The organism is Saccharopolyspora antibiotica (assembly GCF_047200635.1).
Lineage (GTDB): Bacteria > Actinomycetota > Actinomycetes > Mycobacteriales > Pseudonocardiaceae > Saccharopolyspora_C.
Genome location: NZ_JBJZOI010000002.1, coordinates 1 through 56,221 on the forward strand (window position 1 = coordinate 1; position 56,221 = coordinate 56,221).

53 protein-coding genes and 1 pseudogene (1 of these 54 cut by a window edge) are annotated in these 56,221 nt (G+C 70.8%); 17 read left to right on the forward strand and 37 right to left on the reverse strand.

The genetic code is table 11. The features are described from left to right. Positions 1-121 precede the first annotated feature (121 nt). The 12 genes from ACL03H_RS00870 to ACL03H_RS00925 all read right to left on the reverse strand — a co-directional run bounded on the left by ACL03H_RS00870 (position 122) and on the right by ACL03H_RS00925 (position 14,603). Positions 122-1,336 carry a 3-deoxy-7-phosphoheptulonate synthase gene (locus tag ACL03H_RS00870; protein WP_412809073.1) on the reverse strand — a complete coding sequence of 405 codons (1,215 nt, stop codon included), beginning with the start codon at positions 1,334-1,336 and terminating at the stop codon, positions 122-124. Beyond that, positions 1,333-3,597: an anthranilate synthase component I gene (locus ACL03H_RS00875; RefSeq protein WP_412809074.1), complete on the reverse strand. Its 2,265-nt coding sequence runs from the start codon at positions 3,595-3,597 to the stop codon at positions 1,333-1,335. Before ACL03H_RS00875 ends, ACL03H_RS00870 begins: the two co-directional genes overlap by 4 nt. 54 nt (positions 3,598-3,651) lie before the next feature. Further along, complete coding sequence (ilvC, locus tag ACL03H_RS00880; RefSeq protein ID WP_412809075.1) at positions 3,652-4,686, reverse strand: ketol-acid reductoisomerase; 1,035 nt, start codon at positions 4,684-4,686, stop codon at positions 3,652-3,654. Beyond that, the gene (locus ACL03H_RS00885; protein ID WP_412809076.1) at positions 4,683-5,210 is read right to left on the reverse strand and encodes a gamma carbonic anhydrase family protein; all 528 of its coding nucleotides are present in this window, start codon (positions 5,208-5,210) and stop codon (positions 4,683-4,685) included. Before ACL03H_RS00885 ends, ilvC begins: the two co-directional genes overlap by 4 nt. Further along, on the reverse strand, positions 5,207-6,055 hold the full coding sequence (locus ACL03H_RS00890) for an acyl-CoA dehydrogenase family protein (protein ID WP_412809077.1): 849 nt from the start codon (positions 6,053-6,055) through the stop codon (positions 5,207-5,209). Before ACL03H_RS00890 ends, ACL03H_RS00885 begins: the two co-directional genes overlap by 4 nt. Continuing rightward, entirely contained in the window at positions 6,052-7,272 is a 1,221-nt protein-coding gene (locus ACL03H_RS00895; protein WP_412809078.1) for an acyl-CoA dehydrogenase family protein, read from the reverse strand. The genes ACL03H_RS00890 and ACL03H_RS00895 overlap by 4 nt, the downstream gene beginning before the upstream one ends. After that, positions 7,245-8,201 carry an enoyl-CoA hydratase/isomerase family protein gene (locus ACL03H_RS00900; RefSeq protein ID WP_412809079.1) on the reverse strand — a complete coding sequence of 319 codons (957 nt, stop codon included), beginning with the start codon at positions 8,199-8,201 and terminating at the stop codon, positions 7,245-7,247. Before ACL03H_RS00900 ends, ACL03H_RS00895 begins: the two co-directional genes overlap by 28 nt. Before the next feature lie 166 nt (positions 8,202-8,367). Continuing rightward, positions 8,368-10,749 (reverse strand): bifunctional salicylyl-CoA 5-hydroxylase/oxidoreductase, encoded by a 2,382-nt coding sequence (locus ACL03H_RS00905; RefSeq protein ID WP_412809080.1) that lies wholly within the window; start codon positions 10,747-10,749, stop codon positions 8,368-8,370. A gap of 10 nt (positions 10,750-10,759) precedes the next feature. Next, complete coding sequence (locus tag ACL03H_RS00910; RefSeq protein WP_412809081.1) at positions 10,760-12,379, reverse strand: AMP-binding protein; 1,620 nt, start codon at positions 12,377-12,379, stop codon at positions 10,760-10,762. A 41-nt stretch (positions 12,380-12,420) separates the two neighbouring features. After that, a complete protein-coding gene (locus tag ACL03H_RS00915) occupies positions 12,421-12,825 on the reverse strand; it encodes a RidA family protein (protein ID WP_412809339.1) in 405 nt (134 codons plus the stop codon). After that, positions 12,825-13,592 (reverse strand): SDR family NAD(P)-dependent oxidoreductase, encoded by a 768-nt coding sequence (locus ACL03H_RS00920; RefSeq protein WP_412809082.1) that lies wholly within the window; start codon positions 13,590-13,592, stop codon positions 12,825-12,827. The genes ACL03H_RS00915 and ACL03H_RS00920 overlap by 1 nt, the downstream gene beginning before the upstream one ends. 441 nt (positions 13,593-14,033) lie before the next feature. Then, complete coding sequence (locus ACL03H_RS00925) at positions 14,034-14,603, reverse strand: TetR/AcrR family transcriptional regulator (RefSeq protein WP_412809083.1); 570 nt, start codon at positions 14,601-14,603, stop codon at positions 14,034-14,036. A gap of 91 nt (positions 14,604-14,694) precedes the next feature. Between ACL03H_RS00925 and ACL03H_RS00930 the strand changes: the two genes are divergently transcribed. Continuing rightward, positions 14,695-15,660 carry a ketopantoate reductase family protein gene (locus tag ACL03H_RS00930; RefSeq protein WP_412809084.1) on the forward strand — a complete coding sequence of 322 codons (966 nt, stop codon included), beginning with the start codon at positions 14,695-14,697 and terminating at the stop codon, positions 15,658-15,660. Between the two features lie 147 nt (positions 15,661-15,807). Here ACL03H_RS00930 and ACL03H_RS00935 read toward each other — a convergent pair whose 3' ends face one another. From ACL03H_RS00935 to dapA, 12 genes and pseudogenes are all read right to left on the reverse strand, one after another. Beyond that, positions 15,808-17,220, reverse strand: a complete 1,413-nt coding sequence (locus ACL03H_RS00935) for an MFS transporter (protein WP_412809085.1) — start codon at positions 17,218-17,220, stop codon at positions 15,808-15,810. Positions 17,221-17,249: 29 nt separating this feature from the next. Beyond that, the gene (locus tag ACL03H_RS00940) at positions 17,250-18,665 is read right to left on the reverse strand and encodes an aldehyde dehydrogenase family protein (protein ID WP_412809086.1); all 1,416 of its coding nucleotides are present in this window, start codon (positions 18,663-18,665) and stop codon (positions 17,250-17,252) included. Beyond that, positions 18,662-19,798, reverse strand: a complete 1,137-nt coding sequence (locus ACL03H_RS00945) for a mandelate racemase/muconate lactonizing enzyme family protein (RefSeq protein WP_412809087.1) — start codon at positions 19,796-19,798, stop codon at positions 18,662-18,664. Before ACL03H_RS00945 ends, ACL03H_RS00940 begins: the two co-directional genes overlap by 4 nt. Further along, positions 19,795-20,667: an NAD(P)-dependent oxidoreductase gene (locus tag ACL03H_RS00950; RefSeq protein ID WP_412809088.1), complete on the reverse strand. Its 873-nt coding sequence runs from the start codon at positions 20,665-20,667 to the stop codon at positions 19,795-19,797. The genes ACL03H_RS00945 and ACL03H_RS00950 overlap by 4 nt, the downstream gene beginning before the upstream one ends. Further along, entirely contained in the window at positions 20,664-21,371 is a 708-nt protein-coding gene (locus ACL03H_RS00955; RefSeq protein WP_412809089.1) for a GntR family transcriptional regulator, read from the reverse strand. Before ACL03H_RS00955 ends, ACL03H_RS00950 begins: the two co-directional genes overlap by 4 nt. Positions 21,372-21,412: 41 nt before the next feature. Next, on the reverse strand, positions 21,413-22,411 hold the full coding sequence (locus ACL03H_RS00960) for an aldehyde dehydrogenase family protein (RefSeq protein WP_412809090.1): 999 nt from the start codon (positions 22,409-22,411) through the stop codon (positions 21,413-21,415). Next, positions 22,327-22,653, reverse strand: a pseudogene (locus ACL03H_RS00965) (aldehyde dehydrogenase family protein); the annotation flags it as partial. The gene ACL03H_RS00960 and the pseudogene ACL03H_RS00965, both read right to left, overlap by 85 nt. A gap of 51 nt (positions 22,654-22,704) precedes the next feature. Beyond that, positions 22,705-23,880 carry an acyl-CoA dehydrogenase family protein gene (locus tag ACL03H_RS00970; RefSeq protein ID WP_412809091.1) on the reverse strand — a complete coding sequence of 392 codons (1,176 nt, stop codon included), beginning with the start codon at positions 23,878-23,880 and terminating at the stop codon, positions 22,705-22,707. Between the two features lies 1 nt (position 23,881). Further along, a complete protein-coding gene (locus ACL03H_RS00975; protein ID WP_412809092.1) occupies positions 23,882-24,517 on the reverse strand; it encodes a flavin reductase family protein in 636 nt (211 codons plus the stop codon). Continuing rightward, positions 24,514-25,662 carry a CaiB/BaiF CoA transferase family protein gene (locus ACL03H_RS00980; protein ID WP_412809093.1) on the reverse strand — a complete coding sequence of 383 codons (1,149 nt, stop codon included), beginning with the start codon at positions 25,660-25,662 and terminating at the stop codon, positions 24,514-24,516. The genes ACL03H_RS00975 and ACL03H_RS00980 overlap by 4 nt, the downstream gene beginning before the upstream one ends. After that, positions 25,659-26,375 (reverse strand): RraA family protein, encoded by a 717-nt coding sequence (locus tag ACL03H_RS00985; RefSeq protein WP_412809094.1) that lies wholly within the window; start codon positions 26,373-26,375, stop codon positions 25,659-25,661. The genes ACL03H_RS00980 and ACL03H_RS00985 overlap by 4 nt, the downstream gene beginning before the upstream one ends. Further along, positions 26,372-27,280 carry a 4-hydroxy-tetrahydrodipicolinate synthase gene (dapA, locus tag ACL03H_RS00990; RefSeq protein WP_412809095.1) on the reverse strand — a complete coding sequence of 303 codons (909 nt, stop codon included), beginning with the start codon at positions 27,278-27,280 and terminating at the stop codon, positions 26,372-26,374. The genes ACL03H_RS00985 and dapA overlap by 4 nt, the downstream gene beginning before the upstream one ends. 87 nt (positions 27,281-27,367) lie before the next feature. On the opposite strand from dapA, the gene ACL03H_RS00995 reads away from it, so the two are divergent. Continuing rightward, a complete protein-coding gene (locus ACL03H_RS00995; RefSeq protein ID WP_412809096.1) occupies positions 27,368-28,294 on the forward strand; it encodes a LysR family transcriptional regulator in 927 nt (308 codons plus the stop codon). Here ACL03H_RS00995 and ACL03H_RS01000 read toward each other — a convergent pair. From ACL03H_RS01000 to ACL03H_RS01010, 3 genes are read right to left on the reverse strand one after another with little or no spacing between them, the layout of a single operon-like run. Continuing rightward, positions 28,260-29,594: an MFS transporter gene (locus tag ACL03H_RS01000; RefSeq protein ID WP_412809097.1), complete on the reverse strand. Its 1,335-nt coding sequence runs from the start codon at positions 29,592-29,594 to the stop codon at positions 28,260-28,262. The two genes, ACL03H_RS00995 and ACL03H_RS01000, sit on opposite strands and share 35 nt — an antisense overlap. Next, positions 29,587-30,480, reverse strand: coding sequence for an amidohydrolase family protein (locus ACL03H_RS01005; RefSeq protein ID WP_412809098.1), 894 nt, complete (start codon positions 30,478-30,480; stop codon positions 29,587-29,589). Before ACL03H_RS01005 ends, ACL03H_RS01000 begins: the two co-directional genes overlap by 8 nt. Continuing rightward, positions 30,473-30,733 (reverse strand): RidA family protein, encoded by a 261-nt coding sequence (locus ACL03H_RS01010; RefSeq protein ID WP_412809099.1) that lies wholly within the window; start codon positions 30,731-30,733, stop codon positions 30,473-30,475. The genes ACL03H_RS01005 and ACL03H_RS01010 overlap by 8 nt, the downstream gene beginning before the upstream one ends. 598 nt (positions 30,734-31,331) lie before the next feature. Here ACL03H_RS01010 and ACL03H_RS01015 point away from each other — a divergent pair. Then, positions 31,332-31,901 carry a DUF4232 domain-containing protein gene (locus ACL03H_RS01015; protein ID WP_412809100.1) on the forward strand — a complete coding sequence of 190 codons (570 nt, stop codon included), beginning with the start codon at positions 31,332-31,334 and terminating at the stop codon, positions 31,899-31,901. 397 nt (positions 31,902-32,298) lie between these two features. Here ACL03H_RS01015 and ACL03H_RS01020 read toward each other — a convergent pair whose 3' ends face one another. After that, the gene (locus ACL03H_RS01020; RefSeq protein ID WP_412809101.1) at positions 32,299-33,333 is read right to left on the reverse strand and encodes a LysR family transcriptional regulator; all 1,035 of its coding nucleotides are present in this window, start codon (positions 33,331-33,333) and stop codon (positions 32,299-32,301) included. Positions 33,334-33,633: 300 nt separating this feature from the next. On the opposite strand from ACL03H_RS01020, the gene ACL03H_RS01025 reads away from it, so the two are divergent. From ACL03H_RS01025 to ACL03H_RS01035, 3 genes are all read left to right on the forward strand, one after another. After that, on the forward strand, positions 33,634-34,401 hold the full coding sequence (locus tag ACL03H_RS01025; protein ID WP_412809102.1) for an SDR family oxidoreductase: 768 nt from the start codon (positions 33,634-33,636) through the stop codon (positions 34,399-34,401). A 75-nt stretch (positions 34,402-34,476) separates the two neighbouring features. Beyond that, a complete protein-coding gene (locus ACL03H_RS01030; protein WP_412809103.1) occupies positions 34,477-35,232 on the forward strand; it encodes an SDR family NAD(P)-dependent oxidoreductase in 756 nt (251 codons plus the stop codon). A 219-nt stretch (positions 35,233-35,451) separates the two neighbouring features. After that, positions 35,452-35,811 (forward strand): putative quinol monooxygenase, encoded by a 360-nt coding sequence (locus ACL03H_RS01035; protein ID WP_412809104.1) that lies wholly within the window; start codon positions 35,452-35,454, stop codon positions 35,809-35,811. 217 nt (positions 35,812-36,028) lie between these two features. On the opposite strand, the gene ACL03H_RS01040 is transcribed toward ACL03H_RS01035, so the two are convergent. Further along, positions 36,029-36,394: a hypothetical protein gene (locus ACL03H_RS01040; protein ID WP_412809105.1), complete on the reverse strand. Its 366-nt coding sequence runs from the start codon at positions 36,392-36,394 to the stop codon at positions 36,029-36,031. Between the two features lie 31 nt (positions 36,395-36,425). Continuing rightward, the gene (locus ACL03H_RS01045; protein WP_412809106.1) at positions 36,426-37,697 is read right to left on the reverse strand and encodes a hypothetical protein; all 1,272 of its coding nucleotides are present in this window, start codon (positions 37,695-37,697) and stop codon (positions 36,426-36,428) included. A 474-nt stretch (positions 37,698-38,171) separates the two neighbouring features. Between ACL03H_RS01045 and ACL03H_RS01050 the strand changes: the two genes are divergently transcribed. The 4 genes from ACL03H_RS01050 (at position 38,172) to ACL03H_RS01065 (ending at position 40,503) form a co-directional block, all read left to right on the forward strand. Beyond that, positions 38,172-38,741 (forward strand): thymidine kinase, encoded by a 570-nt coding sequence (locus tag ACL03H_RS01050; protein ID WP_412809107.1) that lies wholly within the window; start codon positions 38,172-38,174, stop codon positions 38,739-38,741. Positions 38,742-38,934: 193 nt separating this feature from the next. Continuing rightward, positions 38,935-39,948 carry a helix-turn-helix domain-containing protein gene (locus ACL03H_RS01055; protein ID WP_412809108.1) on the forward strand — a complete coding sequence of 338 codons (1,014 nt, stop codon included), beginning with the start codon at positions 38,935-38,937 and terminating at the stop codon, positions 39,946-39,948. After that, entirely contained in the window at positions 39,912-40,430 is a 519-nt protein-coding gene (locus tag ACL03H_RS01060; protein WP_412809109.1) for a transposase, read from the forward strand. Before ACL03H_RS01055 ends, ACL03H_RS01060 begins: the two co-directional genes overlap by 37 nt. Next, positions 40,366-40,503, forward strand: a complete 138-nt coding sequence (locus ACL03H_RS01065; protein ID WP_412809346.1) for a hypothetical protein — start codon at positions 40,366-40,368, stop codon at positions 40,501-40,503. The genes ACL03H_RS01060 and ACL03H_RS01065 overlap by 65 nt, the downstream gene beginning before the upstream one ends. 127 nt (positions 40,504-40,630) lie before the next feature. Here the strand turns inward: ACL03H_RS01065 and ACL03H_RS01070 are convergent, their stop codons facing one another. Next, positions 40,631-42,127, reverse strand: coding sequence for an FAD-binding oxidoreductase (locus ACL03H_RS01070; RefSeq protein WP_412809110.1), 1,497 nt, complete (start codon positions 42,125-42,127; stop codon positions 40,631-40,633). 457 nt (positions 42,128-42,584) lie between these two features. Between ACL03H_RS01070 and ACL03H_RS01075 the strand changes: the two genes are divergently transcribed. Then, complete coding sequence (locus tag ACL03H_RS01075) at positions 42,585-43,451, forward strand: CPBP family intramembrane glutamic endopeptidase (RefSeq protein ID WP_412809111.1); 867 nt, start codon at positions 42,585-42,587, stop codon at positions 43,449-43,451. Between the two features lie 526 nt (positions 43,452-43,977). Here the strand turns inward: ACL03H_RS01075 and ACL03H_RS01080 are convergent. Together ACL03H_RS01080 and ACL03H_RS01085 are read right to left on the reverse strand one after the other, a co-directional pair. Next, complete coding sequence (locus ACL03H_RS01080; RefSeq protein ID WP_412809112.1) at positions 43,978-44,598, reverse strand: TetR/AcrR family transcriptional regulator; 621 nt, start codon at positions 44,596-44,598, stop codon at positions 43,978-43,980. A gap of 410 nt (positions 44,599-45,008) precedes the next feature. Beyond that, complete coding sequence (locus tag ACL03H_RS01085) at positions 45,009-46,325, reverse strand: FAD-dependent monooxygenase (RefSeq protein WP_412809113.1); 1,317 nt, start codon at positions 46,323-46,325, stop codon at positions 45,009-45,011. A 523-nt stretch (positions 46,326-46,848) separates the two neighbouring features. On the opposite strand from ACL03H_RS01085, the gene ACL03H_RS01090 reads away from it, so the two are divergent. Next, entirely contained in the window at positions 46,849-48,354 is a 1,506-nt protein-coding gene (locus ACL03H_RS01090; protein ID WP_412809114.1) for a flavin-containing monooxygenase, read from the forward strand. A gap of 131 nt (positions 48,355-48,485) precedes the next feature. Here the strand turns inward: ACL03H_RS01090 and ACL03H_RS01095 are convergent, their stop codons facing one another. After that, entirely contained in the window at positions 48,486-48,902 is a 417-nt protein-coding gene (locus ACL03H_RS01095) for a nuclear transport factor 2 family protein (RefSeq protein ID WP_412809115.1), read from the reverse strand. Positions 48,903-49,092: 190 nt separating this feature from the next. On the opposite strand from ACL03H_RS01095, the gene ACL03H_RS01100 reads away from it, so the two are divergent. Continuing rightward, a complete protein-coding gene (locus tag ACL03H_RS01100; protein WP_412809116.1) occupies positions 49,093-49,431 on the forward strand; it encodes an ArsR/SmtB family transcription factor in 339 nt (112 codons plus the stop codon). A gap of 251 nt (positions 49,432-49,682) precedes the next feature. Here ACL03H_RS01100 and ACL03H_RS01105 read toward each other — a convergent pair whose 3' ends face one another. Both ACL03H_RS01105 and ACL03H_RS01110 read right to left on the reverse strand, forming a co-directional pair. Next, positions 49,683-50,225 carry a VOC family protein gene (locus ACL03H_RS01105; protein WP_412809117.1) on the reverse strand — a complete coding sequence of 181 codons (543 nt, stop codon included), beginning with the start codon at positions 50,223-50,225 and terminating at the stop codon, positions 49,683-49,685. Then, positions 50,215-51,234, reverse strand: a complete 1,020-nt coding sequence (locus ACL03H_RS01110; RefSeq protein WP_412809118.1) for a zinc-binding alcohol dehydrogenase family protein — start codon at positions 51,232-51,234, stop codon at positions 50,215-50,217. Before ACL03H_RS01110 ends, ACL03H_RS01105 begins: the two co-directional genes overlap by 11 nt. A 334-nt stretch (positions 51,235-51,568) precedes the next feature. On the opposite strand from ACL03H_RS01110, the gene ACL03H_RS01115 reads away from it, so the two are divergent. Further along, on the forward strand, positions 51,569-52,180 hold the full coding sequence (locus ACL03H_RS01115; RefSeq protein ID WP_412809340.1) for a TetR/AcrR family transcriptional regulator: 612 nt from the start codon (positions 51,569-51,571) through the stop codon (positions 52,178-52,180). Positions 52,181-52,735: 555 nt separating this feature from the next. On the opposite strand, the gene ACL03H_RS01120 is transcribed toward ACL03H_RS01115, so the two are convergent. Continuing rightward, complete coding sequence (locus ACL03H_RS01120; protein ID WP_412809119.1) at positions 52,736-53,320, reverse strand: TetR/AcrR family transcriptional regulator; 585 nt, start codon at positions 53,318-53,320, stop codon at positions 52,736-52,738. Between the two features lie 66 nt (positions 53,321-53,386). On the opposite strand from ACL03H_RS01120, the gene ACL03H_RS01125 reads away from it, so the two are divergent. The 3 genes from ACL03H_RS01125 to ACL03H_RS01135 all read left to right on the forward strand — a co-directional run. Further along, the gene (locus ACL03H_RS01125; protein ID WP_412809120.1) at positions 53,387-54,766 is read left to right on the forward strand and encodes an MFS transporter; all 1,380 of its coding nucleotides are present in this window, start codon (positions 53,387-53,389) and stop codon (positions 54,764-54,766) included. An 89-nt stretch (positions 54,767-54,855) separates the two neighbouring features. Next, on the forward strand, positions 54,856-55,245 hold the full coding sequence (locus tag ACL03H_RS01130) for a leucine zipper domain-containing protein (protein ID WP_412809341.1): 390 nt from the start codon (positions 54,856-54,858) through the stop codon (positions 55,243-55,245). Between the two features lie 313 nt (positions 55,246-55,558). Beyond that, positions 55,559-56,221, forward strand: partial view of an MFS transporter gene (locus ACL03H_RS01135; RefSeq protein ID WP_412809121.1) — the start only. The gene runs 723 nt beyond the window's last position; the window shows 663 of its 1,386 coding nt (coding positions 1-663); the start codon lies at positions 55,559-55,561; its stop codon lies off the right edge, out of view.

Genomic DNA, 56,221 nt, shown 5'->3' on the forward strand with positions numbered 1-56,221 from the left:
CCGGGTGAGGTGCGGCGGATCGGGGCGGCCGGACGCGATCGGTCGCGCCGACCGCCTCGCGGCGCCCCGCGGAGGCCGACCCGTTCCCGGATGCCGTCCGGCGTCAACGACAGCTCTCGCTTCAGGGCACCGGCCGCCCGCGGCGCCGGAGGCCCTGAGCGGCGCCGTGGATCAGGGTCAGGGCCTGGCCGGCGTCGAGGCGGGGATCGCACAGGGTGCGGTAGGTGCCCACCTCGGACGGGTCCTCGTCGACGCACTCCTGGACGTCGTCGGGCGTGCACTCCAGGTGCAGCCCACCGGGGTGCGCTCCGGCCGCGGTGAGCACGTCGAACCAGCCGTCGAGCTCGGCCAGCATGTCGGCGACCCGGCGCGTCTTGATCCCCGAGGGCAGCTGGATGGTGTTGCCGTGCATCGGGTCGCACATCCAGACCACCGGGTGCCCGGCGGCGGACACGGCCGCGACGATATCGGGCAGGACGCGGTGGACCGCGCCCGAACCGAGGCGGGTGATCAGGGTCAGCCGACCCGGCGTGCCGTGCGGGTTGAGCCGGTCGCAGAGCTCCACGACCTCCTCCGGCGTGACCGTCGGTCCGACCTTGACCCCCAACGGGTTCACCACGCCGCTCAGGAGCTCGACGTGGGCGCCCTCGACGTCGCGGGTCCGCTCGCCGATCCACGGGAAGTGCGTGCTGGACAGGTACCACTCCTCGCTCGCGGGATCGTTGCGGAGGGTCGCCCGGTCGTAGGGGAGGAGCAAGCACTCGCGGCTGACCCACACCGGCCTGGCCAGGTGCGTGGGCAGGGTGCGGAGCAGGTTGAGCGTGGTGGCCGAGCGGTAGTAGCCCTGCAGGAGCCGGGCCGCGTCGGGGCGCCGCGCCGAGGGCGTCGGTGCGGCGTCGTTGACCATGTGGCCGCGGAAGACCGGGAGCGCCCGTCCGTTCACGAGCTCGGTCGGCGCGCTGCGCGGTTTCGCGTACTGACCGGCGATGCGCCCGAGCGCGATGGCGGGCCGCCCGGATCTCTGCTCGACGCTGCGCGCGAGCCGGGCGATCAGCTCGCCCCGGCGCGTGATGTGCTCGGTGGTGACGTCCTCGAAGGACTCGGCGCAGTCCCCGGCCTGGACGACGAACACGTCGCCGTGCGCCGCGGCGGCGAGCAGCCGGCGCAGGCTCCAGATCTCGCCGGGCTGCACCAGAGCGGGTAGCCGTTGCAGCTCCGCGACGGCCCGTTCGAGCTCGGCGGGATCCCACGCGGGTTGCTGGTGCGCGACGCGGGGACGCCAGGAATCAGGTGTCCACGGGGTGCGCCGCGCGGTGGCGGTGCGGCTGTTGATCATGCTGGCCTGGCCTGTTCCGCCGCGATGCGCCGGTCGCCGCCCACCGAACCGGCGCCGCAGCTGTCGATGAGGTTCGCGATGACGCGGTGCCCCACGTCGCCGTCGAGCGACAGGAGCGACTCCGGGTGGAATTGGACGGCCGCGATCGGCAGGACGGGGTGCTCGACGGCCATGACGACGCCGTCGTCGGTGACGGCGGTGACCCGGAGAGGAGGCGGTACTTCCCGGGGTGTGACGTAGAGCGAGTGGTAGCGGCCGGCGGTGAACCGGTCGGGCAGTCCGCGCAGCAGCGCGCCGCCCCCATCGACCGCTCGGATCCGCGAAGCGCGGCCGTGGATCGGATCGGGGAGCACGCGGAGGCGCCCGCCGAAGTGCTCGACGATCCCTTGCATGCCCAGGCAGACGCCGAACACCCCGGCTCCCGCGGCGAGCGCGGCGTCGATCGTGTCGCTCATGCGGAAGGCCGCTGGGCGATCCGGCCCGGGGGAGAGCACCACGAGATCGGTTCCTTCGCCGAACCCGGTCAGCGACGACCACCTCCGGGTCACGACCTCGCAGCCGTTCTGCCGCAGGTAGCCCGCGAGCGTGTGGACGAACGAGTCCTCGTGGTCGACGAGCGTGACCCGCGGACCTCGTGCGGCGGCCAGGGCACCGCCGTTCGAGGTGCCGGGTGCTCCGGCGAGGACGGGCTGGACCGGCTCGCTCCGCAGCGCGCCCAGCACCGCGGAGGCCTTGAGCCGCGTCTCGGCCTCCTCCGCTTCGGGGTCGCTGCCGATGAGCAGCGTCGCCCCCGCGCGCACCTCGGTGGTCTCGTCCGTCAAGCGCGCCGTCCGGAGGGTCAGGGCCGTGTCCATCGCGCCGTCGACCGTGGCGTAACCGACCGCACCGCCGTACCAGCGTCGAGCCGAGGTCTCCCAGCGCTCGATGAACTCCGCGGCGGCGCGCTTCGGCGCACCGCTCACCGTGGCGGCCCACATGTGGCTGAGGAAGGCGTCCCAGGCGTCGTAGCCGTGTTCGAGCTGGCCCTGGACGTGGTCCACGGTGTGGATCAGCCGGGAGTAGAGCTCGATCTGGCGGCGGCCGACGATCCGCACCGAGCCCGGGACCGCGACGCGGCTCTTGTCGTTGCGGTCGACGTCGGTGCACATCGTCAGCTCGGCCGCCTCCTTCTCGGAGGCCAGCAGGGTGGCCACGTTCCGGGAGTCCTCGATCGCGGACGCGCCGCGCGCGATGGTGCCGGAGATGGGGCAGGTCTCCACGAGATCGTCCGTGACCCGGACGTACATCTCCGGTGAGGCGCCGACGAGCGACTCGCCGCGCCCCAGGTTGATGAGGAAGCCGTACGGGCTGGGGTTCGCGGCCGCGAGCCGCTCGAAGATCACGCTCGCCCGCTCGCCGTTCCGGTCGGCGGTCAGGGTCTGGCTCAGCACGGTCTCGAACGCATCGCCCGCGTGGAACTTCGACAGCGCCGCGCGCACCCCCGCCCGGTAGTGCCCGGGATCGGTCGGTGCGGGTGCGTCGGAGGCCCGGCGCGCACCGGTGAACTCGGCGGTCGCGACCGGCCCGGAGGTGCCGTCAGGGCTGGAGAAGGTGTAGTCGACCTGGACCGCCAGCTCGCGTTCGGGATCGGCCACGATCACCGTGGCCGGCAGGAACGCGACGAGGTCCCGGTATCCCGCCGGCCGGCGGTGCTGGCGGGGGATGGGGTCGAACCCGAGCATCAGGTCGTAGCCGAAGGCTCCGTACCAGCCCAGCACCGGCTCGTCGGGATGGGCGAGGGCACGGGTGAGCGTGCGCAGCACACCCACCGTCGACGGTTGCCGGGTGCGTTCCTCCTCGGTGAAACCGGTTTCGGCGCGCGCGACGGCGCCGTGCAGGCCCGAGCCGTCGGGCAGCCTCGTGAGCCTGCGAACCTGCGGGTCGGCCGCCAGCGCGGTGGCGGCCAGCTCCAGCAGCGGGCCCGCGCCCGGGTCGAGGGCGAGCACGCGGAACGCGCGGCCGCGGGCTTCGAACGCCAGGGCCACCCGGTCCGTGGCGCGGGTCCACGGGGCGTAGCGGCCGGGCTGGGTCACCGCTCCGTGGAACAGGGCGCCCGGCGCCGAGTCCAGCGCGGCCGCGACGCGGCTCAGGGACTTCGAAGCGGCGTCCGGCCCGGGAAGAGGGCGCGCGTGCCGTTCGACGTCGAGACCACCCGCGGTGCGGTAACGCGAGGCGCTTTCCGCGCCGTCCTCCAGCGCCCGGGCGATCCATGCGAAGTCCACCCGCATAATTCCTCCACGAATCAGAAGATGAGAGACCTGGTGTCGGGTGGCCGGTCAGGAAGTGGCCGGGTGGTCGGTCATCCGGCGGAGCGAGACCCCCACCGCCTCGATCGCGTGCGCCCTCGCGGTGGCTCGTGCCGCCCGGAAGCGCGGTCGGCCGTCCCGGTCCTCGGTGACCCACTCCGAAGCGAAGCCACCGGACCTGATCTCGTCGAGGACGGCTTCCATCGATGCCCGGACGTGCGCGTCGATCACTCGCGGGCCGCGGCTGTAGCCGCCGTACTCGGCGGTGTCGGAGATGTGGTCGGTCATGGCGGCCAGGCCGTGCCGTTGGATCAGGTCCACGGTCAGCTTGAGCTCGTGGAGGCATTCGAAGTAGGCCGACTCCGGCTGGTACCCGGCCGCGACCAGCACCTCGAACGCCGTCCTGATCAGCTCCGTGACCCCGCCGACCAGCACGGCCTGCTCCCCGAACAGGTCGGTCTCGGTCTCCTCGGCGAAGGTCGTCTCCAGCGCTCCGGCCCGGGTCGCTCCCAGCGCGTCCGCGTAGTCCAGGGCGAGCGCGGACGCCGCGCCGGTCGCGTCCTGCGCGACGGCGACCAGCGCCGGGCAGCCGCCGCCGCGCTCGAAGCTCGCCCGCACGTCCCGGCCGGGTGCCTTGGGGGCCACCATGACCACGTCCACGTCGTCCGGGGCGGTGATCAAGCCGTGGTGCACGGCGAAGCCGTGGGCGAAGACGAGGGCGTCGCCCGGGGCCAGGTTCGACTGCACCGACTCGGCGAACACCGCGGGCGCGAGCGTGTCCGGCACCAGCACGACGATCACGTCGGCCCAGCTGGCCGCCGATCCGGTGTCGGTCACCGCGAAGCCCTCCTCGCGGGCGGTGGCCAGTCGCGCCGAGTCCGGCCGGAGCCCGACCCGCACCTCGATCCCGGAGTCTCGGAGGTTGTGCGCGTGCGCGCGGCCCTGCGAGCCGTAGCCCAGCACCGCGACCCGGCGGCCGGGCAGCAGGGGAGTCCGCCGCTCGTCCGCGTAGTGCACGGTCGCGCCGGGCCGCGCCGCTGATGTCTCGCTCGTCGGCTGCGTCATCGCGCGACCGCCTTCCGGTAGTTCGCGGCCAACGTCGTGTAGACGACGTGCGGTCGGGCGAACCCGTCCCGCTCGTCGTCGGTCAGCTCCCGACGCACCCGCGCGGGCGAGCCCGCCGCGAGGGTGCCCGGCGCGATGTCCGAGCCGGGCAGCACCACCGAACCGGCCGCGACGAGCGAGCCGGCGCCGATGCGCGCGCCGTCGAGCACCACCGAACCGCTGCCCACGATCGCGCCGTCCTCGATGGTGCAACCGTGCAGCACCGCCCCGTGGCCCACGGTGACGCCGTCGCCGATGAGCACCGGGGTCCCCGGGTAGTCGGGCGGATCGGCGTGGACGACGACGCCGTCCTGCAGGTTGGAGCGAGCGCCGACCGCGATGTCGTTCTGGTCGGCGCGCAGCACCGCGTGGAACCAGACGGAGGATTGCGCTCCCAGCGTCACGCGACCGACCAGCACGGCGCCGTCGGCGACGAACGCGCTGGGGTCGATGGTGGGCCGGTGGCCCTCGAACTCGACGATCATGAGCGGTCTCCCGGGGGCGAGGTGGCGGGGCGGGTGCGGTCCGCGAGGTCCTGCAGATCGCCGCGCAGCGCATCGAGGGCGTGGTCGGAGCTCGGCGGCAGCGCTCGCAGAACGAGCGCCCGGCGCAGGGCGGTGTGCACCGCCACCTCGGTGGTCAGGCCGAGCGCACCGTGCAGGTGCACGGCGGAGGTCACGACGTCGGGCGCGGTCGTGACGGCGAGCGCGCGCGACAGGCGCGCGTCGGCCGGGGCGCCGGTGGCCGCCGAGAGCAGCACCGACGAGCGGGCCAGCTCGACGGCGCAGTACATGTCGGCCAGCCGGTGCGCGACCGACTGGAAGGACGCGATCGGACGGCCGAACTGGGTGCGCTCGCGGGCGTGGGCGACGGCGAGGCCGAGCGAGCGGTCCGCGACTCCCACGAGGGCGGCCGCCACCGCGAGGTCGTCGACCAGCGCGAGCCGCTCGGCCATGTCCTCGGGCAGGCTCACCGGGGTGGTCGGTGCTCCTGGACTCGCGGTGCCGCTCCACCGGCGCACCGCGGGGTCGGTGAGCTCGGTGTCCCGGGTCGTGCCGACCGGGCGCAGCACCCAGCCCGCGTCGAGGCGCTCGAGCAGCACCTCCGGCGGCGCGACCGCGACCGCGTCGAATCGTCCGCCGGCCCCGGCGACGACGGTGCCCGGGAGGGTTCCCGGAGCCAACTGCGCCCGGATCCACTCCGCGACGGCCTCGCCGGCCGGCCAGCCGGCCGCCCCCTCGCGCTCCGCGGTGAGGCAGCCGAGCGCGAGGGCCGTGAGGTGGCCGCCCCCCACCTGCGACGCGCGCGTCTCGGCGCGCTCCGGGCTCATGCGGGAAGCCCGAGAACGTGGCGGGCGATCGTGGTGCGCTGGATCTCGCTGGTGCCGCCCTCGATGGCGTTGCCGATCCCCCGGTAGAGCTCCATCAGCCAGCCGGTCGCCAACCCGTCGGAGGGAACCAGCGCGTCGAGCCCGCCCAGCAGCACCGCGTGCTCGGCGACCTGCTTGGACAGCTCCCCCCAGAGCAGCTTCTCGGTCGAGGCGACCGGGCCCGGCACTCCATCGGCCGCGAGGTCGGCCACCTTCCGGTAGGCGAGCCCGCGCAGCGCCTCCGCTCTGGCGTGGAAACCGGTCAGCGCGACCACCTCGGTCGACGGCAGGTTCGCGGCCGATCCGCAGGCCTCGACCCGCTCGGACACCAGGCGGGCCAGCGCCCGCCGCAGCGCCCCGACCCGCGTCAGGGTGGAGAGCCCGCGGGCGAGGGACAGGCTGGTCATCAGCACGGACCAGCCGCCGTCGAGCTCTCCGACCAAGGCGTCCGACCCGACGCGGACGTCGTCGAAGACGATGTCGGCTTCCTCGGCGTCGCCGTAGAGCATCGGGACGGGGTTGACGCTCACGCCGGGGCGCGAGATCGGCACGATGAAGCACGAGAGGGCCTTGTGCCGGGCCTCGGCGCTCCCGGTCCGGGCCAGCACGAGCACCTGGTCGGCGAACCGCGACCAGCTGCTCCAGCGCTTGCGTCCGCGCAGCACGAACCCGTCGCCGTCCGGCGTCGCCCTGGTGGTGACGGCCGCCAGGTCCGAACCCGCGTCCGCTTCGGAGAAGGCCTGGCACCACACCGAGGTGCCGTCCAGGATCGCCGGGACGTGCTCGGCGCGCTGGTCCGGGTCGCCGCAGGCCACCAGCGTGGGTGCCACGAGCTCGACCCCGACCCAGTTCGCGATCGGCGGGGCGTCGGCCGCGGTCAGCTCGTCGATCACGATGGCCCGGTGCAGCACGTCGAGCCCGTGCCCGCCGTGCTCGGCGGGCAGGTCGACGCCGATCCAGCCACCGCGGTGCAAGGTCCGCTGCCAGGCGTGTCGCCACCAGAACCGCTCCGCCACGCCGTCCGGCTCCGGGGTGCGGGGCAGGTGCTCCGGGAGCCACTCGCGCAGCCGCGCCCGGAACTCCGATCGGGCGGCATCGTCGATCAGCACCGGGCCGAGTCCCTCGGCAGCGGCGCGCTCCGTCGTCGTCATCAGCTCGCCGCCAGTTCCGCGCCGCACGCCCCGCACCACGTGAACGTCGCGGGCAGGTCGGCGGCCCCGCAGCTGGCGCACGATCCCACCGGCGGGCCGTGCGGGAACTCCGGCGAGTCGTCGCTGACCGCCCGCTCGCGCAGCTCCGCGTGGTCGACGGGGCGCTTCTTGATGAACGACCCCATGCCCCGGTGCGTTTCGACGGATCCGCTGTGGATCGCGAGCCACTCGCCGGCGAGCGCGGCGCTCGATGCCCAGGCGGCTTCCTTGGCCTGGTTCACCAGTGCGCGGGTGAACCGGAGGGACTCCGGGAAGGTGTCGGTCAGCCGTCGCGCCACGGCGTCGACGGCGGAGTCCAGTTCGGCGCCCGGAACGACCTTGTTCACCATTCCCCAGTCGTGCGCGGTCGCCGCCGGGAGGTCTTCGGACAGCATGACGACCTCGCGCGCGCGCCGGTCGCCGATCATCAGCGGCAGCCACTGCGTGACGCCGATGCCCGAGACGCTGCCGACCAGGGGCCCCACCTCCCGGATCACGACGTCCTCGCTCGCGATCGCGAGATCGCAGGCGAGGCTCAGCTCGTTGCCCGCGCCGACCACCAACCCGTTCAGCCGGGCGATCGTCGGCTTGCCGCACCGCACGACGGCCGTCTGCATGGCGATGAACTCGCGCACCCACGGGACGTAGTCCCGCGGGCGCTGGCACAGCTCCCAGTGCTCGTGCAGGTCGGCGCCGGTGCAGAACGCCTTGCTCCCGGTGCCGGTGATCACGATGACGGCCACCGAGTCGTCCCGCTCGGCCACGCGCAACGCGTCCTGGATCTCCTGGAAGGCCAGGAAGTTGAGACTGTTCAGCGCGTGCGGGCGGTCGATCGCGATGATCGCCTGGTCCGCACGCCGGGAGTAGGTGATCGTGCTCGCCTCGGCGGGTCGATCCTGCAGTGGTACGCGCGCCATCTAGCAACCCCTCGGCCAGGCTGGAATGAGATGAACGGTTGACCAAAAAACTGACATAATCCGTTTCGATTGTATCCAATTCAGTGGTTCGAGCAAGACGTTTGACTGGTCTGGTCGCGTGACCTCGCCGCCCCTCGGGTGGCCCGCCGCGCCCGTCACCCGCCGGTCACCCCGCGGTGGGGTCGTGCGAGGAGCCGGTGGGATCCCACCTGGCGTGGCGCGTGCTGACCGGGCCGCGACGAACGAAGTCCAGCCGTGGCGGAGGCCCGTCGGTGCGGCCCGTCCGCGGCCGCCGGGAGCCCGCGGCGAACTGGTCCGGCCACACCGCGCCGGGCCCGGTGTAGTCCTGCTCGGCCGCGGCGTGCAGGGTCCACTGCGGGTCGTAGAGGTGCGGGCGGCCCAGTGCGCACAGGTCCGCGCGCCCGGCCAGCAGGATCGAGTTGACGTCGTCCCAGCTCGAGATCGCCCCCACCGCGATCACCGCGGGACCCCGGTGCGGGCGCCCGACCGAGTTGCGGATCCGGTCGGCGAACGGGGTCTGGTAGCTCCGGCCGAACTCGGGAGCCTCGTCGCTCACCACCTGACCGGTCGACACGTCGATGGCGTCCGCGCCGTGCGCGGCGAACGCGCGGGCGATGTCGACCGCGGCGTCCGCGTCGACTCCGCCCGGATGCCAGTCCGTCGCCGAGATCCGCACCGACATCGGCCTCTCGGCCGGCCACGCCTCGCGGACGGCGTCGAAGACCTCCAGCGGGAAGCGCAGGCGTCCGTCCAGCTCGCCCCCGTAGCGGTCGGTGCGCGCGTTCGACAACGGCGAGATGAACGACGACAGCAGGTAACCGTGCGCGGCGTGCAGTTCCAGCAGGTCGAACCCGCAGCGGGCGGCGGCCCGGGCGGACGCCACGAACTCGTCCCGGATCCCGCGCAGCTCGCCCGCCGTCAGCTCGCGCGGCACCGCGTTCCGCGCCGAGTAGGGGATCGCCGACGGGCCCACCACCGGCCAACCGCCGGAGTCGAGCGGTTCGTCGATCCCCTCCCACATCAGCCTGGTCGAACCCTTCCGGCCCGAGTGTCCGATCTGGACACCGATCCGCGAGTGCGACGAAGCGTGGACGAACTCGACCACCCGGCGCCACGCGGCCTCCTGCTCGGCGTTCCACAAACCGGTGCAACCCGGCGTGATCCTCCCGGTCGGCGAGACGCACACCATTTCCGTCATGACCAATCCCGCGCCCCCGAGCGCCTTCCCGCCGAGGTGCACGAGGTGGAAGTCCGTCGGCGTGCCCTCGCGAGCCGAGTAGACGTCCATCGCCGAGACGACGACCCGGTTGGGCAGCGCGAGACCGCCGATGCGGACCGGCGTGAACATCGGTGGCACGGGTTCGGCCTCGGGGCCCGCGCCGCAGAACCACCGCTGCGCGCGCTCGACGAACGCGCCGTCCCGCGTGCGCAGGTTGTCGTAGGTGACGCGCCGGCTGCGGGTGAGCAGGTTGAAGGCGAACTGCTGCCGCTCCTGGCCGACGTAGCGGTCGATGTCCTCGAACCAGGCCTGGCTCGCCGCCGCCGCGCGCTGGGTGGAGGCGACCACGGGCCGGCGCTCCGCCTCGTACGCGGCGAGCGCGGTCGCGACGTCCGGCTGTTCGTGCAGGCACGCCGCCAACGCCAGGGCGTCCTCCATCGCCAGCTTCGTCCCCGAACCGATGGAGAAGTGCGCGGTGTGCGCCGCGTCGCCGAGCAGCACCAGGTTGTCCACGTGCCAGCGGTCGGTGCGCACCGTCCGGAACCGCGACCACCGCGACGCGTTCGCCAGCAGCGCGGCACCGGCCAGCCGGTCCGCGAACAGCTCCGCGATGAGTTCCACCGAACCCAGGTCGCTCTGCCCCGGCCCCAGGTCTCGGGTCCAGCGGTCGCGGAAGAGGCGTTCCCAGGTCGGTTCGGAGGTTTCCGCCACGATCGTCGAGGCGCGGTCGGAGTAGGGGTAGCCGTGCAGCTGCACGACCCCGCGGGGCGTCTCCAGGACGTCGAACGTGAACGCGGCGAAGACCCGGTCGGTGCCGAGCCACATGTACCGGTTGGTCCCGGTCTCGACGCGCGCGCCGAAGTCGGCCGGACGCGCCGCCCGCACCGCGGAGTTCACCCCGTCGGCGGCGACGACCAGGTCGTGCTCGGCTTGGAGGACCGCGGCGTCCGGGCATCGGGTGCGGTAGTGCACGGTGATCCCGAGCTGCGCGCAGCGGTGCTGGAGAACGCGCAGCAGCTCCCGGCGGCCGATCGCGGCGAACCCGTGGCCGCCCGAGGTGGAGACCGCGCCGCGGTGGTGCACGTCGATGTCGTCCCAGCGGGCCATCTGCTGCGTCATGGCCGCGAACACGACGGGATCCGCTTGCTCGATCCCGCCGAGGGTCTCGTCGGAGAGCACGACTCCGAAGCCGAAGGTGTCGTCGGGGGAGTTCCGCTCCCAGACGGTGACGTCGTGCCGGCCGAGTTGCGCCAGCAGGACGGCCAGGTAGAGACCGCCCGGGCCGCCTCCCGCGATCGCGATCCGCATGTTCGCCACCTCAGTCCGTCTCGCGGAGCGCCGACCGCCGCACCTTGCCGGTGCTGGTGCGCGGCAGCGCGTCGACGAAGTGGACGCGGCGGGGGTACTTGTAGGGGGCGATCGCGTTCTTCACGAGCGCCTGCAGCTCGTCGGCGGTCGCCGTCGCCTGCTGCTGCAGGATGACGTAGGCGGTGACGACGTGGCCGCGTTCCGCGTCCGGGGTGCCGACGACCGCGCAGTCGGCGACGGCGGGGTGCGACAGCAGCACCTGCTCCACCTCCGGCCCGGCCACGTTGTAGCCAGCGGTGATGATCATGTCGTCGGCGCGGGCCTGGAACCAGTACCGGCCGTCGGCGTCGCGGACGTAGACGTCGCCGGTGCGGTTCCAGCCGTTGACCACGTACTCCCGTTGCCGACGCCCGTCGAGGTAGCGACAGCCGGTGGGTCCCCGCACGACGAGATGACCCGCCACCCCGTCGGGCACGCTGCGACCGGAGTCGTCGACGACGTCGGCCCGGTACCCGGGAACCGGGCGGCCGGTCGCGCCGGGCCTGATGTCCTCGTCGGAGGCGGAGATGAACACGTGCAGCATCTCGGTCGATCCGATCCCGTCGATGATGCGGACGCCGGTGGCCGCGCGGAACTCGTGCCACACCGCGGCGGGCAGCGGCTCACCCGCCGACACGCAACGGCGCAAGCTCGCCAGCTGTTCGGGTCGTCCGTCCCGGGCGAGCGCGCGGTAGGCGGTGGGCGCGGTGAACAGCACCGTCGCGCGGTTCCCGGCCACGTGCGAGGCCAGTTCCCCGGGGGTGGCGCGTTCGAGCAGCAGCGCGGCGGCACCCGCCCTGAGCGGGAAGACGAGCAGTCCGCCGAGCCCGAACGTGAACGCGAGCGGCGGGGTCCCGGTGACCAGGTCGTCCGGTCGCAGCGCCACGACGTGACGGGCGAACGTGTCCGCGATCGCGAGCAGGTCGCGGTGGAAGTGCATCGTGACCTTCGGCTCGCCGGTGGTCCCGGACGTGCAGGCCAGCAACGCGACGTCATCCGCGGAGGTCGGCACGTCGTCGAACGGATCCTGACGAGCCGCCAGCACGACGAGGTCGTCGGCGCCCTCACCGCCGAACGGCACGATCGGCAGTCCGGCGATGCCCGCGGACGCCAGCGCGGAGGCGAAGCGGTGGTCGCACAGGGCCACCGTCGGCCGGGTCAGCCTGCCCACGGTGGCGAGTTCGCCGGGGCGGAGCATCGCCGCCGTCGTGACGGCGACCGCGCCGGCCTTGAGGACGCCCAGCCAGGCGGCGACCAGCCAGAGCGTGTTCGGCCCGTGCAGGACGACGCGGTTGCCCGGTACGACGCCGAGCTCCCGGACCAGCGCGGCCGCCACGGCGGTGGCGCGGTCCCGCAGCTCGCCGTAGGTCCAGGTGACCGGATCCGGCTCCGGCGCCCGAAGGGCCGGTCGGTCCGGGCCGTACCGCGCGATCGTGGTGTCGAGGAGCTCCGAGGCCGCGTTGAGCTGTGCGGGGTAGCGCAGTTCGGGCAGGTCGAACAGCAGCTCGGGCCACTCCTCATCGGCGGGCAGCCGGTCCCTGCAGAAGCTGTCGAGGTGCGCGGACGGGTGGAGCGGCGACGTCGGCAGCACGGTCAGGTCCTCCTGGGGCTCGCGGATGACTGCGGGTTCGGTCAGCGACCAGGCTCGACGTCGAGCACAGCGATTCCTTGCAGTTCGACCAGGGCCGCGCGGTCCCACAACCGGGTCACCCCGACCGCCGCGGTCGCCGGGTGGTGCGCGCCGACGTGCCGCTTCCAGATCGAGCCCACCTCGCGCTTGGCGGCTTGGTACGCCTCGACGTCGACCAGGTAGATCGTCAGCTGGGCGAGATCGTCGGGCGATCCGCCCGCGGCTCGCAGCGCCGCCATCAGGTTGGCCAGCGCTCGGTCGAACTGGCCGGTGATGTCGGGTCGGGTGATGCGTCCGTCGGCGTCGGTCCCGGTCTGCCCGGCGAGCAGCACGCACCGGCCCTCGGCCACGACGGCGTGGCTGAACCCCGAGGGCCGGGCCAGTTCGGGAGGATTGAGGCGTTCGATCACGTTTGCACCCCGCCGCCGTCGATGACGATGCCCTGGCCGTTGACGGCACCGCTGGCGACGCACACGGCCACGACGTCGGCCACCTCGTCCGCGGTGATGAGCCTGCCGATCGGTTGCTTGCGCTCCAGGGCCGCGCGGGCCGCCACGAGGTCGCGGCCGGTGCGGGCGCTGATCTCGGCCACCGTGACGTCGGTCATGGGCGTGTCGACGTAGCCGGGGCACACCGCGTTGACCGTGACTCCCGTCCCGGCCAGCTCGGCCGCCGCGGACCGCACGAGCCCCATGACTCCGTGCTTGCTGGCGGCGTAGGCGCAGATGTGCGGTTCACCGCGCCGAGCGGCCACCGACGCGATCGACACCACTCGCCCCCACCCCGCGTCGGCCATCGGCGGGGCGGCGCGGCGCAGCAGGCGGAACGGGGCGGTCAGGTTGAGCGCGAGCATCCGCTCCCACTGCTCGTCGGTGGTCGACGCCAGCGGAGCCGCGGTGCCGGCGCCCGCCGCGAGCACCAGGATCTCGACGTGCCCCCAGCGGGCCTCGACCGCGGCGCACGCGGTCTCCGCGGCATCCGGTTCGGTCAGGTCCACGGTGAGGGTGATGGCCGGCCCGGGGAGCCCGGTGGCGACCTCCTCCAGCTCCGAGGTGGTGCGGGCGGCCAGGGCGACCCGGTGCCCGGCGGCGCTGAGCCGTCGCGCCACCGCGGCGCCGATGCCGCGGCCCGCCCCGGCGACGAGGCACACGCGCGACTCTGGTCGGTTGAGCATGAAACGACGGTAAGACTGGTCAATAGTTCATGTCTAGGGCCTGATTGGGGACAAGTGTGTTACCGGCTGAGGTTCCTGTCCGAGTTGGAGAGCGCTGAAGCGGATCGCTCCGGGGCGGGCGGGTCCCTCTCGGCTCGGTTCCGCCGGGGCCGCCGCGAGCGACGGCGGGCCCGAGTCGCCGCTTCGCGGTCCAGCTGACCGCAGCACTGGCCCCCGAGGTGCTCGGCGGGCTGGAGCGGCCGCTCCCGTGTCGGGCCGCGGCCATCTCCGCGGCCGACCCCGTCCGGTGTCGGTCGATCTGGCGTTCCTGCGCGAGGCCGACGGCCGGGCCGCCGGCCCGTCCGCGCGGTCCTCGGCGCGGGGGCGATCCGGCGCAGCGCTAGGAGGGCTGGCCCGGCGTGCGGTCCCCCGTCGGGGACGCTCCGGCGCCGTGCGGACTCGTCACCGCGGGTGGCGCAAGCCGTCCAGCACGAGGGTGATGAGGTCGTCGGCCTCGGTCCGCCAGCCGGGGCGGCCGTGGGCCGCGCCGATGCCGTGCAACGCCATCAGCACGGCACCGGTGTCCACGTCATCGCGAACGGCGCCCTCCCGTGCGGCCTCGGCCACCAGGTCGGCGACGGCCCGCTCCAGCGCCCTGCTGCCCTCGGCGAGGGCGCCCGAGCGATCCGCCATGAGCGTGGCCAGCGTCCGGGCCATGCCCTCGTGGGCGGCGATGTGGTCGACCACGCCGCGCAGGAAGGTCGCCACGGCCTCCGCCGCGGGCAGCGCGGCCTGGAGCTGGCGGGCGCGGTCGCACAGCGCGGCCACCTCTCCGTGGTAGACGGCCTCGGCCAGCGCCTCCCGGGTGGGGAAGTGGCGGTACAGCGTGCCGGTGCCCACTCCGGCCAGCCGGGCGAAGTCGTCGAAGCGCAGGTCGAAGAAGTCGCCGTCGTCGAAGACCTCTCGTGCCTTGGCGATCAGGAGATCGCGGTTGCGTCGGGCGTCGGCCCGCAGCGGCTTGTCGGCGGTCATGCGCCCCCCTCGCGTTTGACAAGTGGAGGCAATCTCCATATTTTGAAATCGGAGACGGCCTCCAGTTCGATCGTACCTCGCGAGGTGCAGCGTGAAGATCCTGATGTTCGGCCGTGGCGTGATCGCCACCATCTACGGCTGGACCCTGCGACAGGCGGGACACGAGGTCGAGTTCTACGTCCGCCCGGGCCGCGCGGCGACGTACGGAGACGCGGTGGACCTCGATCTGTTCGACGCGCGGCGCCGGGTGTGGGGGCAGCGCGTCGAGGAGAAGTGGCCGGTGCGCTACCGCGAGGAGCTGGAGCCGGATCACGACTTCGACCTGATCGTGCTCAGCGTGCCGCACCACCGCCTCCCGGAGGCGACGGCCTTCCTCGCACCGCGCGTCGGCCGGGCCACGGTGCTGATCTTCGGCAACGTCTGGACCGAGCCGTCGGCCGCGATCGGCGCACTTCCCGCCGACCAGATCGCCTGGGGATTTCCCCAGGCCGGTGGCGGTTTCGGCGCGGACGGCGTGCTCCGAGGAGCGCTGCTGCCGTCGGTGGTCTTCGGCACCCTCGGCCAGCCCCCGACCGCCCGGGAGCGGGCCGTGCGCCAGGCGTTCCGGGAGACCGGGCTCCGGCTCAAGGAGGAGCCCGACTTCCGCGGCTGGCTGTGGCTGCACTTCGCGTCGGATGCCGGCCTGTTCTCCCAAGGGCTGCGGCGGGGTTCGCTGTCCGAGCTGATCGGGGCCGCGGGCGACCTGCGCGAGGGGCTGCTGGTCGCCCGCGAGCTGCTGCCGCTCGTCGAAGCGCGCGGCATCGACCTGCGCCGGCACCGGGTCGGGGCGCTGCTGTTCCGGGCTCCCACCTGGCTGACGGCCTCCGCGCTCGCCTGGCTGACCGCTCATGTCCCGTCCGTCCGGGCGAACTTCGCGGCGCATTCCGACCCCGACGCCGAGGAGCCCCGCGAGGTCTGCCGGGACGCCCTGGCCGAAGCGCGGCGGTGGGGCATCTCGGTACCGCGCCTGGAAGCGGCGGAACCGAACTTCGCCCGCGAGATCCCGGGCCGAGCCTGAATCCGGGTGGTGTCGTCGGCCCCGGCGGTCCGTCGGGCCCGGAGCCCGGCGCGGATCGCACCGGTGGCGTGGGAAGCCTCGACGCGAGAAGAGGGCCTCCGCGCAACCGCGAAGGCCCTCTCCGACCGCCGAGCGGGCGGGGAGCGGTCAGGGCTGCTGGGACGCTGACGCCGAGCTCACCGCTCCGGCGGCCGGGCCGGTGGATCCGGCCTCGATGTCGACGTCCTTCGGATCCCAGCGAGCGACCAGCACGGTGACGAAGATGATCAGCGGAACCGCCGCGAGGAAGATCATCGTCTGGGACAGGCCCACCGCGGCCACCACGAGCGGGAAGACGTAGAAGCCCACGATGGACCCCACCCGGCTGCAAGCCTCGGCCCAACCCGTGCCCGTACCGCGCAGATCGGTGGGGTAGGAGAGCGTCGCCATCGTCTTGCCCTGCGAACCCGGCCCGAAGGAGTGGCCGAAGATGAACGCGCCCACCAGGAGCGCGGCGAGGTACGGAGCGGACTCCACCTCGACCAGCCCCACGGCGATCAGCGCGAGCACGCAGATCGCGCTGCCGATCAGGGTGAGCACCCGGCCGCCGAAGCGATGCGTGAGGAACGGCTGGATGCCGCCGCCCACGAGGCCGAACACGTTCAGCAGGATCGTGCCGATCACGATGGAGACGACGTCCTGGCCGAAGATCAGCCCCACGATCACGGGCAGGTAGAACCCGACCGCGAAGTACTGGACCGCCTGGAAACCGCTCACCACCGCCACGACGATGGAGCGGACCAGGTAACCGCGCTCGAAGATGCGGCTGATGCGGGTGTCGGCCTCCGATTCCACCTCGCCCTGCTCGATCACGAACTCCGTGGCCGGGAAGTTCTTGCGGAGGATCTTCACCGCCTCGCTCATGCCGAGGTTGTGCGCCGCCCACATGGGACTCTCATCGGCGAACAGGAAGCGGAGCGCCAGGATGATCAGCGCGGGTACGGCGCCGAACCCGACCGCCCAGCGCCACATGTGCTCCTCCATGCCGAGGAACACCAGGGGCAGCACCAGGGCCGCGGAGGTGATCGTCGCGGCGTACCACATGGGCTGCCAGAGGTTGACGAACTTCCCCTTGTCCCTGTTGCGGGTGAATTCCGCGACCAGGCTGAGCGCCGCCGGCATGTCCAGGCCGACGCCCACTCCCAGCAGGAAGCGCCAGATGATCAGCACCTCGATGGAGGGGGACAGGGCAGCGCCGATCGCCGCGACGACGAAGAGCACCAGATCGAGGATCAGCAGCTTGTACCGGCCGAGCTTGTCGACGAGGTACCCGCCGAAGATCGCGCCCAGAAGAGCGCCGACCGCCATCGCCGAGGTGGTCGTCCCCACCTGGAACGGCGTCGGGTTCAGCTCCGCCTTCATCGAGTCCAGGCCGATGGCGAGCGAGGTGAAGTCGTACGCGTCGATGAAGATGGAGCCCAGAGCGATCAGGGCGATGATCTTGCCGCGGGAGCTGCCGGTGGGATGGTCGTTGACGAACGTGATGACATCGCGCTTGCTGCGCAGGACGACTTTGTCCATGGCGGTCTCTTTCCTGGGGGAGGGAACGCTCAGCGTGCGATCGAGATCGTCTGCAGCTCGGTGAACTCGTCGTACCCGTCCATGCCGCCTTCCCGGCCGATTCCGGAGGAACCGAAGCCGCCGAAGGGGACCTCCGGGGTGTTCGGGGCGCCGTTGTTCACCCCGACGATGCCGATCCGGAGCCGCTCGGCGAGATCCTGCGCGGCGGCGAGGTCCCGGCCGCACACGTAGCCGGCCAGGCCGACGCCCCACCCGTTGACCTCCTCGACGACGGCGTCCTCGTCGTCGTAGGTGACCACCGCCAGCACCGGGCCGAAGATCTCCTGCTCGTACAGCTCGGTGCCGCGGGCGTCCTCGACGACTGCCGCGGCCATGAACGCCCCGCCATCAGGACCTGCCTGGCCGCGCACCACCCGCTTCCCGGCCCGCTCGGCCGCGTCCACCAGGGCGGTGAGGCGCTCGACCGCGCCCGCGTCGATGAGCGGGCCGAAGTCGGCCCCGGCCTCGCTCTGCGGCCCCGGACGGGTGGCCGCGACGCGAGCGGCGAGAACGCTCCGGAATTCCTCGGCCAGCGAGCTGGGCACGAACGCGGTGTTCGCGGCGATGCAGGACTCACCGTTGTTCCGCAGCTTGGCGATCATGAGGTGGTCGACGGCGTCGGCCACGTCGGCGTCCTCGCGCACGATGAACGGGGCCCGGCCGCCGAGTTCGAGGCAGGCGCGGGTCATGCTGCGGCCCGCGCGCTCGGCGATGACCTTGCCGATGGGGGTGGACCCGGTGAAGGTGACCGCGGCGACGCGCGGGTCGTCGATCAGCGCGTTGGAGATCTCGATGCCGTCGCCGACGACCTGCCCGATGACACCGGCGGGGAGGTGGCGCTCGCAGATGCGCACCAGCGCGTCGGAGGAGGCGGGGGTGCGTTCGCTGGGCTTGAGGACGGTCGGGCAGCCGGCGGCGATCGACGCGGCGATCTTGCGAGCGGGGATCGACAGGGGGAAGTTCCAGGTGCCGATCGCGGCGACGACCCCCACCGGGTGACGGCGCACGCGGAAGCGGCGCATCGGGGTGACGCGGCCGGCCTCTTCCTCCGCGATGGCGGGGGCCTCGGCGAACCAGTCGAAGTACTTCGCGGAGAACTCGACCTCGGCGGTGGCCTCGGCCATGAGCTTGCCCGACTCCGCCGCGATCGCGGGCGCGATCTCGGCGGCCTCGGCGCGCAGATCGGCGGCGATGCCGCGCAGGGCAGCGGCCCGCTCCCGCGCCGAGGTCGTGGACCAGGAGGCGAAGGCGTCGGCGGCCGCGCCAACGGCGCGCTCGACGTCGGCGGCACCAGCCCAGCCGACGGTCGCGAAGGCCGCGCCGGTGGCGGGGTCGATCACGTCGTGGGCGACGCCGTCGAAGGTGCGGCCACCGATGCGGGCCGCGGGGATGGAGGTGGCGTTCACGCTGATCTCCGTTCATCGGAGTGGACTTGGAACCGGTTCACGGCGTCGGTGTCGAGATCGCCGACGAGGCCGATGGCGGTGGGGGCGAGGACGTTTCCTCCGCGGAGGGGGAACCCGTCGGTGACGAGATCGTCGCGCAGGGGGTTGGCCCGCACGTCGAGCTCGATCCACCCGGCATGGGCGACGGTGGTGGCGAGGGTGATCGAGGCGCGCAGGCCGATGGCGCCGGAGTACCAGTGCGGGCTGAGCGCGCAGCCGGTCCCGTCGAGCTGTTCGGCGAGGCGGCTCAGGACGGTCAGCCCGCCCGACTTGGCGACGTCGGGCTGGGCCTGGACCACGCCCTCGGTGTCCGCGAGGCGGACCAGGTTCTCCAGCCCGTACACGTTCTCACCGGAGGCCAGCGGCATCCCGGTCTTCTCGTGCAGCGCCGCGAGATCGTGCGGGGCGTCCCCGGAGACGGGTTCCTCCAGCCATTCGACGCCTTCCTCCCGCAACCACTCCGCGTTGCCGATGGCCTCGTCGAGCGTCCAGGCCTGATTGGCGTCGGCGAAGACGCGCACTCCCGGGGCCGTCTCGCGGACCGCCGCGATGGTGGCGCGGTCCGTCTCCCGGCCGAACCCGATCTTGGTCTTGATCGCGGTCAGGCCCAGCTCGAGCGCACGTTCGGTGAGCTCGTGAACCTTGGTGGGGCCGATGCCGCTGGCGTACGCCGGGACGCTGTCGCGGACCTGCCCGAGCGTCCGCGCCGTGGACGTGCCGCTGAGCCGACCGCGCAGATCCCACAGCGCGATGTCGACGCCGCTGATCGCCTGCCAGATCGGGCCGTGCGCCCCCCACTGCCGGCCGACGCCGCCGAGCGCGGCGACGAGGGTGTCCAGCAGCGTCCCGGGGTCGAGGGCGTCGCGTCCGAGAACGATCGGGGCGACGCCTTCGAGCAGGGTCGCGAGCCGTTCGCCGGCAGCCCAGTCGGGGTAGTTGATCCAGCTCTCGCCGATCCCCACCTCACCGCCCGCGTGGACCTCGACCAGGAATGTGCGCCGAACCTTCAGCTGGGAGAAGGACATCGGCACGCATTCGTCGAGCGGGCTTTCGAGAACGCGCGCCACGATGCGCTCGATGGGCTGACCGCTCATCGAGCGGCCGCGGACTGCGAGCGGTACAGCGCCTGGACGGCTCCGGTGTCCCGCTCGGCCAGGCCTTGCTCCATCGCAGCGGTGTTCACGCTGTCGATGATCTCGGCGAGGTGCGTGGGCGCACCGACGGAGCGGGCGAGGTCGATGGCCAGCTTGTTGTCCTTGGCCAGCAGGCCGAGGGCGAAGGCGGGCTCGAAGTCGTTCGCGATCATCTTCGGGGCGATCTCCCGGAACAGGTTCGAGACGGTCGCGGCGCCCGAGTCGGCGACGGCGGAGACGAAGACCTCCGGGTCGACGCCCGCGGCCTCGCAGGTGGTGAGGACCTCGGCGGTGATCGCGTTGATCGCACCGAACATGAGGTTGTTGAGGACCTTCACGGCGTGACCGGCGCCGACTCCGCCCACGTGGATGGCCTGCTTGGCGACCGTGCCCTGGAGCACGGAGCGCACCAGCGCGACCGCGGATTCGGGACCCCCGACGGGGAGGGTCCAGTTGCCGATCTTGTCCGGGCGGCCCAGCACCGGAGCGTCGACGTAGGTGACGTCGTGCTCGGCCAGGATCGTCGACGCCTCCTGGGCGGTTCGGGGATCGATCGTGGACATGTCGGCGACGACGGCGCCCCGAGCCGCGGACAGCGCGCCGCGCGCGGAGGCGAGCACGTGCTCGGGCCGCGGTACCGAGAGGACCACCAGCCGCGCGCCCTGAAGGGCCTCTTCGGCGGTGTCGCAGACGGAGATGCCCGAGGAGCGGGCCGCCTCGCGGGCGCCCTCGGAGGGGTCGAAACCGCGGACCTCGTGGCCGCCTCCGGCGACTGAGCCGGCGATGCGGCCGCCCATCGTCCCCAGTCCGATCACTGCGGTCGGTGTCATGTCTCGTGCCTTTCGTCGATGTGGTGCGGGTCCGCGAGCGCGGCGTCGTGGAGGCTGGCGCGCAGCCGGGTGATGTGGTCCCGGGCGACGCTCTCCGCCACCGCGGGGTCTCCGCCCCGGATGGCGTCGATGAGCGCTCGGTGCTCGGCGAGCGCCGTGCGCATACCGCCACGACGGGCGACGGTGGTGGTCATGGCCACCCGGATCTGCCCTTGCAGCTGGCGCAGGTTCTCCGCGAGCCGGAGGTTTCCGCCGGCGTCGCGGATGAGCCCGTGGAACGCCGCGTCGAGCTCCATGTGCCGTTCCACGTCGCCGCTCTCCACGGCGTCGTGGTGGGCTTGCCAGTTCTGCTCCAGGTCGTCGATCAGCGCGGTGTCCGCGGCTCTGGCCGCGAGCCGCGCCGCGAGTCCTTCGAGGACTTCCCGGAGCTCGTAGATGGCGATGAGCTCGTCGAGACCGATCTGCACGACGACCGCCCCGCGGTGGGAGATGCTCTCCGCGAGGCCCTCGTACTCGATGCGGGCGATGGCCTCCCGGACCGGACTCCGGCTGATCTCCAGCTGCCGGGCGATCTCCGGGACGGACAGGCGGCTGCCCGGCGCCAGGCGTCGGCTGAGGATCGCGTCGCGGATCACCTGGTAGGCCTTGTCCACGAGGCCGTCGCCTCGGGTTATGGAGCTCGTGGCGAGCGTGTGCTGATCCATCGTCGACCTCCTTGGCCGGTGAAGTTACATGCAATATGTAATCAGAGGCAATGGGTGGCGCGCAGGAAACCGAGCCGGTGCGCGCCACGGGCGGAGCAGCGGTGGTGGGCCCCGGGGCGGGTGCGCGGCGTGCGACCGGTGTCCCGCTCCGCGGCCCTGGCCGGGTCCTCCGGGCCCGCTCGGGCGGGACGCCGCGAGGGGCCGCGACGCGACGACCGCCGGATGCTCGCGGGGTTGTCCACCGGTACCGGCGCTGGCCGGTCGCGGAGTGGCGGTGGATGGCGCGGTCGCGTGGCGGGTGATCGGCACCGGACGGGGCGGGCGGTGGGGACGTCAGGTCGCCCGCGAGCCGAGCCCGTCGCAAAGCGGAGCACCGCCTCGTGCGCTGGATCGGAGACCCGGCAGCACTCCGAGCCCGTCGACCACGCCCCGCGACGCCGCATCGCCCCGGGAACAGCACGGGTTCCTGGGGCGATGACGTGGCCGAGAGCGGGGCTGGGGCCTCGACCTCGCGTGGTGACCGGCGGGTCGGCTCGTGGCGGCCGCGAACGGGCGTTCTCGCTTCTTCGGCATCCGGGCTGCCCCGCGAGGCACTTCGGGCGGAGATCGCTCGTGGAGCCACCCGGCGCCGGCCAGCAGGTCCGGCGGGTTCGCGCGCGTGACCCGCGCCCGGCGAGCCCCGCGCGCGGATGTCCCGGCGATGACCGCCTGCCCGACGTCGTCGGCGCCGGTGAACGAGACGACATCGCTGAGGCCGACCACGGCGCGCCCGGCCTCCCCGCTGCCGGGCACCACCCGGAACAGGTTTTCCGGCAGGGGCCGGGAGAACAGCTCGCGGAGCCGGAGCGGCACGCCGTCGCCCGCGGAGCCGGCTTCAGCGGGACCGCGTTGCCGAGAACGAGCGCGGGCGCGGCCCTCCACACCGGGATCGCCAGCGGGAAGTTCCGCGGCGTGATCAGGTCGGCCAGGCCCACCGGACGCCGGCGGGTGCGAGCAGGCCGGATCCCACCGGTTCGTGGACGGCCCCGATCGGGTCGCACGCCCGCTGGCAGCAGGACCGGAGCAGCACGACGCTCCGGGACACCTCGGCGACCGCCTCCCGCCGCGGTTCGCCCACTTCCCGGATCACGAGCTCGGCCGGTTCCGCCGCGTGTCCCGCGAGTTCGTCGGCGATGGCGCCGAGGGCGGCCGCGCGGTGCGCGGCCCAGCGCTGTTGGGCTCCCCGAGCGCGCCCGGCGACGTCCGCGGCGGAGCGTTCCGGTACGGCGGCCACCCGCTGGCCGGGCGCCGCGGGGAACTGGTGATCACACCGGTCCTCCGGTGCGCTCCGCGATCACCCGGCGAACGCGTTCAAACCGGTCAGGGCCCTGCCGACGGTGAGCAGGTGGATCTCGGAGGTTCCCTCGTAGGTCAGCACCGATTCCAGGTTGGCGGCGTGCCGCAGCGGCGAGTACTCGCTGGTGATGCCGCTTCCGCCGAGGATGGTGCGGCATTCCCGCGCGGTGGCGATCGCCTCCCGGACGTTGTGCAGCTTGCCCGCGCTGATCTGCTCGGGCCGCAGCGCTCCCGCGTCCTTGAGCCGTCCGATGTGCAGCGCCAGCAGCGCGCTGGTGCTCACCGACAGGGCGCGGTCGGCCAGCTTCTGCTGCGTGAGCTGGAAACCACCGAGCGGACGCCCGAACTGGGTGCGCGTGGTGGCGTACGCCAAGGCCGACCGCAGCGAGTCCCGCGCGGCACCGACGGCCCCGAACAAGATGCCGAAGCGGGCCTCGTTGAGGCAGCTCAGCGGCCCCTTGAGGCCTTCGGCCAGCGGGAGCCGGGCCGCTTCGGGCAATCGCACGTCCTCCAGCACCAGCTCGGAGGTGACCGAGGCGCGCAGCGACAGCTTGTTCTTGATGTCCCGGGTGGTGAAGCCGGGCGTCCCGCGCGGCACCAGGAAACCGCGGATGCCGGACTCGGTCTGCGCCCACACGGTCGCCACGTCGGCGATCCCGCCGTTGGTGATCCACATCTTGGTGCCGTTGAGGATCCAGTCAGCACCATCGCGCACCGCGCGGGTGCGCATGTTCGCCGGGTCGCTGCCGTGGTCCGGCTCGGTGAGGCCGAAGCAGCCGATCGCCTCCCCGGCGGCCATGCGCGGCAACCACTCCTGCTTCTGCTCCTCGGAACCGTGGCGCCAGATGGAGAACATGGCCAGCGAACCCTGCACGGACACGAAGCTGCGCAGCCCGCTGTCGACGGACTCCAGCTCCAAGCAGGCCAGCCCGTACTCGACCGCGCTGGTGCCGGCGCAGCCGTACCCGTCGAGGTGCATGCCGAGCAGGCCGAGCTTGCCGAGCTCGGGGACGAGGTCCCGGGGGAAGGTGCCCGAGTCGTACCACGCCGGCGCGAAGGGCCTCGCGCGGTCGTCGAGGAACGCCGACACGGTGCTGCGGATGTCGCGCTCGGTGTCGCTGAGCGACGAGTCCAGGTCGAGCAGCGCGAGCGGGTCGGTCATCGGCGAAGCCATGTCACTGCTCCTCGGTCGTGAGGGTGGACTTGGGCGTCTGGGCGACGGCGGAGAGCCGGGTGATCCGGCCGAGGCCCGCGTACACCGGTCCGCCGAGGCGGGCGAGCGGGGCCAGCTCGGAGGTCTCGACCTTGCCGTTGACGAGCAGGTCGTCGCGGACGTGGAAGGCGAGCACCTCGCCCACGACGAAGCGGGAACCGGTGCTGCCGTACTCGGTCGCCGAGTGGAACCGGCATTCGAGGGCGATGGCGGGGTCCGCCAGCCGGGGAACTCCGACCTGCTCGGAGGGGACGGTGGCGAGGCCGAGCACCTCGGTCTCGTCCACCTCGGCGGGATGCTCGACGGCGCTCAGGTGCACGGCTTCCATCATCGACTCGTCCGGGATGTGGACCACGAACTCCCCGGTCTCGCTGATGTTCGTCCCCGTGTCCTTGAGGCGGCCCGCCTTGCGGCCGATGTTGATGCCGACCATGGGCGGGGCGTTGGAGACGAAGGTGAAGCAGCTGAACGGGGCGCAGTTCGTCGTCCCCGCGGCCGAGCGCGTGGTCACCCAGGCGATCGGCCGGGGGACGACGATCCCGGTCAGCAGCCGGTAGGTCTGCTCCGGTGTCATCGTCGCGGGTGAGATCGTGGTCACGTGCGTTGCTCCTTGTCCGCCAGCCAGGCTGCGATTTCCGAGGTGTGCTCGCCCAGCGCCGGGGGAGGCAACCGGTACGAGACGGGGGTGTCCTGGAGCCGGATGGGGTTGGCCACGAGGCTCCGGCCGCCGACGTCGACCCGAGGGTGCAGCTCCAGGTGCTCGGCGAGCCGGAACGCCTCGTCGAGGTCGTTGACCGGCCCGCAGGGCACCCCCAGCTCCGCGAGCCGCGAGCACCACTCCCGCGCCGGTCGTTCGCGCAGCGCCGTGCCGAGGACCTCGGCCAGCGCGTCGACGTGCGCGACCCTCGCTCCGTTCGTCGCGAAGCGCGCGTCGTCGGCGAGCGCGGGTGAGCCGATCGACTCCGCGAGAGCGCGGAACTGGCGGTCGGTGCCCACCGCCAGGACGACGGGGAGGTCGGCGGTGGGGAAGACCTCGTACGGCGCGATGGAGGGATGCCTGTTGCCGAGTATGCCGGGTACTCGCCCGGCCATCGTGTAGGCCCCGGACTGGTTGGTCATGCTCGACAGCAGGGTCGACAGCAGGTCGACCTCGACCAGCTGGCCACGACCCGTCCGGTCCCGGTGGCGCAGCGCGGACAGGACTCCCATGCCCGCGTGCAATCCGCAGAGGACGTCGACGAGCGCGACCCCGACCTTCGTCGGCTGCCCGGGTCCTGGACCGGTCATGCTCATCAGCCCGCCCGCCGCCTGGACGAGGAGGTCGTACCCGGGCAGCGCCGCCCCCGGGCCGGAACCGAAACCGGAGATCGAGCAGTAGACGAGGCCGGGGTTGTCCGGCCGCAGCGACGGTTCGTCCAACCCGAGCCGCGCCATGGTGCCGGGGCGGAAGTTCTCCACGAGGACGTCGGCCCGCGCGGCGAGCTCCCGCGCGCTGGCGAGCCCGTCCGCGTCGCGCAGGTCGAGCACCACCGACTTCTTGTTGCGGTTGACCGACAGGCCGTAGGTGGCCTCGCCGCGGTGGTGCGGTGGCCCCCAGGAGCGGGTGTCGTCGCCCGTGCCGGGGCGTTCGACCTTGACGATCTCGGCACCCAGGTCGCCCAGCAGCATCGTGAGGTAGGGCGCCGCCAGGACCCGGCTGAAGTCGGCGACGAGCAGGCCGTCCAGCGGGCCGCCGCCGCTCACGGCCGCCGCTCCCGGTACTCGGCGAGCAGCGCCTCGGACGGCGGGTAGACCCCGCTCAGCGAGGCTCCGGCGCGCACCTTCTCGCCGATGAACTCCTCCAGCCGCTCCTGCTCGGCCGCGGCTCGGGCCACCTCGTCGGCGAGGGCGCGGGGAATCACGACGACTCCGTCGTCGTCACCGACCACCACGTCACCGGGGAAGACCGCGGTACCGCCGCAGCCGATCGGCACGTCCTGCTCGACGACGCGCAGGAACGCGCGGCTGACGTTGGCGGTCGAACCCGCCGAATAGCAGGGGAGACCGACGGCGGCCACGCCCGACACGTCGCGCAGGCCCGCATCGGTCACCAGGCCGCGCGCACCGCGGACCCGCAGGCGTTCCACGAGGATGTCGCCGCCGGTGGCGGTGCGGTCCTCGCCCCGCCCGTCGATCACCAGCACCCCGCCCGCGGGCGTCGACTCGATCACGTCGAACAGCGACACGCCGGGAACGGGAGCTGAGCCGGGCCAGTGCCCGTCCAGATCCTCCCGCGAGGGGATGGTGCGCGCGGTCCACGCCGCTCCGACCAGCCGGTGACCGGGTCGCAACGGACGCGCACCGCTGATGAACTGGTCGCGCAACCCGCGCTTCAGCAACTGGCTGGCGATCGTGGCGGTGCTCGCCGAGCCGAGCAGCTCGGCGACCGGTTCCGGAACCCGCTCCCAACCGGTCATCGCGCCTCACCCACCAGTCCCCACGAAGAGGCCGCGGCGCGCACGCGACGCTGCCCGTCCTCCGACAACGGCACCAGCGGCGCGCGCAGCCCCGGCCCGATCAGGCCGGCTCGCGACATCAGCCACTTCACGGCCGTCGGGTTGGTCTCGGTGAGCACCACGTCGTTGAGGTCGAGCAGGCGGAAGTGGAGCTCCCGGGCCTCCTCCCACCGCCCCTCGGTCACCGCCTCGTACATGCGGGCGATCTCCCGGGGCACGAGGTTGGCGGTGACGCTGATGAAACCCGCGCCCCCGATGGCCAGCATCGGGAAGCACAGGGCTTCGAGTCCGGAGTAGAGCAGGAAATCCGGCCCGGTCTCGCGGAGGACGAAGTTGGCGTGGGCGAAGTCCGGACTGGCCTCCTTCATCCCGATGATGTTCGGAACGTCGCGCCACAGGCGCCCGACCGTCTTCGGCGCCAGCTCGACGCCGGTCCGCGACGGGATGTTGTACATGATGATCGGGATGTCGACGGCTTCCGCGACCTCGCTGTACCAGGCGTAGAGACCGTCCTGGGTCGGCCGGGCGTAGTAGGGGACGATGACCAGGGCGGCATCAGCTCCCGACTCCGCCGCCCGCCGGGTGAGGGCGATCGTCTCCGGGAGCTGGTGGGTGCCCGTGCCGGGCACGAACGGCAGCCTGCCCGCGACCGCGTCGGACCCCAGATCGATCATCTGGAGGCGTTCGTCGAAGGTGAGCGCGCCCGGCTCGCCGGTCGTGCCGGTCACCGAGATGCCGTGGCTGCCCGCCTGGACCTGGTGGTCGATCAGCTCGCGCACCGTTCGCGCGTCGATCGTCCCGTCTTCCTGGAACGGGGTGACCAGCGGCGCGATGGAGCCGCGCAGTCGGGACGTGAGGTCGGACATGGGCCTCCTCCTTCAGGGGAGCGGTGCGTCGCCGAGCTGGCGCGTCGGCCGGCGATGCCGTTGTACAGTCGTCTGGTGGATGTGGACTTGGTCGTTCTGCGATCCTTCGTGGTGCTTTCGGAGGAGTTGCACTTCGCCAAGGCGGCCGCACGCCTGCACGTCGAGCAGCCCGCGCTCAGCAGGCGGATCAAGCGCCTGGAGCGGCAGTCGGGCGTCCGGTTGCTCGTGCGGGACACGCGCAACGTGCGCCTGTCGCCCGCCGGGCGGGAATTCGCCGCGCAGGTCGCGGAGGCGTTGCAGCGGCTCGACTCGGCCGTGGAGCGGGCTCGCGAGCTCGCCGCCGGGGAGCGGGGCACGCTGCGCATCAACTACACGCTCAGCGTGGGTTACGAGACGCTGCCGGTGCTGGCCGATCACGTCCAGCGCGCCCTCCCGGGCCTGGTGTTCCAGGCCGTCGAGGCATGGGAGGTCGACGTCGTCGACTCGCTCCGCCGCCGTCAGTGCGACGTGGGCCTGGTCCGGTACGACCCGTCCGACGACGAGCTCGACTCGGTGCTGCTGCGCCGCGAGCCGCTGGTCGTGGCCGTGTCCGACGCTCACCGGCTGGCCGAACGCGACAGCGTCGGGCTCGCCGAGCTGCGCGCGGACCGCTTCGTGATGACCCCGCGGTCGCTGGCCCCCGGCTACCAGGCCCTCATCGACGGGATCTTCGCCGAGGCCGGGTTCGAGCCCGAGACGGTGCGCAACACGGTCCCCGGCAACCGGCTGATGGCCCTCCAGCGGCAGGCCAACGCCGTCGCGCTGCTGCCCGCTTCCGCGCAGCTCGGCCGAGTTCCCGGCATCGCCTTCGTGCCCGTGACCGACGAGTTCGCGCTCCTGCCCGTCCACCTCGTGCACCGGCGGGACGCCGACGAGGCCGTCAGCTCGCTGGCCGACACCGTGCTGCGGGAAGCGCACCGGTTGGGATGGTTGCGTTCCGTCAACTCGCATCGAGGGCACCCCGGGTCTCCTTGAGCCGCGACACGACCGCGAGGAAGAGGATCGAGATGACCGCGCCGCACACCACGAGCACCGGGATGATCGATTCGGTGCTCGCGCTCACCGCCGTCACGAACGTCGGCAGCAGACCGCTCATGCCGTAGCCGAAGTTCCAGGAGAACGCGGTGGCGGTCGATCGGATCTCGGTGGGGAACAGCTCGTTGACGAAGATGATGAGCGGCGCGCTGATCGCCCCGGACGACATGACCATCAGCGCTCCGCACAGCAGCAGCACCCATTCCGCCGGGCGCGAAGCCATCACCAGGTACAGGCCCGGGATGAGCAGCAGGCACGTGATTCCGGAGCCCAGGAACAACTTCCGCCGCCCGACCCGCTGGCTCAGGTGTCCGCAGGCGATGGAGACCACCGCGGAGAGGGTCACGTTGACGATCAGGAAGATGCTCGCGGATTCCTGGGAGAGCCCCAGGACCTGCTTGTACACCGTCGGCAGGATCCCGGTCGTCAGGTAGTACGGGGCGGAGGCGGCGAAGACGACGACCACGGCCGTCAGGGTGATCGTGCGCCACTGCTTCGAGAACAGCTCCCGGGCCGGGCGGCGCCGGGTCCCCGCCTCGCCCGCCGTGCGCTCCTCGGACCGCTTCCGCAACCACGCGGGCGACTCGTCCACCCGGCGAAGCACCAGGTAGTTGGCGACCGATCCGACGATGGCGAACAGGAACAGCAGACGCCAGCCCCAGCTCTCGAACCGCTCCTGGCCCTGGACCGAGACCAGCCCCACCACGATGAGGTTGATCACCACCACCGCGAGGCTCGCGCCACCGCCCTTGATGAGCCCGGCGGCCATGCCGCGCCACCGCTCGGGCAGCGACTCGGTGGCGATCGTGTGCGACGAGGCGGTGATCCCGCCGACGAAGAGCCCCTGCACGATTCGCAGCACCAGGAGCAGCACCGGCGCGGCGAGCCCCAGCGTCGCGATCCCGGGGAGGAACCCCATGGCCGCCGTGGAGATCCCGGCACCCAGCACCGAGATCGTCATGGCCCGGCGGCGGCCGCTGCGGTCGGCGACGGAACCGAAGACCAGCGCGCCGAGCGGCCGGACCACCAGGCTCACGGCGAACGCGCCGTAGGTGGCGGTGAGTCCCAGCAGCGGATTGGCGCTGGGGAAGAACGCAGCGGAGACGTAGCTGGCGACGTGGAGGATCACCAGCAGGTCGTACATGTCGACCGACCAGCCGAGGACCGCCGCGCCGAGCGACCTGCGCTGGCCCGCGGACAGGCGATCGTCGCGCTTCCGGGACGTGCGGAGTTCAGCCATGATCCGGATTGCTCCCGTCCTCGAAGCGGAACAGCTCCTGCGGATTTCCGACCAGGATCCGCTCCCGCACGTCGGGATCCGGTGCGTAGCGGGCCAGCAGGTTCGCCAGCTCGCCGTCGTCGGGAACGGGACCCGCGTGCAGCGGGTGGGGCCAGTCGGTTCCCCACAGGACGCGTTCCGGTGCCCGGGCGATGTACTCGCGGGCGTAGGCCGTCGCGTCGTCCCAGGGAGGACCGGCCACCGAGCGGCGATCACCGTTCGAGAGCATGACCCACCAGTTGCCCCGCTCCAGCAGGTCCAGGACGTGCCGGAAGTTCGGGTCGTCCACGCCGAGCCCGTACCGCAGCGGTCCCATGTGGTCGATCACGACGTCGGTGTCGAGGCCGTCCAGCAGCGGGGTCACCTCGCGCGGGTCGATCCCGTTCATGTGGAGCTTCAGGTGCCACCCCAGCGGCACGACCCGAGCCGCGGTCCGGCGGACCTCGTCGGGCGTCGGCAAGGCGTTCTTGAGCTTCGGGTGGAAGTTGAAGCGGGCGCCGCGAACACCGGCCTCGTGCATCCGCTCCAGCTGGGCGTCGTCGACGCTGTCGTTGACGACCCCGCATCCCCGGTAACCGGGACCGGCGATCCGCAACGCCTCGATCAAGGCGCCGTGGTCGGTGCCGTAGGCCGTCGACTGGACGATCACACCGCGCTCGATCCCCAGCGTCGCGTGCATGCGCAGCATGGCCTCGACGGTGGCGTCGTGGACGACGTAGGCCGCGTCGGGGCGCGTCGGGAACCGGTCGGGGGAGCCGAAGATGTGGGTCTGGCTGTCGCAGGCCAGCGCGGGGGTCGGCTCGGCGGGTTCGCTGGTGTCGGCGACGAAGTGCGCGTACTCAGGCATCGGGGCCTCCGGTGAGCACGGCGAGCACCTCGCACTGCACCAGGATGTGCGGCTTGGTGGTGCCCACGGTGACCTGGCGGGCGGGGCGGCTGCTCGGGTCGGGGAACAGCGCGCACCACTGCCGGTTCAACTCCTCGCGGTGCTCCGGATCCGCGAGGCGGACGGAGAGCTTGGCGATGTCTCCCAGCGATCCGCCTCCGGCTTCCACGACGGCGGCGACCCGTCCGAACATGGTGCTGATCTGCTCGTCCACACGCGGGGAGAACTCCTCCGGCGCCGACCCTCGTCCGCCGCCGTGCAGCGCGCCGGTGACCAAGACGTCACCGATGCGGCATGCCGCGGGAACCGGGTTCTCGTGGGAAAAACCATCCACATGAATGCTGCGCCTCATCGCATGGACTCCCTTGTCTCAAGGTTGGGCTAGCGACGTCGACGGTATGGCCGTGCGAAGCCGCCGACCAAATCCTCTTGCGAAGGGATTGATTCCCGACAGGAATTGGTTGAGTCCGAACAGGCCGGGCGGCGAGCACGACCGACGACCCGCCACGAACGCCCGGCCGCTACCCGCGCAGGCGGTCGATCACGGGCAGTCGTCGTCGAGGTGCGCGTGCGTCACCGCGCAGGAGGGCGCCACGGGCGTGGCCCGAGGTCGCGCTGCCGACACCGGTCGTCACCAGCGCTCGACGCCCAGCGACGAGATGCCCCTCCGCTCCGATCAGGGCACGCGGCGGCGGGGACCGCGACGACGGTGCGCACCGCGACGAGCACGCGGGGCAACCCGGACCGGCGTCGGGCGTCTTACCGGGAGAGGCGGGCGGGAGCACGGGCTCCCGCGAGGAGAGGAGCAGGACATGCTGAGGACCACCCTCGGGGCGCTGGCGCTGGCGGGCACGGCGTTGACGTTGACGGCGTGCGGAGCCGGCGCCCAGGCGGCCCAGTCGGCGCTCGGCGCGCAGTCGGGCGCCGGGGACGACGCGGCGCGCACCGCCGAGGTCGACACCCCGCGTTGCGGAACCGGCGATCTGAACGCCAGGTTCGGCGGGGTCCTCGACGACGGTTCCGGTCAGCTGCACATCCAGCTGGAGTACACCAACGTCTCCGATCACGAGTGCGTCCTGCGCGGCGCGCCGGGCGTCGACCTCATCGGCCCGGTCGACCCCGTGCACGGGGCCACCTATTCCGTGCCGCGGGTCGACGACGGGGATCCCGGGTATCTGCTCACGGCCGGCGAGCGGGGCATGGCGGATCTGACGGTGCTCCCGGACCGCGGCCCCGAAGCGTGGCGGCCGACCGAGCTGATCACCACTCCGCCGGGGCAGGAGGACCCGCTGCGGATCCCGTGGTCGCACGACTTCGGCGTGGTGCGCCAGGACGGCGCCACCCACCCGGGCACCTACGTGCACAACTTCAAGCCGTTCTGATCGGTCGAGCGGACCGTTCGCGCCGCCCGGCCGTTCGGTCCGCTCCACCTCCCCGACGGGACCGCGTCGTCCACTTCGGACGAACGAGCTGGGGGAGACCTCGCACCGGCCTGCTCCAGGGCCCCGACACCCCGCGTGCACGACGTCGGTGACCCCTGGCCGCGACGGTGCTCGGCTCCGCGCTCCGAGGTCGGCTTCCAGCGGCCGCCGATGTCCTCGATGGATCGGGCTTCGCATCGATGAGGACGGGGCGGCGATCCGTTGCCGGGAAACGAAGTTCCCGGGGCGGGCGCGGTGTCGGTGGCGGGGAGTCCCGGTCGCCGCGCTCGCTCGCTCGGCCAGGTTCAGGAAGCGGCCGAGCTCAGCCGGCCCCGTAGGCCGGGCGGCGAGCTCCCGCTCATCCCGCGATGCCCGCTGTCGGCCCGGCTCGACCGAGATCGCTCCCGCCCACCCGGCCTGGCTCCGGTCGGGATGCGCCTCCGGCCCGGATCACGGACGCATCCCGGGCCTGGTCGCCCCGGTCGACGCGCTCCGTCACCGCCGGTGAGACGGTGGCGGGCACCTGCCAGGTCTCCTGGCGCAAGAAGCCGAGCAGCGCTGTCTCCGCTGGCCCCGCACCGGGCCGGATCGCGGCCATCGCGGTCTGGGACACGGCCGGGAACACCGGACGCGCGAGGTGCTCGTGACCGTGCGGCACCGCGGAGGCCGGTACGAGGGTCGCGCCCAACCCGTGAGCGGCCCAGCGCACGGCCGTCGCCGTCTGGGTCGCGCGGGCCACCGCGGTCGGGACGAGGCCGTTGTCCCGCAACACGTTTCGCAGCACGCCGTCCAGCGCGCTGTCCTGGTCGAACCGCACCCACGGCTCCCGCGCCAGTTCGCGCAGCTCGACGCGCTCCGCGGCCAGCTGCGGGTGACCGTCGCCCAGCACCACGACGAACTCCTCCTCGCCCAGGCGGTGCCCCTCGTACAGGCCCTCGTCGCACGACCCGGTCACCAGGGCGAGGTCCAGCGCGCCGCGGCGCGCCAGCCGACCCAGCTCGGCGGGGTTCGGCTCCTCGAAAACGGTGACCTCCAGCCTGGGGTAGCGGCGGCGCAGCGCGCCCAGCGCGCCTGGCAGCTGCCGCGCGCCCAGACCCATCTGCGCCGCGACGACCAGCTCGCCCACCAGCTCCTCGGCACCTGCTCGCGCCGTCGTCCTCGCCCGGCGAGCCGCCCGCACAGCGACCTCGGCTTCCCGCAGGAACGCCCGGCCGACGACCGTGGGCACCAGCCCGGTCGGCGTGCGGGCGAACAGCTCCACCCCGAGGTCTCGCTCCAGGCCGCGGATCTGCTGGGACACCGACGGTTGAGCGACGTGCAGCATCTCCGCTGCCGCCGTGACCGACCCCGCGGCGGCGACGGCCAGGGCGTAGTCGAACTGGCGAAGGTTCATCGGCTCCGGTTCCTCCCTGTCCGGCGGAGCGCGATCCGCCGCGTCTTCACCGGGAACAACCGATGTCCGGCGGTGGAGATTCCCGCCCTCGGCGAGCGGCGCCGCGCGCTCGGCGCCGCCGACCCGCCCGCCGAGCCATAGGAGGCGCCTATGGCAGCGACCGCGAATACGTCTTTGATTTCCGTGCGAGAGCGTCCGTAACTTGAAGAAATCAGCGATGCGTGCGCCGCTCAGCGCAATGCGAATTGCCAGGAACGCCATTCGCATCGATCGACTCCGCAAGAGGAACGGGAACAGGACATGACGACCATTGAACGAGGATCGGCAGCGCAGGAGCTCAAGGGAAAGCGGGCTCTCGTCACGGGTGGTACTCGCGGAATCGGTGCCGCGATCGTTCGCAGGTTCGTGGAAGAGGGCGCGGAGGTTCTCGCCGCAGCCAGGTCGGTGCCGGACACCGTGCCGGAAGGGGCCGGTTTCGTAGCGGCCGATCTGCGGACTCCGGACGGGGTGGAGGCGTTCGCGGCTGCCGCGCTGGAGCGACTCGGCGGTGTGGACGTCCTGGTCCACAACGCTGGCGGTGCGGGCCCGAGCGAGAGCGCGCTGAGCATCTCGGAGGACGAGTGGCAGAACGTGCTGAACCTGAACTTCATGTCGGCGGTGCGCCTGGACGCGCTGGTGGCGCCGGGTATGCGGGAGCAGCGTTCGGGCGCGATCGTGCACATCTCCTCGGCCGCCATCTTCCCGCCGGTGCCGCAGGTCGTGCACTACACGTCGACGAAAGCGGCGCTGGAGAACTACAGCCGCGGGTTGACGGCCGAGCTCGCCCCGTTCGGGGTCCGGGTCAACGTCGTGACCCCCGGCCGAACGGACACGCCCGGCGGTGAGCGCACCAGGGAGCAGTTCGCCCTCATGGGCGAGGCCGCGATCGATTTCCCCGACGTTCCGCTGGGGCGTGACGGTGCGCCCGAGGACATCGCCGAAGCGGTCCTGTTCCTGGCTTCCGAGCGCGCGAGCTGGATCGCCGGCGGCAACCTCGTCGTCGACGGCGCGGAATTCCCCCGACGTTGATTCCGGGGGAGTTCGACGCGAACGAGCCCGGCGAGAACGCCGGGTTCGACACCTCATCACGAAAGGCCGACCAGCGTGGAATTGCGAGGCAGAACTGCTCTCGTCACCGGCGGGACCTCCGGGATCGGGCTGGCGACGGCTCGACTGCTGGCCCGCGACGGTGCCGAGGTCGTCATCGCCGGCCGTGACGCGGAGCGCGGCAAGGAGGCCGAACGAGCCGCGAGCGGGGAGGGCGCGGTCCGGTTCGTCGCCGCCGATCTCGGCGATCTGGACTCGGTCCACGAGCTCGCCCGGCAGACCGGCCCGGTTGACGTGCTCGTGAACAACGCGGGCATCTACCCGGCCGCACCGACCACCGAACAGACCGTCCAGGAATACGAGCACATCTTCGACGTCAACGTCCGGGGTGCCTACTTCCTCGTCGCCGCGCTCGTCCCGCACATGCTCGCCAAGGGCGAGGGCGCCATCGTCAACGTCACCTCGATCACCGCCTCCAGGGGTTTCGCCGGTTCGTCCGCCTACGGCGCGTCCAAGGCGGCGCTGGAGGCGTTGACCCGCAGCTGGGCCGCCGAGTTCGCACCCGGTGGAGTCCGGGTCAACGCGGTGTCGCCCGGATCCACCCGCACCGAGGGTGTGCTGCGAGAGCTGGGCCCGGAGGCCGACCGGGCCGTGACCGAGATCCTGGGTATCACGCGGTTGGCGGATGCCGGGGAGATCGCCGAGGCGATCCGATTCCTCGCGTCCCAGCGAGCCAGCCACATCACCGGTACCACCCTCGACGTGGATTTGGGCGCCGCGACCACGTGGAGGTATGCGGCCGCCCGTCGATGAACCCCGCCCAGCCGCGCACCACGATTGGTTCCGGCGAGGAACCACCGCGGTGGGCGGCTCGGGTGAAACAGCGGAACCGCGAGCGCAGGCCCGCGTTCGATCGCGCTCGTCGGTCCCCAGCGGATCGTCCGCACGCGCCACGCGCCCGCACGAGAGATGACGGAGGAAGCAGATGATCGCGTTCACCAGCACGAGAAGTCGACGGGTCCGGTGCGGCCGATGACCGGGGCTACCGAGAGCGGAGGCGAGGTCTGGGCCGTCGCGCGGGTGAAGTTGCACGAGGGAAAGCTGGAGGACTTCAAGCGCGCGGCGGCGAGGTGCCAGGAGCGCACCCGCGCCGAGGACACCGGAACGCTGCGGTACGAGATCTACCTGAACGCGGACGAGTCCGAGTGCGTCCTCATCGAAGGTTACCGAGACGTCGACGCGCTGATCGAGCACAACGCCAACCTCGGTGATCTGCTGCCCGCGATGCTCGGCACCGGATCGGTCTCCGCCGAGCTGCTCGGGCACTTCAGCGATGAGTTCAAGCAGCGATGGCAGGGCGAACCCGTGCGCTTCCTCGATGCGTTCGCCTGAATCGACCTGCGCGGTCGTCGTCTCGGCGCTGTCCGCGATGTCGTCGCGGTCCGACCGCCGGGCGGAATCGGCCTCGACGGCCGGGCCCGCGCGGAGCGCCAGCACCCCGGCGACGGGTGCGGCCTGATCGGACGTGATCGAGGCCGCACCGGGCCGCCGCGCGGACGTGCCGACAGGCAGGTCCTGCTCGCGGCGGCCCGGCGGGCGGTCCGAGCCATTACCCGGGGGCGTCCTCCTCATCGATCTCCGGGCGCACGTCCTTCGCGGCCTCGTCGCGGGTCGCTCGCGCCATGCCGGAGGTCGTCGCGGGATCCTCGCTGGCGGCGCGCTGATCCTCGGCCAACGAGCGGAACTTCTGGAACAGCGGTGCCAAGATGTCACCGGTGATGGTGAGGGCCTCGGGCGAGAGCTCGCTCACGATCTTCGGGTCGCGCGGTTCGTCGGGGATGCCGTCGTAGAGCTCCGGGTCGATTCCGCTTCGCTCGGGCCGGGCTCCGGGGACGGTGTCGTGGATGGTGTTCGCTGATCTTTCCGCGGTGCTCGCCCGATCAGCGCCACCGGTGAAGATGTTCTCGAACGACATGAGGCGGTCTCCTCGCATCGGCAGCGGGTGTTCAGGTCCTGTAGAACGGGGCTTCCTGGTTGTTGTGGTGCCTGTTGCCGTGCTGCAGCTGTTCCAGCTCGAACACCTCGTGCTCTCCGGCGAGGGTGGACACCACCTCCGCGGTGCCCTTCTGGGCGAAGTTCTCGCCGTCCTCCACCAGACCGAGGATGTCGATCGGGTGGACGACGGTCCGGACGTGCTTCGCCGGAGTGGTCCGTCCGCTCGGGTCGCCGGTCTGGACCCGCTTCCGCTCCGCCCTGTCCATCCCCGCGACTGGCCGGACGCTGTCGAACTCGACCGGTTCCGGGTAGTGCAGGGCGACGTAGCCGCCGAACACGACGGGAATCTGGTAGTCGAACCGCTTCACCTGGCGTCGCTGCGTCGCCCGGACGACCGCACGTGACTCGATGGTTCCGCTGAGCGTGGACGACTGCTTCCACGCCGTCGTCAGCGAGCCGCTGACCGACGCGGTGATGCCGAGCATCAGCTGGGCGGAGAGCTCTCCCGTTCCGGTGGCGGTGCCGGTCGCCGTGGTCGTGGCCGCGTCCGTCGTGGACTTCTCGGTCTGGTCCTGCGTCTGGGAACCGACGTTGTCCTTGTGGTTGTGGGCGATGTCGGTGTGCGAGCTCTTCTGCTGAACGCTGTGCTGGAGGCTCTTCTGCAGCTGCTCTTGCAGCGACGCGGTGGTCTTCGCTCCGAAGGTGAGCTGCACCTGCCCGGCGAGCGACCAACTGATCGTGTTCGATATGGAGAACTCGACGGTGTTCGTCCACTGCACGGCGACCGGGTCCGTGCGATTGACGTAGATCTGCTCCGATATCACGTCGGGAGGCGGTTGCACGATGTCGGACCGCTCCTCGATCAGCGGCACCCCCATGTTGAGGTAGGCGAACCAGCCGTGCTGGTGGGCCGTGGGCTCCGCGTCCGGGTAATCGCCGTACCGCCGCTTGTTCAGGGAGAATCCGGTGGGCCGGATCCACCGATCCCTGCCGTCTTCCGCTTTTTCCTTGGCTTTGGCCTGCACGAAGTCCGAGACCCGGTATCCGTTCCGCCAGGTCTTTCCCTCCCAGGCCAGCAGTGAATTGGTTTTTTCCGGGATTTCGAGTTCTTCCTGGTTGCGTCCCGTCAGCGAGTGCCGCATGAATCGGGTGGGCTTGTAAGTGCTGCCGACGGGATGCTGGCTTGGCATGGCAGGAAAAACCTCCTTGCGCGCTGAAACTGTTGCCTGGATCGGGGAGTGGGCGCGGTGGGAATTCGGCGAATGTGCGAATGCGGTGCCCACGTTGCCACGCTGCTGCGCGCACCCCGTACCGCTGCGGGTGCGTACCGGCTGATTCACTCGGTGCGGTGACGACATGACATTGCGTGCAACGGGACATCTCGGACCGATCGGATCAGCAGCGATCCCGGAGAGTTCTTCGGTGAGTGGAAAGTGCAGCGCAGCGGCGAAGGGGATGTCGGGCCACAGGTCACGTCAGCTGTTCGGGCCCGGTCAGCATCTGAGCGGAGCGCGCCGCCGAAACGATCGGTGGCAGGTGCGGGCGGCTACCGTCCGTGCCTGACCCTCGACTCCTGTCCGGACTCGTCCGAGCTGGCTCGGTCGTGCGCTGGGCGCGAAGTTCGCCACGCCGGGGCGGGCGGAGCTCGCCGATGCCGACTTCGTGGTTCGCGGGCCGGGGAAGTTCTTCGGCGAGCTCCGCCGCCCGCCTCCGCCGAGGCGTCGTGCCTCGCGGCGCGACGGCTAGTCTGTCCGGTCGTGGCGAAGCTCTACTTCCGGTACGGGGCGATGAACTCCGGCAAGTCGACGGCGTTGATCCAAGTGGCGCACAACTACGAGGAACGCGGCCAGCGGGTCTTCGTGGTGAAACCGGCCATCGACACCAAGAGCCCGCACGTCCTGTCGCGGATCATGGTGAGTCGGGAGGTCGACCTCGTCCTGGGCGAGGAGGCCTCGCTGCGCGACGCCGTCCTCGCCGCGGGCGCGCCCGACTGCGTGCTCGTGGACGAGGCGCAGTTCCTCACCGGGGAACAGGTCGAGGCCCTGTTCCGGCTCGCCGTGCTGGACGGGATCCCGGTGATCGCCTACGGGCTGCGCAGCGACTTCCGCACCCGCGGCTTCCCCGGAAGCCTTCGGCTGATGGAACTGGCGCACTCCATCGAGGAGCTGAAGACGATCTGCCGCTGCGGACGCAAGGCGACGATGAACGCACGCACCGTCAACGGCGCCTTCGTCCGCACGGGCAGCCAGATCGCCATCGACGGCGAGGTCGGCTACGAATCCATGTGCGGAACCTGCTACCTGCTGAAGATCGGCACCCTGGGGTGAGGGACGCGCGGCCGTCGCTGCCGGCACCCCGACCCGCGGCGATCTGCCCGTGCCGACGGGCCGAGCCGGGTGCGACCGCCCGGTGATGGGGGCCGGGCGGGAAGTGCGGAATCGCGCTGTCAGCAGGCCCCTCGGCGACTGATCGGTGCTCGGGGTTGCATCTCAAGCGGCTTGAGGGCCCAGGGTGGACGTCATGAACGACGAACAGCTGTACTCCATCGGTGACGCCGCGCGGCGCACCGGGTTGAGCGTGAGCGCCATCAGGTTCTACGCCGACGACGGTGTGGTCGCGCCCACCAGTCAGAACGCTGCCGGGCACCGGTTCTACGACGTCGATGCCATCGCGCGGCTGGAACTCGTCCGCACCCTGCGGGACCTGGGCGCGGGCCTGGACGGCGTCCGCGAGCTGCTGGCCGAGGAGACCAGCTTGGCCGAGTTGGCTTCGGCCCATCTCCAGATCGTCGAGCGGCACATGCGTGAGCTGCGCGCCCGGCGAGCGGTCCTGCGCACCGTGGTGAACCAGCCGACGACGACCGATCGGGTTGCCCTGATGCACGGTCTCGTCTCCATGTCCGACGACGGCCGCGACCGCGTCCTCGACGAGTTCTGGGGCGAGGTCACCGAGGGCCTCAGCGTCCATCCGGCCTTCACCGAGCACCTGAGCGCGATCCGGCCGCAGCTGCCCGAGGATCCGACGACCGAACAGCTCCAGGCGTGGATCGAGCTCGCCGAGCTGGTGCGGGACAGCGCTTTTCGTGAATCGGTCCGGCGGTTCCTGCACACCAGCTTCGCCTCGCCCAAAGCCCTGGAGCTGACGTCGCCGACGAGGTTGGCGCGAATCGAGCGGCATCGGCGGCTGGAGGTGGAAGCCGCCGAGGCGGAACGGTCCGGAGCGGCGGCGGACACCTCGCGCGCTCGGGAGCTGGCCGAGGCCCTCCTGGCCTCGTTCGCCGAACTCAGCGCGGATGCCACCGGGTCGCCGCTCGGCGACGACGAGCTCGCCGAGCTGAGGCGTTCCCTGAGCACGCCCCGAACGACGACCGAGGCCGATCGCCGCGCCGACGAAGCGGTGGCGGAGTTCACCGGTGTGCTGGGCACGTACCTGTCCCTGCTCGCGACGATCAACGGCGAAGCAGGACCGGAGATGGGAGCCGGTGGAGCGAGCGAGGAATGGCTCGCCGCCGCGCTCTCCGCATCGGACGCCTGATCCGACCTACTGGCGGCGAGTGCGGGACCGGCAGGGATCCGGTGTCCTTTGACCAGCTCCGCGAGGTGTTGCTCGCCGAGCTCGAAGCGGCCGGGCGGATCGGCTCGTCACGCGCGTGCGTGGATGCCTCCCACGTCCGCGCGAAAGGGCGATCCGCGGCCGGGCCGAGCCCTGCCGAGGGCGGCAAGACCGGCTCGAAACACCACCTGGTCTGCGGCGGCGGGGTGCCTCTCGCGGTCACGCTGACCGGTGGTAACCGCGACGACATCACGCAGCTGGTGCTTCTCGTGGACGCCGTCTCCCGTGTCCGAGGCTGTCCGAGGCCGCCGAGGCCGACCGCGCCACCCACCGGAGGCCCTCGTCGCCGACCGGGGCTGCGACCGCGACACATATCGGAACCTGCTGGGGCAGCGCGGAATGCGGCCTTCGATCAGCCGTCGTGGCACCCAGGACGACAACCAGCCGGTGCGCCAGGTCGTTGAGCGAACCCCGGCACTGCTGCACCAGTACCGGCGCTTGGCCGAACGCTGGGAACGCCGCAAGCAGCGGGCATGACTGACGATGAGCGACACAGCCTCCTAACGCATGTGGTGGGAGAGTCGGCGCCAGGCGATGAGTCCGCGAGCCAGGGCGCGGAAACCGCTGTGGACGTCGCCCCTTCCGCTGAGCCCTCCTGCACTGCCTAGAATCCTCCGACGCGGGTGCTCCGCGGGAGGGGTGTCGCGCTGAAGACCGAGTCCGGATCGAAGGCCGATTTGACCGCGAGAAGCCGTTCCGCGTTCGTGTCGTAGGCCTCGGTGACCTGGTCCTGGTGCTCAGGCCCGAGGAAGCTGACGTATCCACCCGGTAATGAGTGCTGAGCCAGGGACTCGTGCACGGCATCGGCCCATCGAAGATGTTCTTCGTCGCCGCGGCCATCGCCCTCCCACAGCGCGATGAGCTCGACCATCCGGTGAGGTCGGCGCATGCCGAACGCTGTCGATGCGAGGTCCGGCCATGTCGCAGCTCCGTGGAAGTCGTGCGCGAGGACCGCGGAGAAGGGTGAGGTGAACGTGCCAGCGGCGTGTTCGAGGTGAACACCGATGTCTCCGGAGATGTCCTGCACCGTCCTCGTTCGAATGGCTCCCCTTCGGCCGACGGGGAACATCGCGTCCGTCGCCGCCAGGGTCGCCGAGCGAGCCACCGGTCCGATTTCTGCGCTCAGCGGTGTCCCGAGCCGGGCCAGCCCGCGGACCGGGCCGTCGGCGGCGTCTCCGGCCGCGATGTCACCGGACCAGGTAGGCGCCACGTAGACGACGGGATCCCCGCTCGGGCCGGGCAGGAAGCCGACGTCCACCGACAGCTCATCCGCACTCCCGTGCAGGACCTCGCTGAGATCAGCCAGCAGCCGGCGAGTGTTCGTGCCGGGATACAAGATGGTGCCGGCGACCACTGTCGGTACCGGATGCAATCGGATCCTCGCCGAGGTGACCACACCGAAGTTGCCACCCCCGCCGCGCAAGGCCCAGAAGAGGTCCGGATGGTGCTCAGCGTCGGCTTGCACGAGCGATCCGTCGGCGAGCACGACGTCGGCACCGAGCAGGCTGTCCGCCGCGATTCCGAAGCGCCCGATGAGCGGGCCGTACCCGCCCCCGAGGGTCAGCCCGACTACGCCCACCGCCCCCGCTGTGCCAGTAACAGCCGTGAGCCCTGCTCCTTCGGCAGCGGACACGACATCCGAGGACAATGTCCCGCCCCCTACTACGGCGTGCCTCCTCTCGGCGTCGATGCGGACACCACGCATGCCGGTCAGATCTAGGACGATGCCACCGGGCCGGACCGCACGTCCCCAGAAGTCATGACCTCCGCCGCGTACCGATAGCGGAACCTGGTGGTCGCGGGCGGCTCGCACACCGGCCTGCACATCGGTCGCGCTCGTGCACCGGATGACGACGCGCGGAGTGGACTCCGCGGCGGCGTTGAACAGCGTGATCGCCCGAGTGAATTCAGGGCCCGCTGCGTGGACCGAGCCCGTGTCAACGGTGGCGCGCAGCTGAGCAACAAGTTTCGGCTCGGCCGGTGCCCGGCCGGAGGGGTGGAGGTGATGTGAATGCATGGTTTCTCCAGTGCCAGTGATGAACGACCGCGAGGTGCGATCACTGCCTGCCAGGGGCCGGTCCACCCCTTCCTCTTCGGGCAACCGCTGCTTCTCGACTGACGCAACCTGCTCACGACGACCTTCCGGGTCCGCTCGTCCGGGCAGGGGCCCATCGAATCGTTTTCTAGCATGGCCATGCTAACGTACCTGGCGTGCGGCTGCCCCGAGCAGGCTGAGGGGCGTGCTGCACGACAGCCATCGCCACCGTTGGCTCGAAGGGGCCGACTGACTCCAGCAGCTGCGCTCGTGGCGATGGAAAGAGCGCTCGCCTCCCCGCGCAGCCGCCTCCACGTCAGCGCACCAACCATCTCGCGCGGCGAATGCCGTACGAGTAGAGGAGAAACACATGCCACGAGGTCACCACCACACCAACCCGTCCAGAACTTCGACGATCGGGAGCGCCGGCAACGGCGATCACGATGGCCCGGCGGTCCTGCCCTCGGGGGCGACCGAGTACCACCGGTTCCTGCGTACTCCTGGGTACCGCTGGTGGAAATCCGTGCTGGCGATCGTGCTGATCCCCGTCGCCTACGTCGTGAGCACCCTCGCGCTCACCTGGGGGCTGACCTCGGTCTCCGAGTCGTTCGACCTCGGCCTGGTGCCGCCGGAGACGCCGGGCGACGGGGTGGTGACGATGAGTCCGGCCCGGTTGCTCGCCAGCAACCTCGCCATCGGTTTGCTGATCCCGGTCTCCCTCGGCCTGCAGCGGCTCCTGTTCGGGCAATCCGGGCGATGGATGCACTCGGTGCACGGCCGCTTCCGGTGGAAGCTGGCGCTGACCTTGGCCGGCGCACTGGTACCGGTGTGGATCGCCTACGGCGTCGTCTGGACGACGCTGAATCCCGAGGCGGCCGGTGTCAGCGGGCCGCCGGCCACGCTGGTGAGCACCTTCGTTCTGTTCGCGATCGCGCTGCTCACCAGCCCCCTGCAGGGCGCCGGTGAGGAGTACGCCGTGCGCGGTCTGCTGGCACGCAGCTTCGGCTCCTTCACCACGCAGCCCACGATCGCCCTGCTGCTGGCCCTGCTTGCGCCGAACCTGATGTTCACCGTGATCCACGGTCTGGCAGACCCTTGGCTGGTCGTCTACACGTTCACGGCCGGGCTGGCGTTCGCGGTGATCACCTGGCGCACCGGCGGAATCGAGGGGGCCGTCGTGCTGCACGCGATGAACAACAGCGTCTTGCTCGTAGTCGCCTCCTTCTTCTCCAGCGAGGTCAACATCGACCGCAGCTCCGGGCACGGCGAGGCGATGGTGCCCGGCATCTTTCTGATGGTGCTGACCGCCGCAGGGATCTGGCTCTGGGCGCGGCGCCGCGGTGTCGCCCGCTCCGCCGATCCGTTCGCCGACTCCTCGGCAAGCGAGTGAAACCCCGGGGTGCATCCATCGACTCGGTCCCACATGCCGCAAGGGGCCACTGCAAGCGTCTGGTGTCCTCCGCTCGTTGATGGGTTGTCACAGTCGTCCGAGGGATTCGAGGATCTGATCAGCGGTCTTGGCCAGATGAAGGGATTCGGGTTCTCGCTCCAGGCATTGACCCAGTCGCGGAGGTCCTTCTCCGATGCCTGGACCGATCGGTGATCGCAGCGCTGCGGCAACTCCCCGGTGATCTCGGCGAAGAGCCGCTCGACCTGGTCGGTCCAGGACGAGCAGATCGGCGCGAAGTGCGTGTAGAACCGCGGATGCTTGCCGAGTCAGGCGGTCATCGACCTTCTCCGCGCCCAACGGGTAGTGGGCCAGCTTGAACCCGTCCGTCAGGCGGCAGCAGGGGTGGCCCCCTCACCTGGATCGCGGCGGATCCAGTTCCGCGACGTGCACTCGTTGATCCCGAGCAGCTCACCGACCTCCTGCCGGGCGCCGCGCGGGCTGGGTCATCGGTGATGGCGCTGGAACGTCAAGGGTTCGAGGGGGTCCCGTCCGCATTCGGATACGCGTCGCGGAGACGCCGCACGGAGGACGTCACCACGGCGCGCACATCGGACTCCTGCAAAGGCGCTGAGAGCAGTGAGGAGCTGAGCGAGAAACCTTCGACGAGGGTGACCAGGAGGAATGCTTCCCGTCGGAGTGCTTCCTCATCGATGGCGCGGTCGGCCAAGACCTCGCCCAGGATGGAACGAATCGCCGTCCCCGCCGCGACGGATGCCGCAGCGATCTCAGCTCCGATCTCCGGGTCGGTGCGCCCCAGCACTCGGTACTCGACGAGGGCGGTGTTCTCCTTGAGCTCCTGCTCGGTGGTCGGCGCGGTGAACGTGATCACGTCGACGATTCGGGTCGCCGGGTCGCTGGAAAGCTGAGGGGCGCGATTCTGCGCGCGTTGAATCAGGATTTTCAGCGTGAAGCGCATCACCTCGCTCAAGGTGTCCCCGAAGTAGTGCCGAATACTCCCGATCGCGAAGCCGCTTCGGGTGGCGATCCGAGCGAGGGTGACGGATCGGAGGCCGTGCGCGGCGATCTCGTCGATCACCGCGTCGGCGACTTCTTCCCTGCGCACGTCAGGATCCACTCGTTTGGGCACGGGGCCCAGCCTAGCCGGAACTAACATGGGCGTGCTAGTCATGCTGCGGCAGCGCGGAATGCGGCCTTTGAACAGCCGTCGTGGCACCCGGGACGACAACCAGCCGGTGCGCCGGGTCGTTGAGCGAACCCTGGCACTGCTGCACCAGTACCGGCGCTTGGCCGAACGCTGGGAACGACGCGCCGACGTCCACAGTGGTTTCCTCGCCCTGGCTTGCGGACTCATCACCCGGCGCCGACTCCCACACCACGTGCGTTAGGAGCTCCGAGGGGCGTGGTCCCGATCTGACGTGAGCAACTCACACCGATCGTCTGAAAAGCCGCTACGAAGCTTTGACAGCTCCGCATCCCCACTGTCCTGTCTGGGCGGTCGCGGTGGTGGCGAGGCCGTCGGGATCGGGGGCTGCGGGTCTACGCGGTCTTTCCGCCTGCGGGTTCGCGCGAGGTCATCCGATTCGCGTGACCGATCGCGCGGCCCATCGTGTTCCGAACCACCAGGCCTGTGCGGGTGCTGGGCACCATGAGTCTGGCGACGAGGCCGAGGCGTCGCTGCCGCGGTCGCACTTCGCGGCGGAGCCGCGACTCGTAGGCGGCGAAGCCACGCGCGTGATCTCCACGGTGGGAGGCGAGTTCTTCCGCAAGGGCATGCGCTCCCGCCATCGCCATGCTGGAACCGTCGCCGAGCAGGCCTGTGGCGGCCGCCGCATCTCCGAGCAGCACAACTCGTCCGCGGGACCACGAGGGCATCCGGACGGTCGTCAGCGGGTCGAAGAACGGGGCCGGGTGGTCGAGGTAGGCCGCCACGAGTTCCGGCGCCCGCCATCGCACGTCGGCGTACGTTTCGGCCACGGTCTGCTTGTGAAGAGCGATGTTCTTGCGGTCGTGGATCGCCTGTCTCGTGGCGCGGAAGGTGAAGATCGCTAGTGGGGTGTTGCGGGAAGGGTGGATGACCAGCATCCGGTTCGGCGCGGTCAGCATCGTCAGCTCGCTCGGGTCATCCACGGCGTCCGGTTCCAGCGGGACCGTCGCGCCGTAGAGACCCAGGTCGCTCACGAACTGCCGTTCGGGTCCGAACACCAAACGCCGCATCGTGGAATGCGTCCCATCGGCACCGACCACCAAGTCGAAGCGCCGTGGCGCGGACCGCCGAAAGAAGACATCGGCTCCACCTTCGTCCTGCTCGAGTGCGGTCACGGTGTCGTCGAACACGAACTCCGCATCGCCCCGCGCCGCCCGGTGGAGTACCTCGGAAAGGTCGGCCCGGGTCACCTCGACTGTCGGCGACCCCCCGGGGGAGGGGAGTCTGAGGACTCGGTTGCCGGCTGGGTCGAGCAGGGTCAACGATCGGTTGCTGGTGGCGAGCTCGCGCAGCTGCGGAAGAATGCCCATGCGCTCGGCGACCGGTAATGCGGGCCCCTTCACGACGATCGCACTGCCACCGGAGCGTAGTTGCCGGGCGTGCTCGACGACGGTCGGCCGGTATCCATTCCGCGCGAGCCAGAAGGCTAGCGCCGGCCCGGCGATTCCGGCTCCGAGTATCAGCACCTCGGGCTTCTTCATGACCACACCTCTCTGATCGTTGACGGCTGCCGTCCAGCCATCAAGGTACGAATGATTTGGTACCTGTCCCGAGTAGAGCATGACTGCGAGGTACGTTGCAAGACGTACCTGAAAGGCGCGCTTCGCGGCTGGACTCAAGCGGGCCTCCGTCTCGATCAGCAGTGGCATGAACGTGCTACTGTAACTAGCATGAATGTGCCAAAAATGGCTTGGGAATCCATGCCCAGCCGGATCGATCCCGGACAACACGAGACGCGACGGACCGGCACAGCCCGTGGGGCAGGGCATCGCGGCAGGTTTCCCATCGCGCCGACGGGTTCGACGGCTCCGTCCGCCTCCCCGGATGCGTCGCCGGTGACAGCCGACGGGGGTCGCATGGCGTGCCGGGCCTCGCTCAACCAGCACCGTCGACCTGTGCGAACCGCCGACATGTCGACCCGGCTCTAGTCCGGATCAGGCAGCGGCGAGGTCGCTGCGGGCAGATGTGGGGAGGGACGATCCACATCCCTCTCGTCCTCGAACGTCGTTCGGCACCTCTGCGACCGCAGCACCAGCCCCCGAACCCGCGCGGCGCAATGGCATCACGCGGGGCAGCGGCAGGGGAACAGGATCGAGGACACCTGACCTCGGTCACGCGGGCCCCGTTGACGCCCTAAGGCCCTGTGCCGACACCGACACCAGGAGACGACCCATGAACACTGACGCCGCGTCCCCAGCCGAACGCGCCGACGGCCTGCACGGCAGCCATACCGATGTCTTGGTGGTCGGCGCCGGAATCTCTGGGATCGGTGCCGCGCACCGCCTGAGATCTGACTTCCCGGATCTCGGATTCTTGGTCGTGGAGGCCCAAGAAAACCGAGGCGGCACGTGGTGGACGCATCGATATCCCGGTGTCCGTTCGGACAGCGACCTGTTCACCTACGGCTATCGACACAAGCCTTGGCGTGGACCGGCCATCGCGGGGGGCGAGGAGATCCTCGCCTACCTCGACGAGGTGATCGCCGAGGATGATCTCGCCCAGCACATCCACTACCGCTGCCGGGTCACGGGATTGGAGTGGTCCTCCCACGATGAACGATGGACCGCGCAGGTCAGCCGCGTTGATACCGGTGAGCAGCTGCAGATCACCGCAAACTTCCTCTGGATGTGCCAAGGCTTCTACGACCACGAAACACCCCATTCGCCGACCTGGCCGGGCCTCGAGCGCTTCGAGGGACCAGTGGTGCATCCGCAGCACTGGCCCGTCGACCTGGACGTGACGGGCAAGCGGGTCCTGGTCGTCGGGTCCGGTGCCACCGCGGCGACGCTGGTTCCTGCCTTGGCCGGCGACGCGGAGCACGTCACGATGCTGCAGCGCTCGCCGTCGTACTGGCTTCCCCTGCCCACGAAGCACGAACTGGAAGTGCTGCTCGAACCGCTTGAGCTTCCTGTGGAGTGGAGGCACGAGATCATGCGCAGGGCCTACGTTCAGCAGCTGGGGAAGTTCGCCGCCGCGAGCTTCGACGATCCGGACTCGTTGCGAGAGCTTCTGATCGAGACGATTCGGCCGCTGGTGCCCGAGGGCACGGACTTCTCCAAGCATTTCACGCCGAGTTATCGGCCGTGGCAGCAGCGGCTCGCCGTGGCCCCGGACGGCGACTTCTTCTCCGAGATGAGAGCGGGAACCGTCTCCGTCGTGACCGACACGATCGCCGAATTCACGGATCGAGGCGCGCTTCTCTCCTCGGGCAACAGCGTGCCGGCGGACGTGGTCGTGACGGCGACCGGTTTCGATCTGGCGGTCTTCGGTGGCATCCCGTTCACCGTGGACGGCGACCGGGTTGACTTCACGACCCGCGTCACCTGGCGCGGTCTCATGATCAGCGGGATCCCGAACATGGTGTTCGCCTTCGGGTACTTCCGGCACAGCTGGACTCTCCGCGTCGACCTGGTCTACGACGTCATCGCTCGCATCTTCAACCAGATGCGTGAGCAGGACACCTCCGTCGTGACACCAACTCCGCACCCGCAGGACGCGGACATGCCGTTGCTGCCCTGGATGCCAGAGGAGAACTTCAACGCGGGCTACGTTCGACGTTCGCAGCACAAGATGTTCCGCCAAGGCGATCGCGCCCCCTGGACGCACATGCACGAATACGATCACGAGCGCGTTGCGCTGCCAGCGGCCGACATCAACGATGGCCTCACGTACCGATGAAGAACGGGTCAATCTTCGTTGGCAGAGGCTCGTGGCTGCCCGCCAGAAGCGGCAGCAATGACCGGCCCCGCGTTCTTCTCGGCAGCCCCGAGCCGCTTCTTCGCCCTCACGGGGGTGCGAGCCTGCCGGGTTCAGGCGGCGGCGAACGCCTGCTCGATGACGAGGGTGTCCTCGTACAGGTGCAACCGGACGATTCGGCCGTCCTCGACCACCAGGTGCATGGCCGACGGCGTGGTGAACTCCCTGCCAGATGATGCGATCACGTGCGTGAAAGTTCCCAGCAGGATCACGTCCGTCTCGTCGACGACGAATCGCTCCAGGGTCACCTCGCTCCTGCCCGGCACGTAGTGGGGCCACATGGTGGTGAAGAAGGAGGCGACTTCGTCCCGCCGGGTACGACGGCCCGTCCACGGCAAGGTGTCGCTGCCCGGGACGTACCAGTCGATCTGATCCGCGAACAGCTCCTGAATCCCCTCCGGATCCTGCTGGCCCAGGCGCTCCACGAACTGCTCGGCCACAGCACGGGGGATCTTGGTGTCTGCTGTCATCGTCATGTCCTCTTTCGTTCTCGTGCGTGTCAGGTCGTCGCCATCGCAGGAAGCGCGGCCGCGGTCTCGTCGTGTCAGTGCTGCGGGAGGAAGTGCTTGCCGCGCGGGGGACCCCGGAGCTGCATGAGTGCACCGCGAGAGCACATCGATAAGGTATGATGAAAACCAGACCTGAAAGGTGTGGCGGCAAATGGTGAAGGAACCGCTTCCTGGCCCGACGGTCGCGCAGATGGGGCTCGGCGTGGTGCTCCGGGCGCTCTCGGATGAGCACCGTCGAGCGGTGATGATCGAACTCGCCGCGGACGGGGAGGATCGCGAGCGCACGTGCAATTCTTTCGACCTTCCGATCTCGAAGCAGTCCCAGACGCATCACTTCCGGGTGCTTCGGGAAGCCGGGCTGATCCGCGAGATCGACTACGGCAACCGGAAGGGCATCCGACTGCGTCGCGCAGACGTCGACCAGCGGTTCCCCGGGCTGCTCGCCCTCCTCGCGGCGGAAGCTCGTGCTCCGGAGTGCGCGAACGGCTAGCAGCGTCGCCGTCGTGCACCCCGATCCGGAGGATGCGCGGGTTGAGCTCGCGTGAGTGGGTCAATGCCTCAAGCACCTGTTTTGGGCGTCGCCGGGAAGTTCGGGTTCCGCGGTGATCTCTTGGCCGGCCGGCGTGATGGTGACGTCCTGCGGCGGGCGGAGCGCTCGGGTGAGCCTGCGGGTGCTGAGCCCGGTCTCATCCGCATGAATCGTGATGACTAGCGTCTCGCTCCTCCGTTCACGTGCTCGCTTCAGAAGCCCCTGCTCAGGCCCCGGATGCGATCGAGCTCGTCGCCGGCCGCCCCGACGTAGTGGATGTGCTCGACCAGATGTCCGAGCAGCGGTACGCGGTGGTACGCGAAGGACCAGGCGCCTTCGTGGTGGGCGCTGAGCTCGAGGGGAAGCTGGTGCTGGGCGGCCGTCGCCTTCACCTTCTCGAGGTCGTCGGTGAGCAGGCCGATGTTGTGGAACCGCAGCAGGGGACCGGGACCCTTGAGCGCGTCGGTCCACAGGTCCACCGCGCCCGAGACGGGCTGCATCACCTCGATCAGATGCTCTCGGCCGGTGGTGAGGGCGCACGCGAGATGGGTCTCGACGCGGTTGCCGTCCGGTAACACCGCTTCGAAGCGCACCTCGGCGCGGACGAGCGGCTCGAAACCGTAGGCACCTTCGAGAGCCCGGGCCGCTTCGTCGCGGTCAGCCACGACGTAGCCGACCTTGTACAGATCCCCGCCCAGCAGGACGCGAGGCAACGTCCGCGCGGTGTCGCGCGGTTCCGTGGCTTCAGGCTTCATGCTTGATCACGACCTTGCCGATGGTTCGGCGCGCCTCGATGTGCTCGTGGGCCGCCCGCATCACCTCGGCGCTGAGCCCGTGCAGGTGCTTCGTCGCGATCGACCTGATCCGACCCTCCTGCGCGTGTTCGGCGACCGCATCGAGGATCTCTCCTTGCAGGTGGGGGGCTCCGCCGTGGGTGATCCTGCTGAAGACTGTCTCGGTGTGCAGCGAGATGGATTTGCTGGTGAGGGCCGTGATGTCGATGGAGGAGGAGCCGCCGTCCACTGCCGACAGGTGACCGAACGGGCGCAGCGCGTTCGCGATCCACCCCACGTTCTCGGCGGTCTCGGCGGTGGAGAGCACCATGTCGACCGCGGGGAAGCCCGCGGCGGCCAGTTGATCGACGAGATCACCGGAGTGGTCGAGAACGAGGTCGGCCCCCATCTCCGAGCACCAGGCCCTCGTCTCCGGCCGCGACGCGGTGCTGATCACGCAAGCGTTGGTCCTGGCCTTGAGCAGCTGGGTCGCGAGCGACCCGACCGCTCCGGCTCCCCCCACCACCAGCACGGTGTCGACCCCGGCCGGCAGTCCGCTCTGGTCGCGGAACATCGCTTCCCAGGACGTCACCGCTCCGATGGGGAGGCTGGCCGCGTCGGCGAACGAGAGAGTCGACGGGATCCGGGCCACGACACGGTGGTCCACCGCTACCCGTTCCGCCCAGCTCCCGTCTCGGGTCCAATCGCCGGTTCCGAAGACCCGGTCTCCGATCTCGAATCTCGTGACCGAGTCGCCGAGCCCGACCACGACTCCGGAGAACTCCCATCCGAGCAGGACGCGGCCACCGCGCTCGGCGCTTCGCATGCTCCGGATCAGGGTCTCGCCCGGATTGACTCCCACCGCACGAACCTCGACCAGCACGTCGAGGTCACGACAGGCCGGTTCCTCGACCTCCCTCAGGGAGATCGCGAAGTCCTTCAGCTCATGCGCTTTCTCGTACACGAGTGCTCTCACAACACGACCTTTCATCGTGGACGAGTCCCACGCCCGCGAGTGGGTTCTCCGAGCCGCCGAAGCACCTCGGCGAGCGGCGCTGAACCGAGATCGGCGTAGGCGAGCTCGATCTGCCTCGTGATCGGCTCGTTGGCCTCGTCGGGGTTCCGACCCGACGACGACCTCTTCTCCGGGGGAGTGGGCGAGACTATTGATGACGACCAACCTCATTTAATGATGACGACTGACATCGTTCGTGTCAACCGAAGTCTCCGTGGACCACGTCGTTGATGACGAGTACCATCAAAAGCCCGTCCGGATGCGGCTCGTTCATGAGGCCGGACCGTCAGGGAGCGAGGAGGTGGCCGAGATGCCCCGCATCTCGCAAGAGCAGAAGAGGCTGAACCGGGCGAAGATCGTCAGTGCCGCTGGCGAGGGCTTCCGGGCGCGCGGCATCGACGGCATCGGGCTCGATGAGGTGATGAAGGCGGCCGGGATGACCCACGGCGCCTTCTACAACCACTTCTCCTCGAAGGACGCCCTCGTGCTCGAGGTCCTCCGGCAGGGCTTCACCGATTCGCTCGACGCGCTGGCCACCATCCGCGAGGCCCATCCGCGCTCGGCTCGTGCGGCGTTGCACGAGATGGTCGATGGGTACCTCACGGCTCGTCATCGGGATCACCCGGAGGCCGGATGTGCCTCGGCCGCCTTGGTCTCCGACGCCGGGCGTCACGGCGCCGCCGCCCAGGCCGAGTATCAGAGCGGACTCGCCGGGTTCTTCAGCGACCTCGCCGATATGCTGCTCGATCGAGCTCGCCAGGACGGCGCGGAGCTGGACCCGAGGCGGGCTCGCGAACAGGCCATCGGGCTGTTCAGTCAGATGGTGGGCGCGCTGGTGGTTTCCCGCGCGATCGCCGAGGTCGACGCCGGGTTGTCCGACAAGGTGCTGGCCGTCAACCGTCGGCAGCTCAAGCAGACATGAGAAGGCGCCGCTCAGGCGGGCCCAGCAGTTCACCCGGGCGCGCAGACCGCTTTGCGGATCGGTCGTGCCGCGCGGTGGCCGCGGCACATGGCGCCACGGGACGTCCTCCGCGCCTCGGGAGCTGTGTGCTCGCCGGTGCAACTGGTCCTGATGCTCCGGCCGTGTCGCGGAACAGCTTGCTGCGCGGCGGACGGGTTCGTCGAACTCGCCGGCCTGCCGGTGACCTCGCCTCTGGCCGGGGTCGTGCGCTGGTGTTCATTGCGCGACCTGCCTGGAGAGGTGCGCCCGCGGAGCGTGCGGGGCTTCTTCTGCGGCAGATCGCGGTCTGGCGGGAGTGGTGTCGCTCGTTGCCCTGAACTCCGGGCGGCAACGGCCAGACGTCGCGGAGTGCCGCTGTCCAGCCCCTGCGGCCCGATCCAGCGAGATGCCCCGGTGTCCCGCCCGTGCGAGCTGGAGGACGAGCGACGAACCGATCGTCCCCGCCGATCACGACCACATCGGCATTCAGGCGCTCACGGGGCCCGGCGGGTTCTGGGTTAGCTGAGGTGTCCAGAGTCATGGAGACAGCTGTGGTTCGAGTCGTTCGAGGTAGTTCTTGATGAGCGTCTGCGCTTCGGGTGCCGAGAGCTGTCCGGCCATCAGCAGCGTCCCGACTCCGTGGGCCAGTCCCATCACTTCCAGGGCGAGGCGGCGCGCGCCTGCGGCGCTGAGGTCATCGGACTGCAGGGAGCCGGCAAGATGATCAGCAAGCCCGCTCAGGTGCTTCTGGTAGGCCTGTCCCGCCACGCCGGGGTCGGTGATCGCCAACCCTTCCAGCGAGACCCCGACGCGATGGAAGCCTTCGCTCGCCGAATCGGTTGGTAGTGCCTCGTCGAAGAACGCCTCGATGGCGTCGAGCGGTGACTCGCACCCCTGCCGTCGGGCGCGGGTCTGCCATCGTTCGACGCTCTTGTCGGCAAGTCGGTCGAGCGTGGCCTTCAGAAGCTCGTCCTTGGTGCTGCCGTAGTACTGGACGAGTCGGAGGGAGACGTCCGCTTCGGCGGCTACGGCTCTCATCGTGACGACGTTGACCCCGCCGCGGGCGAGGAGGCGCTCGACTGCCTCGATGATCTCTGTTCTGCGCCCGGACTCAGTCGTCAAGGGGATTCCTCCATCTCCACCGATGATACATTCGTATCATCTGATACAGGCGTATCAAGGAGGGCCATGTCATCTCGGTTGCAGCGGCTCGGGCTGTGGACGTCCTGTCTGGCACAGCTGATCGTGGTGCTGGACGTCTCGGTGGTGAACGTGGCGCTGCCTTCGATCCAGGCCGATCTCGGACTCGGAAGGGTCTCCGCGTCCTGGGTGGCGATGGCCTACAGCCTCGGGTTCGCCGGACTGCTCCTGGTGGGCGCGCGGCTGGCCGACGTCGTGGGTACCGCGGGGTTGCTCGCTTGGAGCGTGGGCGCATTCACCCTGGCGAGCCTCGTCGGGGGCCTCGCGGCGGAGGGCTGGGTGCTCGTCGCCGCCCGCGCCGCTCAGGGGATCTCTGCCGCCGCGGTGTCTCCGGCGACGTTCACGTTGCTGACGACCACCCATGCCGAAGGTCCCGGCCGAGCGCGGGCCATCGCGGTCTGGACAGCGGTGAGCCTGGCGGGGGGCGGATTGGGCAATATCGCTAGCGGGGTGCTCACCGACCTCATCTCTTGGCGAGTCACATTGTTGATCAATCTGCCCATCGGGGCCGGTGTCGTCATCACAGCGCTCGCTCTGCATCGGCGGACCACCGGCCAGCGCCGCGCGGGACGCATCGACCTGACAGGCGCAGTGCTGGCAACGGCCGCGTTCACGTGCGCCACCTACGCGCTCTCCGCGGTCGGCGAGGGAGCCTTGAGCGGCCTTCCAGCCGTCGTCGGTTCGGCCGCGGCCGCGCTGTTCGTCTTGTTGGCCGTGCAGCAGAGCCGCACGCGCCACAAGCTCGTGCCGGGCGACCTCGCACGAGACCGGCTGATCGTCCTCGGCAACATCGCGACCGCGTTGACCGGCGCGTGCTTCCAAGTCGGTCTGTGGTACTTCCTGACCTACCGGATGCAGAACCAGTTCGGGTACTCGCCGACCCAAACCGGTCTGGCCTTCCTCCCGCTCACCGCGAGCATGCTGGTCGTGAACCTCTGGCTCACGCCGCGCCTGATGAAGCGGAGCACACCCCGATCGCTGATCGTCGCAGGCGCCTTGATCACCGCTCCGGGCCTGATCTGGCTCACGGTCCTGGACGACGGTCCTTTCGCCCTCACCGTCCTGGTGCCGACCGTCGTTGTCGGTATCGGCGGTGGCTTGATGAGCGCACCGCTCGCCACGCTCGTCACCACAGGTGTCCGCGCCGAGCACGCAGGCGCGGCCTCTGGCCTGATGAACACCGCGAAGCAGTTCGGGGGCGCGATCGGGCTCGCCGCCGCGACCACCGCCGCCGCCATCACCGGCACTGACGGAGCCGCCTTCCTCCTCATGGCGGTGGCCCTCTTCGCCGTCATCGCCGCGGTGGCCACGGCCCCCACTCATCGCAGCGGGCAACGGCGCGCCATGACGCCGGGGGCAGCGTCGTGACCCGCTCCGACGCGCCGCTCAGCATCGAGGGGCGCCGACGACTCATCGGGCGGTGCAAGACGCGCCCCATCGCGCACGTCGCTGCCGAGATGGGTATCTCCCGGGGCTGCGCGTCGAAGTGGGGCACCCGGTGGCGGCGTTACGGTGACGCCGGACTGCTTGATCGCTCATCGAGCTCGCGCCAGAGCCCGAACGCGACGCCAGCCCGGGCCATCGAGAAGATCGAGTTCTGCCCGGCGCGAGCACGAGCGGTCGGCCCAGCGCATCACCGCCGAGCTCGGGCTCACGGTCAACCGCCGCGTCGTCACCCGGCGTTCGAGTGGGCTCGGCCTGAAGGAAGCGGTTCATCGATCCTGGCGGAGACAACGACCGCAAGCCCGGGAAGATCATTGTTCGCCGACCCGGGCACGGGTGCACCTGGACGTGGCGAAGGGCGGCCGAAACCCTGGCCGTGGCGGATGGCGCATCCGCGGTCGTGACAGCGACCAGGCCAAGACCGTCGGTCGAGGCAAGTCCGCTGGGGCAAGGCGCGGCTTTCCTGCACCGAGTCCCTGCCTGACTTGAAGGGCGCACCGCGGGGGCATTCTGTGCTGGTGGGGGACAGCGGATCGGTGCCACGCTCACCGCACTCGAAGCTCACACGACAACCGTGTTCCGCAGAGGTTCCCCAGCGGGCGGACCCGCGGATCCCAGCAGCCCGACGGAGCGAACGGCTTTCCGGGTCGCTGGAGGTGCGCACCGGTCATAGCCTTCATCACGAGGTACTGGGCTGGCGGCGGTCGGGATGTGGTGATGGGGGTGGAACGGGCTCGCCCGCGAGCGGTGCGTGAACACCCCAACGCGCCATGGTTCGCGGTGGCCACGGTGTGCTTCGGGGCGTTCATGGGGCAGCTCGACGCCAGCATCGTGACCTTGACCTTCCCAGCGCTGCAGGAGCAGTTCGCCGCGCCGCTGGCCGCCGTGGAATGGGTTTCGCTGTCCTACCTGCTGGCCTTGGTGGGCTTGGTGACCGCGGCCGGGCGGATCGCGGATGCCGCGGGCCGCAAGCTGGTCTACCTGTGCGGCTTCGTGGTCTTCACCGCCGCCTCGGCGGCTTGCGCGCTGGCCCCGGGCCTCGGCTGGCTGATCGGGTTCCGGGTCCTGCAAGCGGTCGGGGCGGCGATGCTGCAGGCCAACAGCGTCGCGCTGGTGGTCACCAGCGTGCCCGCGGGACAGATGCGACGCGGGCTCGGGATCCAGGCCGCGGCGCAGGCGCTGGGCTTGGCGCTCGGTCCGGTCACCGGTGGGCTGCTGGTGGCCACGGTCGGCTGGCAGTGGGTGTTCTGGGTCAACGTCCCCGTCGGCGTGATCGCCGTGATCGCCGGCCACTACCTGCTGCCGCGCACCCGTGCACGCACTCCTCTCGAACACTTCGACTGGATCGGGTTGCTGCTGCTCGCCACCACGACGACCGCG

Bases quoted from the DNA above. Each gene is read 5' to 3' on its own strand.
- ACL03H_RS01125 (WP_412809120.1), top strand. From the start codon at position 53,387: ATGTCATCTCGGTTGCAGCGGCTCGGGCTGTGGACGTCCTGTCTGGCA.
- ACL03H_RS01115 (WP_412809340.1), top strand. From the start codon at position 51,569: ATGCCCCGCATCTCGCAAGAGCAGAAGAGGCTGAACCGGGCGAAGATC.
- ACL03H_RS01105 (WP_412809117.1), bottom strand. From the start codon at position 50,225: ATGAAGCCTGAAGCCACGGAACCGCGCGACACCGCGCGGACGTTGCCT.
- ACL03H_RS00890 (WP_412809077.1), bottom strand. From the start codon at position 6,055: ATGAGCCCGGAGCGCGCCGAGACGCGCGCGTCGCAGGTGGGGGGCGGC.
- ACL03H_RS00985 (WP_412809094.1), bottom strand. From the start codon at position 26,375: ATGACCGGTTGGGAGCGGGTTCCGGAACCGGTCGCCGAGCTGCTCGGC.
- ACL03H_RS01055 (WP_412809108.1), top strand. From the start codon at position 38,935: ATGAACGACGAACAGCTGTACTCCATCGGTGACGCCGCGCGGCGCACC.
- ACL03H_RS01095 (WP_412809115.1), bottom strand. From the start codon at position 48,902: ATGACAGCAGACACCAAGATCCCCCGTGCTGTGGCCGAGCAGTTCGTG.
- ACL03H_RS01090 (WP_412809114.1), top strand. From the start codon at position 46,849: ATGAACACTGACGCCGCGTCCCCAGCCGAACGCGCCGACGGCCTGCAC.
- ACL03H_RS00950 (WP_412809088.1), bottom strand. From the start codon at position 20,667: ATGACACCGACCGCAGTGATCGGACTGGGGACGATGGGCGGCCGCATC.
- ACL03H_RS01020 (WP_412809101.1), bottom strand. From the start codon at position 33,333: ATGAACCTTCGCCAGTTCGACTACGCCCTGGCCGTCGCCGCCGCGGGG.
- ACL03H_RS01065 (WP_412809346.1), top strand. From the start codon at position 40,366: ATGCGGCCTTCGATCAGCCGTCGTGGCACCCAGGACGACAACCAGCCG.
- ACL03H_RS01100 (WP_412809116.1), top strand. From the start codon at position 49,093: ATGGTGAAGGAACCGCTTCCTGGCCCGACGGTCGCGCAGATGGGGCTC.
- ACL03H_RS00900 (WP_412809079.1), bottom strand. From the start codon at position 8,201: ATGGCGCGCGTACCACTGCAGGATCGACCCGCCGAGGCGAGCACGATC.
- ACL03H_RS00925 (WP_412809083.1), bottom strand. From the start codon at position 14,603: ATGACCGCCGACAAGCCGCTGCGGGCCGACGCCCGACGCAACCGCGAT.
- ACL03H_RS01015 (WP_412809100.1), top strand. From the start codon at position 31,332: ATGCTGAGGACCACCCTCGGGGCGCTGGCGCTGGCGGGCACGGCGTTG.
- ACL03H_RS01035 (WP_412809104.1), top strand. From the start codon at position 35,452: ATGACCGGGGCTACCGAGAGCGGAGGCGAGGTCTGGGCCGTCGCGCGG.
- ACL03H_RS01085 (WP_412809113.1), bottom strand. From the start codon at position 46,325: ATGCCACTGCTGATCGAGACGGAGGCCCGCTTGAGTCCAGCCGCGAAG.
- ACL03H_RS00970 (WP_412809091.1), bottom strand. From the start codon at position 23,880: ATGGCTTCGCCGATGACCGACCCGCTCGCGCTGCTCGACCTGGACTCG.
- ACL03H_RS01110 (WP_412809118.1), bottom strand. From the start codon at position 51,234: ATGAAAGGTCGTGTTGTGAGAGCACTCGTGTACGAGAAAGCGCATGAG.
- ACL03H_RS00955 (WP_412809089.1), bottom strand. From the start codon at position 21,371: ATGGATCAGCACACGCTCGCCACGAGCTCCATAACCCGAGGCGACGGC.
- ACL03H_RS00870 (WP_412809073.1), bottom strand. From the start codon at position 1,336: ATGATCAACAGCCGCACCGCCACCGCGCGGCGCACCCCGTGGACACCT.
- ACL03H_RS01040 (WP_412809105.1), bottom strand. From the start codon at position 36,394: ATGTCGTTCGAGAACATCTTCACCGGTGGCGCTGATCGGGCGAGCACC.
- ACL03H_RS00905 (WP_412809080.1), bottom strand. From the start codon at position 10,749: ATGCGGATCGCGATCGCGGGAGGCGGCCCGGGCGGTCTCTACCTGGCC.
- ACL03H_RS01005 (WP_412809098.1), bottom strand. From the start codon at position 30,480: ATGCCTGAGTACGCGCACTTCGTCGCCGACACCAGCGAACCCGCCGAG.
- ACL03H_RS01025 (WP_412809102.1), top strand. From the start codon at position 33,634: ATGACGACCATTGAACGAGGATCGGCAGCGCAGGAGCTCAAGGGAAAG.
- dapA (WP_412809095.1), bottom strand. From the start codon at position 27,280: ATGTCCGACCTCACGTCCCGACTGCGCGGCTCCATCGCGCCGCTGGTC.
- ACL03H_RS01000 (WP_412809097.1), bottom strand. From the start codon at position 29,594: ATGGCTGAACTCCGCACGTCCCGGAAGCGCGACGATCGCCTGTCCGCG.
- ACL03H_RS00885 (WP_412809076.1), bottom strand. From the start codon at position 5,210: ATGATCGTCGAGTTCGAGGGCCACCGGCCCACCATCGACCCCAGCGCG.
- ACL03H_RS00945 (WP_412809087.1), bottom strand. From the start codon at position 19,798: ATGAGCGGTCAGCCCATCGAGCGCATCGTGGCGCGCGTTCTCGAAAGC.
- ACL03H_RS00935 (WP_412809085.1), bottom strand. From the start codon at position 17,220: ATGGACAAAGTCGTCCTGCGCAGCAAGCGCGATGTCATCACGTTCGTC.
- ACL03H_RS01060 (WP_412809109.1), top strand. From the start codon at position 39,912: ATGGCTCGCCGCCGCGCTCTCCGCATCGGACGCCTGATCCGACCTACT.
- ilvC (WP_412809075.1), bottom strand. From the start codon at position 4,686: ATGACGCAGCCGACGAGCGAGACATCAGCGGCGCGGCCCGGCGCGACC.
- ACL03H_RS00920 (WP_412809082.1), bottom strand. From the start codon at position 13,592: ATGCTCAACCGACCAGAGTCGCGCGTGTGCCTCGTCGCCGGGGCGGGC.
- ACL03H_RS01130 (WP_412809341.1), top strand. From the start codon at position 54,856: ATGGGTATCTCCCGGGGCTGCGCGTCGAAGTGGGGCACCCGGTGGCGG.